The sequence below is a fragment of the Blautia sp. MB18-30 genome (genome assembly GCF_023669475.1).
GTDB lineage: Bacteria > Bacillota > Clostridia > Lachnospirales > Lachnospiraceae > Blautia_A > Blautia_A fusiformis.
This window is the reverse complement of record NZ_JAMOYY010000025.1, coordinates 1-47,138: the sequence shown is the minus strand read 5'-3', so window position 1 is coordinate 47,138 and position 47,138 is coordinate 1. Positions and strand designations below refer to the sequence as shown.

Below are 47,138 nucleotides of genomic sequence, written 5' to 3'. Positions count from 1 at the left end.
TAGCTATTATAATCTCTTTTTCCAAGTACAACAACACAATCTGCATATCTTGTTGCTAATTTTCTAGAAATTCCAACTAATCCATTAGGTGTAATATGACAATTGAAATGTTCCCATGCAATGCCTTTACATAATTTCATTTTTTGCAAAGGCAATATATAAATATATAGTGCAACATCAACCGCAATTAAAATATCGATTTTCTTTTCTTTTACAATTCTTTTTAAAGAAATTACATTTTTACATTTTCTAATTGTTGAATTTGAAATTTTTTCTCCTTCTAGCGACAAGAGTGATATATCTTCTTCTAAAGGATATAAACTTTTTCTACCATTTCTACAACTTATTATTGAAATAATAAATCCTTTTTCCCTTAATTTGTTGGCAATAACTGATGTAACTCTTTCAGTTCCACCACCCTTTTCCATATTCATAATTAAAAAGCTAATATGTTTTTTCATGATTATAACTCACTTTTTTTGTTTTAAAGCTACTAAACGCGCTCTATTTTCCTCACCAATTATATGCGTGCCAATTTGCATAGCTTTCTTTTTGATTTTATCTTTCTTACTTTTCCATGTATTATCATAATGATGAATAGTATAAGTATTAGTAGTTTTGTTAAATGGTCATCACTATCCACACAAATGAGCCATTCACCGATAGCTTCTTTTACTGCAGTATTAAAAGCACTTTGCTTTCCCTGGTTTTCCTGCCAAATATACTTTAGCCGATATGGAAGTTTTTGCTTCATCCATACCGCTGCAAGTCTCCTTGTATCGTCTGTCTATCCATCGTCCACAATGATCCACTCGAAATCCGTGCATACCTGGGCATCTATACTATTTTTTAATACCGACAACAATTCCGCTCTATTAAATGTAGGTGTGAATATTGTAATCATTAGATTTTCTCCCTAATCCGAACCTCTTTTTCCAAATAATATTCTTCCATATTCTTTGCTGTTGCACTCATATCGAACCCTGCATCTATGATATATTTTTGCATATTCGTATGCGCCTCTGAACTTTGTGCCATTTCAATTACAACCTTTGCCCATTTTTCGGCGCCATCACTCAACAACAATTTGCGGTAGATCGGCGTAATATCTGTTTCTGGCGGAAGTCCCTCAGAGCAAACAATGGGAACGCCTGCCGCCTGCGCTTCAATCGCCACAATTCCCAGACCCTCAAACAGAGACGGAAAAACAAAAATATCCATTGCTTGATAGACTCTGTTCATATCTTTACGGTTGCCCAGAAACTGCACACTCTCTGTCAGACCCTTGTCCGCAACCTTGCTACGCACCTTTTCTTCCAATGGTCCGGTACCTACAAGAATCAATTCTGCGTCTGGCTTTTTATTTTTGATTTCCGCAAAAACTTCAATCAAAAAATCGTGGTTCTTCTGTGGATGCAACCGCCCAACATGACCGACCACAAATTTATTCTCTAACCCAAGCTCCTGTTTGACTTCTCTCCGCGTATTCTCATTTGCAATAAACTGCTGAGAGTCAATCGCATTCTTTAACACCCGGAAAGGCTTATCCTTAAACAAATATTTACCAGCTTCGTTCGAGCACGCAAAAAGATCTGTTGCATTCAGAGTAAACAGTCGCTGCATGAATAATTTGGGTAAATATTTTATATCGTGTACTGTCTCATTATTATGTGAATGAGCAATTCTGACGGGGATACCTGCTTTCTTTGCAGCTTTCAGGCAGAAATATCCAATCGTGTAGGCGTGACAATGAACAATTTTATATTCGTGATGCTGAGCAAAGAAAACTGCCAAATCTTTTTGAAATTTAGGAAGGTCCAAATCCTCCCGGAAAGACAGTTTGTAAACATGTCCACCCATTTTTTCAATTTCATCATCGTAAAACTGTTTTTCCTTATAAACGACCAAAAAATCAAACTGTACTTTCGTTCTGTCAATTTTCCGGTATATATTCATCAACAAAGCCTGCGTACCGCCAGCTTCCATTCGCTGCAAGATATGCAAAACTCTTATAGGCTCTCCCATATATTCTTCCTCCACAAAATCTCAAAGAGATTTTATTTTTTGAATCAGTTTATTCGGCAGCACAGATTTCAACCGTGCTTTTGGCTGAAAGCCAACCTTTATATTCTCTATAAAGCCTGGTTCATCGATGCTCTTATAGAAAGTATCTCTAGTCACAGGCCTGTTGCTCGGCTGCACCAGATTATGCTGCTTCACCATGCCCTCTTCCAACGTTGCTTCTTCTACTTCTGCAAGAACTCGCATCATTTCAAAGAGCTTTTGACCTTTTTCGGTATTTACAAATACACTGGACACGCCCTTTGGAGAATTGAAGCTCGGATGGCTCTTTGTAATTCCCCAGAAATCACCCACTGTCAAATCTCCTACACGGCTCGTATTAGCATAAGCACACTTATAACAGCTCTCCCTATAGCAGTCGCCATCCATAAAATGTTTTCCATAGCGATCAAGGGAGAGTGTCTTTGTCTTTGTCTTTGTCTTTGTCTTTGTCTTTAGCAGGTATTGTGTTCCCCAACCTCTCTTGTCTTTGGAACGGAAGTTGAAATAGATTACTCTGCCAGCCGTCTGCTTGTTCTGGTATTCCAGATACTTTTTGAAGAACTTCGGCGAAGGCACACCGTGGCAAATCAAGTCAACTGTATATAGATTTTCTGGATTGCCACCCAAAAAAGCATACAGACCTGCAATCTGGCAGGGAGTTCCTGTAAAAAGTACCGTTTTTCCCTCTGACAAACGCTGTTTGACCTTTGTGTAGCTATCTTTCGGGTCAGACTGAACATACTTAGATGACTGTAGGTTCTCTCTTTCTGCTTCATCTGTCACTTCAATGTGGCTTACTGCCAGCTGCTCATCATAGGCAGCACCATAAACCACACCGCCCATTTGCAATATAGTTTTCGCTGCACTATCCGCCGCACCGCCAGATGCAGAGCGCATAATATCCACATCATTTTTATTGCGCCACGCCCAAACTCTATGTGGCTCATTCCGATGAAATTCCGTATTTTCTACTGGACACTTTTTCAAGCACACCTTGCACTCGATGCAGCTTTTTTCATCAACAGACGGATACCAAAATCCCTCTTTGTTTTCTACCATAGAGATACAGTGTTTTGGGCAGCTTTGCTCACAGCTTTTACATCCCACACATTTCTCTTTTATCCTCGATATGTTCTCCATTTTATTCCTCTAAATTTTTTCTCAGATAATCCTTCGCCACTTCTCTATGTGCTTTCAACTGCTCATCAACTTTCGCGTAATCAATCGCCTTTTCATTGATGTTTTCTGTATCTTCAATTTTCGTTGTCATCCGATTGGCCAGTCCCAGTCGCTTTAGCAAATCGCTCAACTTTTCTTCATTACCATAGCTGTTACCTACACTCTTGCGAATCAATGTTGTAAACGGCCGATGTGTGATCACCGAGAAGATACTGCCGTGGAAGGTATCGGTAATAACTTCTTCTGCATTTCTGAAATAGGCCAGAACCTCAAAGGGTGAGCAGTCCACGAATCGGTCTGCACATTTTTGGATACCACCAATTGCATATACCTTCAAATTCTTTTTCTTTGCATAAGCAGCAATCCAATCTGCCTCATCATTGGAAATACGACCTGCATACGCGTACAGAATCAAATACTTCTCATTAGTCTGAACCTGTGGGATTTTGTCGCAGCAATTCATGTAATCATAGGTCAGAACCGGATCCAGATTGTACACTGGTTCTTTCCCAGTGAGCTGTTCTACAATAGTTCCTGAATTAGCATCTCGTACAGAAATCGCGTCAAACTTCTTCAACAAAGCTCCGACTTCATTGGCCTTTTTATACTTTTCCAGCTTTTCCAATGTGGTATTACCGAAAGACGCTGCATAAGTGATAAGTTTCTTCGCATGGTTATTTTTTCCAAACAATTCTGGCGAATAGCCTACATTGGAATTTTTTTGAATACAGTTAAAAACCTCGTCACTGCCAATCACAAGACAATCCACTGTCGGATTGTAGTTCATTTCATCCGTAATCCCTAAAAGTGGCATATACTTTTGAGCGAAAGACTGTTTATATCGGATGAACGATAATTTGTGTGCAAGAGGAGCCCGATACCGAAAGGTTTCCAGCCCCTTTTCTATCTTTCGGACAACCTTGTTTTTACTATCTGCATTTTCTGTAATTACTGGAGCACCTACATGGTAATCCACAAATTCTACATTACAGTCAACTTCCTCAATTAGCTGCTTCAATGCATATGCCTGCAAAAACGAACCGTAGTTTGCAATGCGCTGCATCGACATGATTCCAACTTTTCTCATCCATCCATCCTCAATACAATTCATCTACAAGTTTTTCAAGTTCTTCATTAAACTTTGCATTATTACTGCTCATACCATGTCCCATGCCAGCAACAATTTGGTCGTAGTTCGTTATGATATCCCCCAATGTTTCAATATCCTCTACCGGAATAATCGTTTCCATTCTCTGCGCCACATTTCTTGCGAACTCAACTTGATGGTCATTCACATGCTCATTGAACCGATGCTGACGCGGCACAACTATGGGAGTTTTACCTATCTGTAGTGGCATGATAAAACTAGCCGGGCCACCGTGAGTGATTACAATACGGGCGTCGGCCACATTTTTCACCATCTGCTGATATGGAATCAACTTACTCCACTGACAGTATTTCGGCTCGTATGTACTAAAGCCAGTCTGGATAATTACATCTTCGTTTATAATGCCGTCTTTCTTTAATTCATCTATTTTCTGAATCAGCCGATTAAATGGCTGCTCATGTGTTCCTACCGTCACAAAAATCATAGTGCTCTCCGCCTTCACTTTTTTAGAAAATGCTTCCAAGATTGATTGCTTTCGGATATACTTTTTTCTGTTCTTCCCACTGAACAATAAATTTATCTACAATCGGATATACCATTTTTCCCGTCATCGTAGATTTATCAATACGGTCAAACACTTCAATGTAAATCAATTTGGATCCCATAAGTTTTCCAAGATAAAAAAAAGGAACTGCAACTGCTGCCCCACATGAAATAATCAAATCCGGTTTTTCTTTACGTAGTACTTTCCATGCGATTCTGGTATTTTTAATCAACGCTTTCAGACTTCTATTAGTCGGATAATAACAGGGATACATCTTTTCATCTTCCAAAAGACTTCTGGCATCTTCCTTGTCAAAAGTAACCCAAAACCTATCTTTGTTTTTCCAAAAAGGTTTTAACATATATAAATGTGTAAGATGTCCTCCTGATGATCCTACAAGACATACTTTCATATTTTTTCTCCTTAATTTTTATTCACTTTAGTTTCCATAAAAATCAAGTTTTTATTTTTCATAACTTCGAATACACTCCCCAACTCAAAAGCCGGCACATTCTTCGCCGTGCCCGCACCTTCTTCAGGTACACACACGACAGGCGGTATTCAACCCGACGGTGTTTATCACTGATATACACCGTGTTTTGCTTTCGCTTTCTTTTTGTCAGCACGGCAAAGCCGATGCACTGACCTTATGACATCTGTTTTCTGACATGCCATAAGGTCAATCCACCTGCTCGCTTTTCATACTGATATTCTGTTCTGTTTCTTTTGTTCTTCCCTTCATGCCCCACGTCCAAACTGTGTCAGGCACTTTTTCCCGAGATTTCTCACAGCATTCAGATATCGGTTCGTCTGATGTCCATTGGCGCAGCAGCATAGTTCTGTTCTGGTGTCAGTCCGAATGATTTCTGCGCCGCATCTGGCACAGTTTGTGCTGATGCCGGTGGCGTGGACTTCGATAACGATGATTCCGTTTTTCCAGGCTTTGTAGTCCAGGTACTGGCGGATCCTGGTGCTTAAGTGGAGCGGGCCCCAGTTTCCTGAGCCTTTCATGACGTTTCTGGAATATTCCTGGTTATAACGTGGAAGTACGATCACAGAAACGTCCTGCTCTACGGCAAAACGTAAGATCTGGCTTGTGACCTGGTGTCCATAGTGTTCAGAAAGATGTTTCAGATGCATCCAGTATTTCTGATCAACTCTGCCTGTCTGTCTGCCTCCGGTTGCTTCCTGGGACTTCTGGATCTTTTCCAGAAGCTTTCTGCAATGGTGGCTGTATTCCTTTCCGCCTTTCCAGAACTTCACTGCAATCTCCTGACCGGTTCCGTCCAGAACAACGCCTACCGCAAAGGCATCACTGTTTGTAAACTGAATACAGAGTATCCTGCATCCTGCCTGCATCCTCTGACGTACGGTTGCTGTATTTTCATTGTTCTGACGTACTGGAACATGCAGCATGTCATATTTGTATTCAAAAACTACGGATGGGGACATGAGTCTGGCGTTTTCCGGAAAGTCTCTGCCTGACAGCCGGCAATGCATCCAGGTCCATGTGTCTCCTGTCCAGACACGCAACGTGATCTTTTTAGCGGAAAAATCCTGATACATTCCTTTGTAATAAGTAACTGCTGCATTTAGTTTCTCTGCTCTGCCAATCTTCTCATCCTGGGCAAAATGGCTGAGATAGCTTTTGGCTGAAGCAATTCCTTCATTGGCTGCTGCTCTTCGAAAATACAGTGGAACCTTTTGCCAGGGGAGGGGATCTGATGGTATGCGTCCGCCTCGTCCCGGAATGCTCATGATCTCCAGCTCGCGTAAAGTCTGCTGGCTTCCCATTTCCCAGAGATCCGTATGATCCAGAAGCAGGTTGTAATAAAATTCAGCGATCCGGTTATAAAATTCCTGTGTGGTCCGCAGCCATTCCGGATGTCTGCACCAGAGATGCAGTCGCCAGGTTGTGATGCTGTAGCCGCTTTTTCCGGTGTTTTCTTTTTTGCCGGTTTCCGGTTCTTTCATTTTGGTTCTCCGTTTTTTGCAAAGAAAAATCATTATAATATAACTTATCTAAATTATTATTTTTGTCACTTATCATTTCCATAAGCGACAGGTGATTTTCTCTCAAATTGCATAGTTTTTGAATCTTAATCAATGATAGCATTGCACACTGTCACTGTCAAGATACGAAAAATGCACCACTTTCGACCAAAAATGCAGGTTTTTTCGGTTGATTTTTTTTATATACGACAAATTTTCCTTTTTTTCGCTTATTAGTGGTCACAAAAATGGTCAGACTTTTGCTATAATAGTGCGAAAAGGAGACTACGATTATGCCTAGAAAAGGGGAAAATATCAGAAAAAGAAAAGATGGCCGATGGGAAGCACGCTATGAAAAATGTCGTGACCAGAATGGACGTATCCAGTACGGATATCTGTATGGTCGTACATACGAGGCTGTAAAAAAGAAAAAGCTGGCTGTTTTATGTCAGAATAATCTTCAAAACTCTCCGGGAAAGTGTTATGTATTTCGAAACCTCAGTGAAGAATGGATGTTATCCATGCGTTATGCTGTAAAGCTCAGCACCTATGCTTGCTACGAAACACTTCTTGATACACATATCCTTCCGGAATTTGGTGATACGCCGCTGAGATACATCTCTTCTGCTTCTGTATATACCTTCTCTGAAAAGCTGAAACAGCAGGGGCTTTCGCCACGTACCATCAAAAATCTTCTGATCCTGTTCCACAGTATTTTACGCTATGGTGAAAAACAGGGGTATTTGAATCTTTCACAGCTTGAATTTCGGTATCCCAAAATAAATACCAGTCCTTTTCAGCTTATTTCTCATGAACATCTCACAAAGCTGATCACAGTTCTCTCTGCTGAGGACTCAGAATTTCCCATCGGCATCCTGCTATGTATTTATACAGGGATCCGCGTTGGCGAGCTCAGCGGTATCCGGTGGGAAGATATTGATTTTGATAAAAAACTGCTTCATATAAGGCGAACGATCTCACGGATAAAAAATCTTGATTATTCTGGTGAATCTGATGACGAACCCAAAACCGTTTTAATGATAGGTCCTCCTAAATCAGTCTCATCCATCAGGGATATTCCAATCCCTGATTTTTTATTGAAAAAAATGAAGCGGATTGCTGCTGAACCTGATTCATACCTGCTGACGGGTACGAATCGTAAATGTATGGAGCCCAGAAATATACAGCGTAAATTCCAGAAGCTCCTTCAGCAATGTGAAATCCCCAGTATCAACATTCATTCTCTCCGGCATGCTTTTGCCACCCGTTGTACGGAAATGGGATTTGACAGCAAGACACTTTCTGAAATTCTGGGACATTCGTCCGTCAAGATCACCATGGATATTTATGTGCACAGCAGCATAAAACAAAAGCAGAAGTGCATGGAAAAGCTGAACTATTAGCAGTCAGAATTATGGTCAAAGCAGGCCGGAAGTCCTCATTTATACGGGTTTCCGGCCTGTTTGTCGCTTATGGAAATGATAAGCGACTTTTTTACCCTCAAAAAAACAACACGGCAGACATCCCTCCGGGGCTGTCTGCCGTGTTTTATATCGCTTTTATGTTTTTATGTAATTAAGCTTTCTGTTCCTTAAGCCTCATATCCATTAGGGTTCTGGCTCTGCCATCTCCAGGAGTCTGCACACATCTCGCGGATTCCGTTCTCTGCCTTCCAGCCAAGCTCTTTCTCAGCTTTGGTTGCATCGGAGTAGCAGGTTGCGATGTCGCCTGGGCGGCGTGGTTTGATCACATATGGGATCTTGACGCCGGTAGCTGCCTCAAAGTTCTTAACGATATCAAGAACACTGTAGCCTTTTCCGGTTCCAAGGTTGTAGATGCTTAATCCAGAATTGTCTTCCAGCTTCTTAAGGGCTTTTACATGGCCCTTGGCAAGGTCTACTACGTGGATGTAGTCACGGACACCTGTTCCATCCGGTGTATCGTAATCGTTTCCGAATACGCCAAGCTCTTTCAGCTTGCCTACTGCTACCTGTGTGATATATGGCATCAGGTTGTTCGGGATACCATTTGGATTCTCACCGATGGTTCCGCTCTTATGAGCACCGATCGGGTTGAAGTAACGAAGAAGAACTACGTTCCACTCCGGGTCTGCCTTCTGGATGTCTGTAAGGATCTGCTCCAGCATGGATTTGGTCCAGCCATATGGGTTGGTACACTGTCCCTTCGGGCACTCCTCGGTGATCGGGATCATTGCCGGATCTCCGTATACGGTTGCTGAGGAAGAGAAAATAATATTTTTAACATTATGTTTTCTCATCACGTCTACAAGAGTAAGGGTTCCTGCGATATTGTTCTCATAATACTCCCACGGCTTGGCAACAGATTCACCAACTGCTTTCAGTCCTGCAAAATGAATACAGGAGTCGATCTCTTCTTTGTCAAAAACTTCATTTAATGCATCGCGGTCCAGGATATCTGCTTTATAGAATTTCACCGGTTTGCCTGTGATCTTGGATACTCTGTCCAGAGCCTTCTCACTGGAATTGCATAAATTGTCAACTACTACAACATCATATCCTGCGCTCTGCAGCTCTACAACGGTATGACTTCCAATGTATCCTGCTCCACCTGTTACTAAAATTGCCATAGTTTTTCTCCTCCTCTATTGGATCTAACTGTTCCTGTTTATTTTAGCACTGTTCCTTTGTTTCCACAATAGCAGAAAACCAGGTTTACTACTTAATCCCAGAGTCCCTGCGGATAAAGTCCCTGATCCTTCAGATTCTGGATCGCGGCTACCACTACCGGTTTGTCCTCTTTATAGGTCACTCCGTACCATTTATCCTGTGTGGTAAGGACCCTGACTGCTGCCTTTTTTTCCTGGAGGAGCTCGTCAACTACAAACGGAAGGAAATATTCGCATTTCAGAGGATTTTCCGGGATGCTCTTTTCAAGGAATACCGGGAAGCGTTTTACCAGCTCTTTCATAAATCCGCCGGTGAATCCCCACATGTTCATGGATACCGGAGTCTCTCCCGGGAGACTTGTCCAGGTTTTTCCATCGTCCTCTGTGTAGGCTGCTCCGCCGTCACGTTTCTCAATGTGTGTTCGCTCATTGATATCTGCAAGATATCCATTTTCATCTGTCTCACAGACACCTCTGGAAACGTAGCCGTTGTCTGTCAGGGTATTCTCAAGACGGTAGCCTACCATCATATACTGGGCAGGTACGGTGTCCTCCTGGGCCTGGATCAGGAAATCATACGCCATCTTAAAGGCATGGGTTCCATAATAATCATCTGCATTGATTACCACAAACGGTCCGTCGATCTCTCCGGCACAGCTTAATACCGCATGTCCGGTTCCCCATGGCTTCACACGGCCTTCCGGAACCTGGAAGCCTTCCGGGATGTTGTTGAGATCCTGATGCACATAAACGATCTCCACCTTGTCACTTAAGCGGTCGCCGATGGCATCGCGGAAATCCTGTTCATTCTCTTTTTTTATGATGAATATCACTTTCTTAAAGCCTGCACGTACGGCATCATAAATGGAAAAATCCATGATGATATGACCTTCCTGATCTACAGGATCGATCTGTTTCAGTCCGCCGTAGCGGCTTCCCATTCCTGCTGCCATTACTACCAGAACCGGCTCTTTCATAATTTTGTTCCTCCTGATTTTTAGAAATACAGGGATTTTTTCCCATACATAGTTTAAGCCGGTCAGATTCTCATCCGACCGGCCTTTGAACCTTTTTTTATTATACTACACTTCACCGTGAAATCCTACTGATTATTTTCAGTTTATTTTCGGTCAGAAGTATTCTCCGGGAAAACGATCTCCATCCTGGTTCCAACTCCCTGTTCACTTTCCACGTTGATCTGTGCATGATGAAGCGTTGCTCCATGCTTCACAATGGAAAGCCCCAGACCTGTTCCGCCGGTCTGTCTGGAATGGCTTTTGTCTACCCGGTAAAAGCGCTCAAAGATCCTTCCCTGTTCACTTTTCGGGATTCCGATCCCGTCATCTGCCACACAGTAGAACGGATGCCCTTTCCGGTTGCCTACCATGATCCGCACATGACCATTCTGTTCTGTATAGCGAACTGCATTGTCTGCAATATTAAAAAGCATCTCATAGAGTACATGGCGGACACCCTTGATCTTCTCTGCACTTCCGGCAAGCTCAAGGAAAATATTTTTCTTTCCGGCAGGATGTCTGAGATTATTTCTTACGTCTTCCGCAAGCTCATAAAGATCCACCTCTTCAAAAGGAACCTCACTGTTGCTTTCATCCAGTCTGGAAAGCTGGATGATATCCGCTACCAGATTGGAAAGTCTTATTGATTCATGGTAGATCCTTCCGGAAAATTCCTGTATATGATCTGCCGGAACCATGCCGTTCATCATAAGCTCCGCATAACCGGAAATGGACATCAGCGGGGTCTTCAGCTCATGGGAAACATTTGCAGAAAATTCCTTCCGGATCTCCTCTGCCTCCTTCAGTTCTTTTACCTGCTGCCGGATCTGCCGGTTCTGTTCATCCACCCGCACAAGAAGGGGACGCAGCTCCTCATAGCACACATTGTTCAGCGGATGCTCCAGATCCAGATCGTTGACCGGACGGATCAGCTCTCTGGTCTGTCTCTGTGCAAAAACAAACTCCAGGATCAGTACCAGGAGCATCAGAAGTCCCAGCACAGCAAGACTTGAGATCCATGTGGAATATATGGAGTCTACGGTTTTTCCTACACGGAGCACGTTTCCGTCATCCAGCTTCACCGCATAATAAAAGGTCTTTTTTGCAAAGGTTTCTGAATAACGGATACTTTCGCTTTTTCCATTTTTTTCTGCCTGTATAAATTCCGGACGATCACTGTGATTTGCCAGTTTTTTCGGAGAAGCCTCAGAATCGTAGAGAACGGTTCCGTCTTTACGGATGAGAGTCACACGACTTGATGATACTGTCCGAAGCTTTTTTGTGAGAAAGGAATCTCCATACTCATCCATGGCAAGGCAGATATACTGCGCTTCCTCACGGACTCCCCGCTGCATGTATGTGTTTAATTTATTGTAGGTGACCACACTTGCTGCAAGAAACGTGACAAGAACAGCAAAAATGATCATAATGCTTGTATGATGCAGAATTTTCTTTTTCATACATGATCTCCGATCCGGTATCCCACGCCACGCACTGTCTCGATCAGATTTCCGGCTTCCCCCAGCTTTTGTCGGAGAGTCCGTACATGAACATCTACAGTCCTTGTTTCTCCGTCAAAATCATAGCCCCACACATGGCACAGGATCTGGTTTCTGGACATGACCAGTCCTTTGTTCTCCATAAGATATTCCAGAAGCTCGAATTCCTTTCTGGTCAGCTCCTTCACCTCACCCTGATAGCTGACTTCGTGACGGGACACATTGACACGAAGACCCTTACAGTGCAGTTCCCTCTCTTCGCTCTGCCTTGCGCAGCGCCGAAGGACCGCTTTGACCCTGGCTACAAATTCCATCATCCCGAAGGGCTTGGTGATGTAATCATCTGCGCCGCCCTCCAGACCTTTTACCTTGTCAAACTCCGCTTCTTTGGCTGTGACCATGATCACCGGGATATCCCGGGTCCTGGTATCACTTTTCAGTCGTTTCAAAATATTATACCCATCTTCACCCGGGAGCATGATATCCAGCAGGATCAGTTCCGGCATATTTTTTTTCATGGCTGTGTCAAGTTCTGCCCCGGTTTCAAAACCTTCTGCCTCAAAGCCTGTTGTCTCCAGGGTATAGACAAGAAGCTCTCTGATATTTCTCTCATCTTCCACACAGTAGATCATTCTATATCCTCTCTGTTCGTTTTTTTGCCGTTGGCACTTCATAATCGTCTGGTCTTTTTTGTTCCATGCCTTCAGTATAACTGCTTTCTTTTTACTGCACAAGCCCTGGCCGTCTGCTGATACAGATAACCAGGGCATAACATTATTTCGATATCTTTTTATTGGCTGCCTGCCGCTGCCATCTGGGCTGCCGCCTGCTCATCCTTTATTTCCGGAAGCTGATACTGACTCCGGATCACCTCCAGCGCACGGTAGAAGGTTTCGTCCGGCCCATGTTTGATCTGCTTCAGGTGCTGATGTGTATCAAAAGCATCTTCATGAACCTGTGTCACACAAACACCGATATTGGAACAGTGATCTGCCACACGCTCCAGGCTGGTAGTCACATCGGACAGGATGAATCCCATTTCAATGGTACATTCTCCGGCGCGAAGTCTCTGGATATGCCGGTACTTCAGTTCCTTGCTGAGTTCATCGATCACTTCCTCCAGTGGCTCGATCTCTCTCGCAAGCTGCACATCCTGATTTTCGTAAACCTTGTAAGCAATATCTACAATGTCTTCCACCGCATGCTCCATGACACGTAACTCTTCCAGCGCCTTATCCGAAAACTTCAGGCCTTTTTCATAAAGCTCCTGTGCGGATTCCATGATGTTCACACCGTGATCGGAAATCCTCTCGAAATCACCGATACAGTGGAGCATGATGGAAACACTGTGACTGTCATGAACGGAAAGATCCTTCTGGTTCAGTTTTACAAGATAGGTTCCAAGTTCATCCTCATAACGGTCTACCTTTTTCTCTGCTTCTTCCACCAGAGCCTTTCCTTCTGCGCTGAAATTCTTCAGAAGGTCCAGGGCGGTAAACAGAGTTCTGTGAGAATCCTCTGCCATTTTTTTCGCTGCATTCCTGCTCTGCTCAACTGCAAATGCAGGTTTCTCCAGAAAACGGCTTTCCAGGATCATGAAATCCGGATCTGCTGCCACCTTCTCCTCCTCTTCCTTCCTGTCGCGGATAGTAAGACAGGCAAGCTTCTCCAGAGCCTTTCCAAACGGAAGAAGGACAAGAGTTGCCGTGATATTGAAGGCACTGTGCAGGATCGCGATCCCGGCCGGAGTCGCTGCCTGTGCCATAAATGAAAAATGTACTGCTGCATTTATCGCATAAAATACTGCCATGAACAGCATGGTTCCGATCAGATTGAAATACAGATGGACCATAGCCGCACGTTTTGCGTTTTTGCTGGCTCCGATGGCTGAAAGGATCGCAGTGATACAGGTACCGATATTCTGTCCCATGATAATAGGAAGTGCTGCACTGAACGGTACCATTCCGGTAAGGCACAGTGCCTGGAGGATACCAACCGATGCGGAGGACGACTGGATGATCGCTGTCAGCACTGCTCCGGCCACAACTCCAAGGATCGGATTGGAGAATTTCACCAGCATTCCGGTAAACTCCGGTACCTCTGCAAGAGGTTCCACAGCTCCGCTCATGGCATTCATTCCATACATCAGGATCGCAAAGCCTACAAAGATCGCTCCCACGTCCTTTTTCTTCTGGCTTTTTGTAAACATGATCAGAACCACGCCGATCAGTGCCAGTATCGGTGAAAATGACGTCGGCTTAAAAAGCCGGATAATAAAGTTATCACTCTGGATACCGGTAAGACTTAAGATCCATGAGGTTACGGTAGTACCGATATTGGCACCCATGATGATCCCCACAACCTGGGACAGCTTCATGATTCCCGAGTTTACAAAACCAACGACCATAACGGTAGTTGCCGAGGATGACTGGATCACTGCAGTCACACCCATTCCAAGAAGAACGGCTCTGATGGGATTGGAGGTAAGTGTCTCCAGGATCCGCTCAAGCTTTCCGCCTGCAACCTTCGCAAGCCCGTCTCCCATTAAGTTCATTCCATAAAGGAAAATAGCAAGGCCGCCAAGCAATGCCAGTACGCTGAAAAAGTCCATAATACTCTCCTTCACTTTCTCTTTTTGATATGTTTGATTTCCTTTTTTCTCATTTCAACGATTTTCATAATAGCGGCCTATTGTAAAATTTTCCCCACTGGAATGTAAAATCTGTGTAAAAAAAATAAAACAGAGGATCCTGTTACGGGAAACCGATTTCCCGTCAGGATCTCTCTGTCCTATATATCGTACAGTGGTTTTTATCCTTATGATGTGTTTTGTGCTGCGGATATTCTCATTCCGCTGAGCTGCATGCTCATGAGCAGAGCTGCCCTGCGATCTGTGATCAGAATCCGCGGATCTCCTCATCCTCAGATCCGGTCTTGTCGATGGATTTTATTACAAGGTAATAGCTGTAATCATCATTGACCTTTACTTCCACCCGGTCTCCTACACGATGACCGCGCAGTGCCTTGCCGATAGGCGATTCAATACTGATACGGTTTTCCATGGAATTTCCGCGGATGGAAGTAACCAGCTTGTACTTCTCCACCTCATTATCTTCTTCAAAAAGAACTTCCACGATATCGTCCATTCCCACTTCGTCAGATCTGGAAGCATCGGATACAATGGATGCAGTCTTCAGCATCCTCTCCAGATAACGGATGCGGCTCTCGTTCTGATTCTTATGCTTCTTGGCTGCATAATACTCAAAGTTCTCACTTAAGTCTCCCTGGGCACGTGCCTCCTTGACCGCCTCAATGGCTTCCTTACGTACTACCAGTTTACGGTGTTCGATCTCCTGCTCTATTTTTTCAACATCCTTGCGGGTAAGCTGTTCTCTCATTTCTCTGGCATCTCCTTTTCTTTATAACATTCAGACTGATCCTGGATCTGTTCTCCACTTCCTGTGAAGCTTCTGTCACAGATACAGGATTTCTGGAAGGTTACCGGAAATACCATAGCAGATACGCTCTGCTTTGTCAAACAGCGCATACCTGTTCTTCGGCTTCCTCCTTCCGGTGTACTCGCTGTTCAATATAATCTGCCATATGTTCTTTGGGGATATCCAGTAACATGGAAAATTCAGAATAGAGATGATCCTCTGCAAGCTTCAGATACCGCTCGTCTGTAGCGGTTGTTTTTTTGCCATGAGATAATCTGGCCTGTTTTCTGACGTAGATCGTCTTGATGATCCGAAGAAGATCTCTGCATTCACAGGTACGGATGCATTTCTTGTAGCTATCCTCCCGGAATTTCTCATTCTCAATACTCAGTGTCTCAATGGATGGGATCTCATCGATAAGCCTCTCCGCTTCTTCCCTCGTAATGATTCCGCGAAGCACCTGCTTTCCACCTTCCACCGGTGTAAATATCTTCCCATCTGTTTCTCCTCCGGGCCTCAGTACATAATAAAGCTTCTCGCCGGAGGAACCATCCACCCTCATTGTGGTAACTCCTGTTACCTGGCAGATGCCGGTACGACCATACACAACATATTCGCCTGTTTCAAACATTTTTCCACTTCCTTTCATTTTTTTACTTTTCTTTTGTTATCCTGGCGCTTATTGTGCTCTAATGAAAGCTCCCTGCCAGGTTATATATCCAGACAAGGAGCTTCTCACTGAGGATTCTATCCTTATTTTACTACTTTTCCCATTTATTTGCAAAAGAATTCAAAAAGTTTTTTTATTTTTGTGAAATATGCCCACAATGGGGGCATATATTTTTTGTTATAATTCTTCTTTTTTCTTTCTTCCCAGACGGATGTCTTCCATATGAGATTTCAGTTCCGGTGTCATACTGTCAAAGAGATAGGTTTTGCTGTTGTCCCTGCGCTCCTGCCATTCTTCTCTCATCTGCTGTTTTGCGGAAGCGATCTCATCTTTGAATCCGCGCGCTGAGATCCTGGCGGCTCCCTGTCCCATAATGATGATCTGCTCCAGTCCGTCTGATGTGGCAACTGTCACGTTATGCTTCCGTCCGATTTTATGGACAGTGCGTTCAATATACTGGTCTGCCGTTTCCGCTTCTTTTGTATAGACAACATGAATGTTATGATACTGGAAGGTTTCCTCCGGATGGCCCTCCACACGGTAGGCATCAAATACCAGGATCAGGATGCAGCCCTTAATTCCCTGATAATCGCTTAATATATCCATTAACCTGGACTGTGCCGCATGAAAGTCTGCCTGTGCCAGATCTCTTAAATCCTCCCAGGCAAATATGATATTGCAGCCGTCCACCAGCAAATAGTCCTCTCTGTGGATGGCCGGACTGCTGTTTCTCCAGGCGCCGTGACCGGATTTTGCCGGAAGGCCGGAATCTGCTGCACCTTTGCCTCCCTTCCCGGAAAAGCTGCTTCCGCTTTCCGGATTTCCGAAGCTTCGGCTGTTACTGCTGTATTTCTTTGAGCTCACCGGACCAAAGGTTTTCTCAAAGATTGCCTTCAGTTCTTTTTCCTCTTCATAGCTTCCATACATGGAGGTATATTTTCCACGGCCGGCATTGGCTGTTCTGTGATCCGGACTGTTTTTGGCTGTTCCCTGACCTGCACGCACTCCTGCAGAGCTGTTGTCGGAATCCTCATAGGCGTCATTGCTGTCCGGAAGCTGAGCTCCTTCCAGATGCATATATTCTTCTACCTCATACCAGGGAACCACGAAGCCTGCTCCATGGGCACAGAATACAGAGCCTGTAGGATTCTCAAGATCTCTCTCGGAATCATAGCCGATCTCCTCTGCGATCTGCTCCTGATCCTGACAGGGTTCATAGCCCTTCAGAGTACAGGTCAGATGACCTCTGCCTCTTGTGTAGGAAACTACCTGGCTCTGATAATCCCTCATTTTTGCCACCGGTGCACTTCCTGTGATCACCGACAGCTCTCCCTGGGTTTCCGGCCCCTGAAAGGTTCCCTGCATCCTCTGGATATCCGTCATGGCACGTCCTACATTTTCTGCCGGGACCTCAAGTCGGAAGCTGTAATAGGGTTCCAGAAGAACTGTCTCCGCCTTCTTCAGGCCCTGGCGCACAGCACGGTAGGTCGCCTGCCGGAAATCTCCACCTTCCGTATGCTTCTGATGTGCCCGCCCGGTGAGAAGTGTGATCTGCATATCGGTGATGGGTGATCCGGTAAGGACTCCCAGATGCTCTTTTTCCTCCAGATGTGTCAGGATCAGCCGCTGCCAGTTCCGATCCAGCTGATCTTCATTTGCCGCAGTAAAAAACTGCAGTCCGCTTCCTCTCTCTCCCGGTTCCAGAAGAAGATGCACCTCTGCATAATGACGAAGCGGTTCAAAATGTCCCACGCCTTCCACCGGTGCGGCAATGGTTTCTTTGTATACAATATTACCGGTCCCAAATTCTACTGCCACATGAAAACGCTCCCAGATCAGATGCTTCAGGATCTCGATCTGTACCTCGCCCATCAGCATGGCGTGGATTTCTCCCAGCTGCTCATCCCACATGATATGAAGCTGCGGTTCTTCCTCCTCCAGCTCCTTCAGGCTTTTCAGCATCCTGTGGGCGTCACAGCCCTCCGGAAGGATGATCTGATAATTCAGTACCGGTTCCAGCACCGGCATGGCAGAATCCGCCTCAATGCCAAGTCCCTCTCCCGGGTATGTTTCGGTAAGACCTGTAACTGCACAGACGGTTCCTGCCTCTGCCTCTTTGAGCATTTCAAATTTTGCACCGGAATAGATACGGATCTGATCTGCCTTTTCCTCCCAGATCTCCTCTGCCGGAATACCATTTCTTCCTGCATTGGTCAGCGTCTCCTTAACCTTCAGGCTGCCGCCGGTGATCTTCATATAAGTGAGACGGTTTCCCTGCTCATCTCTGGCAATCTTAAAGATCCTGGCTCCGAATTCTGCGGGATAGGACGGTACTGCCATGTAGGTCTCCATTCCATGGATAAAAGCATCTACGCCTTCCATCTTCAGGGCAGATCCAAAGAAGCAGGGAAAAAGCTTTCGCTCCAGGATCAGCTCTGCCACGTCCTTTTTTGCGATCGTTCCTGTTTCCAGGAAGCTTTCCAGAAGGTTCTCCTCACACATGGCGATATTTTCCAGAAAATCATCCGTTCCATTTATTTTATCAGAAGCGCCCTGCGTTCCGGATATATTCTCTTTTTCTGCTTCACTGGCGTTGTCTTTCAGCTGCATTCCTTCAGCTGACGGAGATTTCCCGGAGTTATCCACAGGATTCTCCTTTTTCCCTGCTGCTTCTGCACCGGAGCATTCCAGTTCTCCACTAAAATCCACACAGCATCCGCTTAATTTCTTCTTCAGCTCCTCAAGAAGTCTTTCCCTGTCCGTTCCTTCCTGATCCATTTTATTTACAAAAAGAAATGTTGGGATCTTATACTGTGTCAGCAGTCTCCACAATGTCTGTGTATGCCCTTGCACACCATCTGCTCCGTTGATCACCAGGATCGCATAATCCAGCACCTGCAGGGTACGCTCCATCTCAGCAGAAAAATCCACATGCCCCGGTGTATCCAGAAGTGTCACTTCCATATCCCCCATGGAAAAAACTGCCTGCTTTGAAAAAATGGTGATTCCTCGCTCCCTCTCAAGCTCATAGGTATCCAGATACGCATCCTTGTGATCGACTCTTCCGATCTTCCGGATCCTTCCGCATTTAAAAAGCAGGCCTTCCGATAATGTCGTCTTTCCTGCATCCACATGGGCAAGCACGCCCAGGCTTATATGTCTGTGTTTTATATTCTGAGGTTTTTCTCCCATTGAAAATACCCCTTTCTGTTGTAATGATATCCAATATCATAACATAGAAAGGGGTATAAGTCGAATTTTGTTTCGGTCTGTGATTCAGGAATCCAGGTAGGCTTTCAGCTTCTCCAGATCCTTTTTCATATCTGCTCTTCCTGTTTGGTAGATCCGCTCCAGATTGCTCTCATCACGCTCGATCATCGCCGCCTGGATGGGACTGCTCGGACGGATGATATGAACGCGACCCTCTTTTTCCAGAGCAGACAGTTCCTCCAGTGTTTCATTATAATGGATATGCCGTTCCTCCAGATCCTTCATAAAAGCCGGATATTTATGTAATACTGCTTTCAAAAAAAGCTGCATCTTCGGGTTTGCTTTTTTTCGGTACTTCACATCTCTGGTAAGCACCACTACGTTTTTTTCGTATCCCCGGGAAAGCATCCACTTAACCGGAATCGGATCAGACACACCACCATCCAGAAGTCTCTTTCCCTCAAGCTTCACCGGTCGGGAGGCTACCGGGATCGATGCAGATGCGCGCATCCATTCAATATCCTCCACATCTCCGTTGGGACATTCATGATACACCGGTTTTCCTGTATCCAGGTCCGTACACACCACTGTAAATTTCATGGGATTTTCTGCGTAGGTCTGACGGTCAAAAATATCCAGCTTCCAGGGCAGTTCATAATATCCGAATTCCCGGCTGTATACATCTCCTGTGGTGATCCAGTTCCGGATGCTTGCAAGTCTTTTATCCTTGCAGTACTTTTTGTTATAGCGAAGAACTCTTCCGATCTGCCTGGACTTATAATTGCATCCAAAAACAGCTCCAGCCGATACGCCCACCGCACTGTCTGCGTAAATCTCATTTTCCATCAGAACATCGATCACGCCGGCTGTATACAAGCCTCGCATACCGCCGCCCTCCATAACGATACTGAATTTTTTCAATTGTGTTTCTTCCATTTATTTGTCCTCTGTATTCTGTCTGGCAGACTCTGCTGCCCTTATGCTGTCGTCTTTATGTCCCATTTATTGTACTTTTCGAATTATATCGGTCTTTTCTGCCATATATCTATATCCATTATCAGAATATCTTGGTTGTCCACTTGCTCATATCCCAGACTTCATTTACCACATCCTGATAAAATTCCGGTTCATGACAGATGAGAAGGATACTTCCGCGGTATTCCCGGAGAGCTTTTTTCAGCTCGTCTTTTGCATCTACATCCAGATGATTGGTAGGCTCGTCCAGAAGAAGAATATTGGTGTCACGGTTCACCAGCTTGCAAAGACGCACTTTTGCCTGCTCACCACCGCTTAAAACTCGTACCTGGCTCTCAATATGCTTGGTCGTCAGGCCGCATTTTGCCAGTGCGGAACGCACTTCATACTGGGAAAATGACGGAAATTCCTGCCAGAGTTCTTCGATACAGGTAGTTCGATTCTCACCTTTAACTTCCTGCTCAAAATATCCGATCTCAAGGTTCTCGCCCTGCTCCACACTTCCGGAAAGAGGCTTGATCAGTCCGAGAAGACTTCGAAGAAGTGTTGTTTTTCCTATTCCATTGGTTCCCACCAGTGCGATCTTCTGTCCGCGCTCCATAGTAAAATTCAGTGGTTTGGAAAGCGGCTCATCATAACCGATCACAAGGTCATGGGTCTCAAAAAGCATCTTTCCTGGTGTTCGGCCATAACGGAATTTGAACTCCGGCTTCGGCTTCTCTGCTGCCAACTCGATCACATCCATCTTGTCCAGCTTTTTCTGGCGGGACATAGCCATGTTTCTTGTGGAAACACGGGCCTTATTCCTTGCTACGAAATCCTTCAGCTCACTGATCTCCTGCTGCTGTTTGCGGTAAGCAGCCTCCAGCTGTGCCTTCTTGACCGCATAGACCTCCTGGAAATGATCGTAATCTCCTACATAACGGTTCAGTTCCTGATTTTCCATGTGATAGATAATGTTAACTACAGAATTCAGGAAGGGAATATCGTGTGAAATAAGGATAAAGGCATTCTCATAATCCAGAAGATATCTTTTCAGCCATGCAATATGCTCCTCATCCAGATAGTTGGTAGGCTCATCCAAAAGCAGGATATCTGGCTTCTCAAGAAGAAGCTTCGCAAGAAGTACCTTGGTTCGCTGTCCGCCGCTTAGATCCGTAACATCACGGTCAAGCCCCAGATCCAGAAGGCCCAGAGCTCTGGCAACCTCCTCCACTTTGGCATCGATCGCATAAAAATCGTGAAGTGTCAGTTCGTCCTGGATCGTTCCAAGCTCTTCCATCAGACCATCCATCTCGTCAGGATCTGCAGTTCCCAGCTTGTCGCAGATCTTGTTCATCCGTTCTTCTTTTTTGAGGAGAGGATCAAAAGCGGATTTCAGCACCTGGCCGATGGTCATCCCCTTTTCCAGAACTGCATGCTGATCCAGATAGCCTGCGTGGACATTTTTTGCCCACTCTACCTTTCCCTCATCCGGCATCAGTTTTCCGGTCACGATACTCATAAATGTGGACTTTCCTTCGCCATTAGCGCCTACAAGTCCGATGTGTTCTCCCTTAAGAAGCCGGAAAGATACATCTTCGAAAATCGCTCTGTCTCCAAACCCGTGGGTCAGGTGTTCTACATTTAAAATACTCATTTGTTATATTCCTTTATCATTGTGGTTTTTCTGTTTTCCCGGAAGGGATTTTTAATAATGCTATAGTATTATACTTGATATTTTTCTCTGCTGTAAAGTCAAATCTCTGTATACACTACGATCGGCTGACTGGCAGCTTTTTTGTATTACCGGTTAAGCTGCTGAATACTATTGAATAATTTTCCATCTTCCTACCTCATTATCTTCTGTAAAAATCCTGTTCTTATTTATTATGCCATCGGATCTCACCGTTTAATATGATCGGATAACGGATCAGCTTGTCTGAATCAAGGTTTTCCGCATACATATCTACTGCGGTTATCTGGTGATTATCATATGTGGTATAATAATAGATTCCCTTTGTCGTGTTGCAACATGAAGTATAGATCGTGATCTCATATGCGCCCTCTGATACCTCACAGCATCCCCGCTGCTGATCAACAGAGCCTAAAATATGGAAAAACTGGCTGACACTTTCGTTTTCCCCATCTCCGGATATTGCGTTTAATTTTGTAAATGCAACCTTTACAAATCTTGACTGGCTTGAAAGATCTCCCGGAATTCCCATTCCGCCCATTCCTCTGCTGTATGGATCCAGCTCCAGCACTCCTGCAAATGTACTTTCTGGCTGCTTTCTGGATACACCCGCATAATTGTTAAGTGCAAACATCTGGCCGGGGAATGGAGGATTATTTGTAAGTACGCCAACAGGATCGTCATAGATGTGCATTCCGTCTTTCATGGATTCTACAACGATGCATGCCTCCTTGTCTGCGATCATCCAGTGAAGCTGTGCCGTTGGAAGCTGTTCACTGAAGGGGGTTCCCATAAGCTTCATATTGGAAAGCATCCTCCTTGCTTCAGCCACCGAAGCACATTGGGTAAGTATCCATGGAATAAATTCATATTGCGCCACCTGGACAAGATCCTTATCTGCCTCTGTCGCTTCATCTGCATATGCCGCATTCCCCACAAAGTTAAGTCCTGCCATACCCAGTCCCTTTTCATTAGCCGCATCATAATAAAGCGGATAATCTCCTGCTACAAACGCCATTCCTATGAGAGCATAATGTGTTTTTGCTTTTCCTGCATATCGGAAATCGAACTCATAATTTCTTGGGGTTATGGTCACCTCTTCCCCATAGGAAAACTCATAGTCAAGAGTTCTTCCCATATAAAAATCCTTTGTCTGATACGTTGCTGCTGTACACATAGATTTACACCTCTTCCTTACAATAATCCTGCAAACAATCTCATGAAAAGCTGTCCCAGACGAAGATATGCACTGCGTCCTGTCCGGTATTGTTCCGTTACTTCCCGACATTCCTTCATTGTTTCTTCTAGGTCATTTCTTATAGATAACACAGCCGGACTGTCTGCCATAAAGCATCCGTTTTCAAAATGATGATAAAGACTTCTGTAATCCAGATTTATGGTTCCGCAGGTTGCCATACAGTCATCTGCCACGCTCATCTTGGCGTGACAGAAGCCAGGTGTCCACTCGTAGATCCGCACTCCATTTTTAACCAGTCCATGATAAAAGGAACGTGTAACACTGTAAATCATTTTTTTATCCGGAATTCCCGGTGTAATGATCCTGACATCAATCCCCCGCTTTGCAGCAAGACACAACGCATGTGTCATTTCATCCGTAATGATCAGATATGGCGTTATAAACCAGCAGTATTTTTCAGCTTTGTTGACCATGCTGATATAAACTTCCTCTCCTACCTGTTCATCATCCATTGGACTATCTGCATAAGGCTGTGCAAATCCGTTCTGAGCTGCCTTATATTCTGATCTTATAAAATATTTGCTGAAATCCTCATTATTATTCCTGTCATTGGCTGCATTCCACATTTCAAGGAATGTTGCTGTCAGCGACTGAACTGCATCGCCTTCAAGACGGATCCCGGTATCCTTCCATTGTCCGTAAGGATTGGTGTAATTAAAATATTCATTTGCCAGATTATAGCCGCCTGTGAAAGCTACTTTTCCATCGATCACAGTTATTTTTCGATGATCACGGTTGTTCAGAAATACATTCAGACCCGGCATAAACGGATTAAATACCCGGCAGTGGATTCCGATCCGCTCCATCTTTTTTACAAAATCCGTATTAATAAAGCCAATAGAGCCCATATCATCATAAAATACTCGCACTTCCACGCCTGCCTGCACACGCTCCTCCAGCACTTTCTGGATCTTTTTCCAGGCCTCTGCATCTTCTATCGCATGGTATTCCATAAAAATAAACTTTTCAGCCTTTGACAGTGCTGATAACTGTGCTTCTAATCCCTTTACCGCCTCATCATAATAAACAATATCCGTATTCTGGTATACGGGATAACCTGCATTTTTCCAAATATACTCACTGATATTTCCTGCTTTGGGGATTTTATTTTTGATATTTTCCAGTTTTTCCCGATTGTCCGGCAGAAGCGGCAGAAGCTTTCTGTCGATATCCGCATATCGTTCTCGCATTTTATGGGTTCCGCCATTTAATCCGATCAGCAGATACAGCGCTACACCCATGATCGGAAACACAAGTATCAGAATGATCCACGGCATTTTCATGGAAGAGGTCTGATCGGATGCATATAGTGCCAGAACCAGAATTCCTGCAAAGACTCTAGTCAGCAGATTAACGATCTCCGCATATTCATTCAGCCTTGTGATCACGATAATGATAAAAGCTGCTTCCAATAAAATACAAAGCACCGAAAAGCATAATCGAATGACACCGTTTTTCGTTTTTGCTCTGCCCTCCAGTGTATCCTGCCTCATAAAACCGCCCCTTTCTGCATTGAATGAGAATTTTCTGTTGTGCGTAAGCCTAACTGAATATTCCTGTTGCGTAATAAAATCAACAATTATCTTCTATACTGCAAACAGCGGAGCTCTGACCTGATGATTCCTTGTCCACTGTAATAAAAAATGAAATAAGAAGAAAGCCCTGGAAGCTGCAACTTCGAGGGCTTTTGATTTTTTTGTTATAAACACTTTAATTCTTTTTTGCCTGCGAGCATTATAGCATATGCGATTTTTCTTCGCAATATACTCTGTATACTTTTTAAGATGTTTCTGTTTTTACTGAACTCTTTGCTTCTATCATTGCAATAACTTTCTCCGCTGGTTTCCCAACTAGACATGTGATTGTTGGTATTCTTTAACCTGTTTTCACTTACCGCTTGTACCGCAACATACCATTTTTCAATTCAATAAATTTTCCGTTAAAGATTTCCTGCAACACCTGTCTGCATGGTATCCGTTGCAATCTTCTAACCTCAGACGCTTCCATTACTCGGAAAGTAGTTTGGTGATGATCTTGATAAAATGCAATGAGCGATTCAATATACGGCTCAGCATCTTCAAACGTCCAGTTTGCTTCCTCCTTCAAACGCGAGAATACCGATACCAGACTAATACATCGAACATCTTCAAAATTTGTAGCGCCATTCCGAGCATTTCGGTCATCGGAGCAGAACACATAAATCTGCTCCCCAAGCATCACCGACAAGACCTGCAACAGCACAAAAGACTTGATTTCTCCAAGATTATTTTTCTTGCCCACTTCGATATCGAGTCGTTCAAGCTCTTTCAAATAATCCTCTCTCGATATCGCCGTGTAATCAGCATCTTCCAATGCTCGATAATGTTCCGAAAAGTAATCTTTAGAAAAAACATCACAGGCCAATTTTAACATCTGTGTATAAGTCGCACACGCCAGCGGCCCTCGTACATGTGACAGGCTTTCAAGAATTTCTTGATCCGTGTAGCTTTTTATCTTTTGCGCGCCAATCTTTTCGCTCAACCAGATTGGCGCATCAGCATTATACCGATTAAGTTCTGTTACGATTTGCGCATGACAAAAGAACACATATTCCGGCAATTCCATGACCCGGTCAATCAAATGATTATCGCCGCCATCTTGAACAGAGTGCGTTTTGGAAATGAAATCGGTATCTAGCAGTGCATATTTTTTCACTTCGCTTTGACACCCCTCAATCCAAACCGTACTCTTTTTTCAGTTGAGTAATGTAAGCCACATCGTCATTTTCTCTGGATTCTGTCAGATACTCATGCTGTCTGTTATACTCAACTTTCTCAAGGAGTGTGCCAAAAGATTCTGTTCCCCTGCCATCAAGCTGCCAGCGCTTTGCCTTACCTATCAGTGATGCCCTTTTCATTACATTCGCAGAACTTATCTCCAGCAGCTTTTCAGCCTGCTGGTGGGATATGTTTCCACTTTCAAACAAGCGCAGTACAACTGCCTTGTAGGGCATAGCAAACATATCCATAAGTATCAAAACGGAATCTACCGAAACCAAATCTTTATCAATTCCATACAGTAGAATTTGCTCATGGAGAAGTTGATCCGGCATCAAAAGCAGACCTGCGAAGGCATTAGCTTCCAAGTCCTCCTGTGTTCTTCCTGTTTCATCACCTGTTGCCGAATCCAGCATAGAACCATTTTTTATATAGCTCTGGTCTGCATTTTCTACATAACAGTAGATATGATACAATTCATGCGACGCAGCGAAAAACTGCTTACATAGTGGAAGTGCCGTATTTACGCACACAAAAATCGTATCCTGCTTCAAAAAAGTCAATGCCCATAATTCATCATCATGAATTGGAAAACGAAGCAGTTCCAGTGCAATTTCTTTCTTTCTTGCATAGTTCTGTATAACAGCAAAAATATTATCTTTGATAATAGAATTACCGACATACTCTGCCGAAAACTGCCTGACAACAGATTGAATTTCATCAAATTTCCTGTTTTGGCTTACAAAAAGGCTATCTTTCAGAACATTGTTCATCACTTATCCTCCCAGAGCTGCTCCATCTTTTTGCCATTCTCGCATGCCCTAGTGTGGAACAGAATCATGTCGGACAGTTCATCCGCAAGCCGGATTCCCTTTCTTGCTTCTTCTGTTTTAACACGCCCCATAAACGCATGAATCACATTCGTATCCATCGGCTTTTCTGGCATCTTCATCAGAGAATCCATCGACACATGCAGATATTCAGAAATCTTATGAAGTTCAATCGCATTGATTGCTCTTGCACCATTCATAATTTTGCTCATTGTCTGTTTGGAGACTCCAATTCCTTCTGCCAGATCAACCTGCTTTTTGTTTTCTTTTTTCAGTTCAGCCTGAATGTTGTTTGCAATTATCATATTTACATCCAGCATATAATCGCCTCCTGTTCTTGTACTTATATTATACGCTCTTTCACATAGAATATCAATTATTTAGAGACTGATCTTAGTTTTTAATTTATTTTGTCGCTATTTTAGTTACAAGTCATCGCTAACCTTCAGAAGAGTGGTTTACACTAACGCTATAAACCTGTATTTTCCTCATTCAAAAGACCTTCTACAACCTCAACAGAGAGATTTCTATGATAGAACAGCTCATTGCCGAAGCAACAAAATTTGATTTCAAAGTTGCTCTCAAAACGAATCCACCAAAAAACCGGTTAAAAAACACCCCATTGCTTTTCCAACGAGGCTTGTAATTGTTGCAGGTCGACAAAATGCTTGTTTCTACACCCCTTGACCTTTCTTTCTTGTTTATAATGAGAAAGAAAGAAAAAGAAAGGAAAGGCAACCTTTTCAAATCTGGATCGAACTGACAGAAGAGATTATCCAGAGGATGCAATCAGAGAATCTTTACTGAACAGCATTGTTCACCGTGATTACTCTTTCAGCGGAAGCAATCTGGTCAATGTCTATGAGGATAGAATCGAATTTGTCTCTCTTGGAGGTCTTGTATCCGGTCTGGAACTGGAATCCATGCCTTTTAGATTTTCTTCGCAATCGTAGACAGCTCCGAAAAAGAGCCTCATGACGGTGAAGAAAAAATCCAGAGCTGTGTTTCTTTCCACTTAGCCTTCGTTAGTTTCTTTCTGTCCCGAACACACCTTTTACCTGAATTCTGAAATCCAGCTTGTTGTTGGTCAATCCCTGCATGAGCTACACATTCTTATATCTGGGCAGGAAGATTGGACTGATAGACTGAATATCTTGCTCATTAATACAATGAGCCGTCATGAACTTTTTCGTCATATGGGGCTTTATATCTGACAGTACCTGTGACATAGAATCCTTTTTTTCTTCTATCACTCATCTATATTTTCCTATCATTGGTCAGTCAGTGACTTGCTCCCACTGGGCCCAAAAGCATTTTGCTGGAGCTGTCATATTCTTTTCCAGTGAGTTCAGACCGAACAATATCATCATTCAACATTTTAATAAATGCCGCTGCCTCTTTTTGTGAAGAAATCACAATATGATCTTCTTCAAACTTGAACATAGTTTTGTAGCGAGAATGCTTTTTCAGATTCTCTAACAAATCGTTCTTTTTCATCTGCAAAACAGGCGAATTTTTTGCCTTTAATAACTTCTTTGCATTTGTCAACTTACTTTTATTTTCAAACGCAACAAACTTTTCAAGGCTATCTACAATATCCAGATCGCGAATAATCTCAATCGTCTTCTGTGCCCCCGCTCGTATGTATTGCTCAAATCCAAAAAATCTCTGCATAAGATCCATTTTTGCCGTAACAACACTTGAAGAAAAGATAATTACATCTGCTCGTGAATCTATCTGCACAATATCGCTATCAATTTCATCGTATGTATCACCAACAAATAGGGCTATAACATTTTTACTTCGATCAATTCTTGATACAGAGTATATATGTTGATAAACCCAAAAGTACTTGTCATTCAAATTGATTCTAAAAAGAAATCCAGACAGTTTATTTCTATCGCTTTCCGAGTAGTACTCCGTACGCTTTTCAGCATCATCAAGAAAAGTAAAGGGTCTATAGTTCTCTATCAGACTAATCTCATAAAATTCTTTCTTATTGTCTGCAATATTTTCTGATGTATCAAATTCGACATCATCTGCAAGATAGGTACAATTGATAAAACCTGCCACCTTATCTTTTGTGCTAGAAAGCAACTTATCTGTTGCTCTGATTTTTTTGGTTTGATATCCACTTTCATCGCGTAGGCAGGCATATATTTCAATACCGCAAACTGAACCAGAAAACATTATCGACTTAATCGATGCCTGAATTTCTTCCTTGGTCATTTGTTCATCTCCTTCATGTAGAGGACTGTATCATTAATCACTTTATATTCTACTGTACTAGGATTTTTTAAAAACCTGCCTTTAACTACAGCCAAACAAATTTCATTATTAGTAAAACTGGGAAGAGGAGTTTTGTATTGTCCATGAATGCTCCAAGGAACAAAACGCCATGTGAACCAAATATCTTTTCACCCCAGTTGTCGATTTTCCAGTAATGTAATTTGTGATCCACTTCTGGTTCTTCAAACTGGTTCCAATATTCAACATCACGTAGATATTTATCGATATCAGCCTTGGTCTTTTCCAACGCTTGCCCCTTCGCCTCTCTACTTTCTGTAATACAGATATTGAACTGCGATAACAGCCCTGCCAAGCTCATCAAAGACTTCAAATAACTATTGATTTTTACCGCACGGACGATATAAGTCAGATATCCCTGTTCATTGATGAACTTTGTAATTCCTTCACGATCTATTGTTGGAAGCATCGACATCTGCGATACAGCCGGTGTTAGCACTGGCTGCTCGGTTTCGTACCTTACAGCCATAATATAGCGATTTTCTTTTGTGAAGTGGTCGCATAGAAAACGACATTTCTTTGTCCTTATGCCCCGATCAGGCTCTGGTCAAAAGCAAACAATGCCTCGTTGATTTCATACACATTGTAGTTTCCCCGTTCGACAAAATATTCTACAATGATATCGAATTTGCTCGAATGGGAAAGGGTAAACCCTGCCTTACCGAGCATCTCCTGCATCTGGGCAAGCGGCAGTTCCAAAGCAAGAGCAAATGCCAGCACTGTTGGTTTGGATGGCCTATAGAATTTATCAGAGCGAATTTTGGAAAAGAGCTTCCGGTCAATGTTTGCCTTCTTGTAACACTGGACATCCGTCATGCCGCTTTCGTCAATCTTCCGCAGCAGCATTTCTGAAAAACTCTCATCAATCTGCCCCAGTGCCTCCTCCAGAGATTGACTGCTGCAAGATTTACAGATTGCTTCGGACGGCAGCGGGGCAGATGCAACTTCAAAGCAGGATTCCTCTGACAACGCTTCAAGCCGCCGTCTCTGTTCTACTCGACTGTCGGTATGTTCCTCCACATATCGGTCATCTATGTACGCCGCGATATCAACAAACAGTTTTCCGCTAATCTGATATGCCTTCTTATCAAAGATAACGATGTAGACCATCATCTCATTTTCCAGCAAGAATGCACTGATGGTATCGACTGCAACCTTCAGAGCCTGGTCTTTTGGATAGCCGTAGATGCCGGAGGAAATCAGCGGAAAAGCCACCGCCTGACAGCCATTTTCTTTTGCCAAGTTCAAAGATGTCCGATAACAGGATTCCAGAAGCTGTTGTTCCTGATGCTTGCCATCTCGCCAGCGCGGGCCGACTGCATGAATCACATATTTGCAGGGCAGGCGATATCCCTTTGTGATTTTTGCGCTGCCAGTCTCGCAGCCATGCAGCGTACTGCATTCTGCAAGCAGTTCCGGTCCGGCGGCACGATGAATGCAGCCGTCCACACCACCGCCGCCCAAAAGAGAAGTGTTGGCAGCATTGACGATTGCGTCAACGCGCATTTTTGTAATATCGTTTCTGATAATCTGTAACGGCATGAAGCATACCTCCCATTCGTCCGATCAGAATCCTTGTCTGTTCAAATATCTATTAAAGTGTCTCATACATTGCTTTCAATTTTTTCGGCGCTACACCGTTCCTGCAAATACACTGCCATAAAGGGCAAATATATTTGCTTCCAGTCCGTATTATTCTACGCTATAATACTATTGTTGTCCAACCGAAACCCGGCAACGGGAGGAGGTGAACGTTATAGACACTTTAATTACCTTCATCATCACTGTTGCGGCAGGTGTTACTTGCCATCTCATCTGCAAATGGTTAGACAGACATGATAGGGACAACAAATAGCCTAGTGGTTTCTTATCCACTATAATAAAATAAGAAGAAAGCCCAAGAAGCTGCAACTTCAAGGGCTTTCACTCTTTTTGTTATAAACACTTTAATACCTTTTGCCTACTGGCATTATATCATACGCAATTTTTCTTTGCAATATACTCAATATATTTTTTAAGGTGTTTTGTGCGCTACGTGTGTTCTACACTTCAAAATCGCCCACTTTTTTAGAAAATCCAAGAACTTTCAGGCATAAAAAAACCCCGGAAAATCAAAAATTTCCGAGGTTTTGATAAATTTCCGTATTCGATTGGAATTATCGCTTGCTGAACTGCGGAGCGCGACGAGCTGCTTTGAGACCGTACTTCTTACGCTCTTTCATACGTGGATCACGTGTAAGGAATCCAGCAGCTTTAAGAGCTGGTCTGTAGTCTTTGTCTGCCTCAAGGAGTGCTCTGGAAAGACCATGACGGATTGCTCCAGCCTGTCCTGTGTATCCACCGCCGTGAACATTAACGATCACGTCGAATTTACCCTCTGTCTCTGTTAAAGCCAGTGGCTGACGAACGATAACCTTCAGAGTCTCAAGTCCGAAGTACTCATCGATGTCTCTTTTATTGATAGTGACTTTACCTGTTCCAGGTACCAGGTAAACTCTTGCGATTGATTTCTTTCTTCTTCCTGTTCCGTAGAATTTTGCGCTAGCCAATGTTTTCTACCTCCTATTAAAATGTTAAAACTTCAGGCTTCTGAGCCTCATGTTTGTGCTCTGGTCCTGCGTATACGAAAAGTTTCTTGTTCATAGCTCTTCCAAGAGGTCCTTTCGGAAGCATTCCCTTAACTGCGAGCTCGATAACCTTCTCAGGTTTCTTTGCTAACATTTCTTTTAATGTGGTTTCTTTCATTCCACCAACATAGTCGGAGTGGTTATAATAAATCTTCTGCTCAAGCTTCTTGCCTGTAACTTTGATCTTATCAGCGTTTACAACGATTACATAATCTCCTGTGTCAACGTGCGGTGTAAACTGAGGTTTGTTCTTTCCTCTTAAAACACTTGCAACACCGGATGCCAGACGTCCCAGAGTGCAACCCTCTGCGTCAACTACATACCATTTTCTTTCGATTTTATCCGGATTAGCCATATAAGTCTGCATGGTCCTACCTCCTGTTATTTATCAACGATAATGTTTCTCAAACCGCGGTACTTCCGCGAAAAAAAGTAAATGGAAACGCGGGTGCAAAATAAATCGCGGAAATGTCCGAAACCGCTGATAAAATGCCGTCGCCGGGGCTATTGGCTCAAGCATCTTCGCACTACGTCACATTGAGTTATTATATTATAAGGCACCTTGCCTGTCAACTGTTTTTTCTTGTAATTTTCAACAAAATTCCTGTTTTCAGAAAAACTCGATTCCCATCAGCGTCAGACCCTGAGCCGGAGCTGTTGGTCCTGCTACTGCACGGTCACAGGCTTTTAAAATCTTGTCCATGCGTTCCGGCGGATACTGCCCGTTTCCGATCTCGATCAGGGTTCCGGAAATGATACGCACCATATTGTAAAGGAAGCCTGTTCCTGAAATGCGGATGGTCACCATGTCACCATCTCTCCACACGTCCATGGAGGTCACGGTACGGATGGTGGTCTTCACCTGTGCGCCGGAGCCGCAGAAGCTGGCAAAATCATGGCGTCCGATCAGATAAGATGTTGCTTCCTTCATCTTATCCACATCCAGTTTATAATGGTAAAAATAAGAGTACAAACGCTCCGTTGGCACCGGAAACCGCCGGTTCAGGATACGATATTCATATGTTTTTTCACTGTCACAGTAACGGGGATGAAAATCCGGCTCCACCTCCTCAGAAAGCTGGATACGGATATCCTCCGGAAGTCTCTGGTTCAGTGCATAGGAAAATTTTTCCCCGGGGATCCTGGATTCGGTATCAAACACCGCCACATTTCCAAGAGCGTGCACTCCTGCATCTGTACGGCTGGCACCGATGGTCTCGATCTTTTCCCCAAGCAGCTCACTTAAGGTATCGTTTAAAACGCCCTGAATGGTGATTCCATTTGGCTGTGTCTGCCAGCCTGAGTACTTGGTTCCATCATAAGCTACAACAAGTCCTACTCGTTTCATAAAGTATATTCCCTCCTGATACAGACATCCCTGCAGTACTTTCTATCCCAAAACAGACATACCGTCCTGCAAAATGCCTGCCTGATCCGGTTACAGTTCCGCTGTGCAAAATGCAACGCTTCGGACCGTTCCATGTCTGAGTACCGGCAGGATTTGGCTACAGTCCCGCCACACGGAATGCAACACCCACCGCAAGATATGCCACAAGGATTCCATAGGCCGCATAATCTCTTTTTTCATAATGCAGCGGCTTCATCTGGGTTCTGTGCTCTCCACCATGGTAACACCTTGCTTCCATGGCCATTGCCAGATCATTGGCGCGGCGGAACGCTGAAATAAACAGCGGCACAAGAAGGGGTACCATATTTTTCGCCTTCTGGATCAGGTTTCCGTTTTCGAAATCCGCACCTCTGGCGATCTGTGCCTTCATGATCTTATCCGTCTCCTCCAGAAGGATCGGGATAAATCGAAGGGCAATGGACATCATCATGGCGATCTCATGTACCGGCACCCGGATCTTGTTCAGCGGACGGAGCAGTCTCTCCAGACCATCTGTCAGCTGATTCGGCGTGGTAGTCAATGTCATGATGGAAGATCCGATCACAAGGTAAACAAGACGGATCGCCATTCTTCCTGCAAGAACAAGGCCTTCCCTTGTGACCTTGATGATTCCGAAACGCCACAGCACTTCGCCAGGCGTCAGGATGATATTGAACACAACCGTGATCAGAAGGATCATAACGATAGCCTTCAGACCCTTGAACATGAATTTCACCGGAACCTTGGATATTGCGATCATGGCTACCAGAAATGCTGTTGCCACCGCATATCCGAGAAATGTATGGAACAGGAACACAGAGATCAGAAATCCCAGAGTTCCCAGAAATTTGGTCCGTGGGTCCAGTCTGTGAAGAACGGATTTGGCCGGATAATACTGGCCAATGGTAATATCTCTGATCATTTTTCCGCCCCTCCTTTGTTCAGTAATGGAGAGTTCGCCTGCGCAAGTGCGGCAAGGATACTGTCTCTGGCTTCCTCCACCGTTGTGGCATCTGCATCCACATGCAGCCCATGTTCCTTCAGCGCATGCATGATATAAGTGATCTGCGGTGCGGCAAGTCCCATGGTTTCCAGTTCCTTATAATGGGAAAAAACCTTCTTCGGCTCATCATCAAATACAGCTTCTCCGTGATTCATAACAATGAGGCGCTCCACGTATTTCGCAATATCCTCCATGCTGTGGGAAACCAGAACAATGGTTATCCCTCGCACCTTATGAAGCTCTGCGATCTGATCCAGGATATCATCCCTGCCCTTCGGGTCAAGCCCTGCTGTGGGCTCGTCCAGGATCAGAATCTTCGGGTTCATGGCAAGAACCCCTGCAATAGCTACCCTTTTTTTCTGGCCTCCGGAAAGCTCAAAGGGTGATTTCTTGAAATTGGACTCTTTTACTCCAACCTGAGTCAGCGCCTGCTTCGCTTCTTTCTCTGCTTCTTCCCTGGAAAGTCCCTGATTCATAGGTCCGAAACATACATCCGAGATCACATCATTTTCAAACAGCTGATGCTCCGGGTACTGAAACACCAGACCAACCTCGCTGCGGAGCTGTTTCCGGTCATATTTCTCAGCCCACACATCTTCTCCGTTATACAGAACCTGGCCGGATGTTGGCTGTACCAGCGCATTCAGATGCTGGATCAGCGTGGATTTTCCGCTTCCTGTGTGTCCGATGATCCCGATAAACTGGCCGTCCGGGATCACAAGGCTGACATCCTTCAGCGCATGGCTCTCATAGGCTGTCCCGGGGCTGTAGGTATAGGTTACATTTTTTAATTCGATTGACATAATGCGCTCACCAGCTCCTCTGTAGTCAGTATTCCATCCGGAACATCCACGCCGGATTTCTTCAGTTCATATGCAAGAAGTGTTACCTGTGGTACATCCAGTCCATACGCCTTAAGGGTATCCACCTGGGAAAAGATCTCTTTGGGATTTCCCTGCATCACAACATTTCCGCTGTCCATGACATAAACACGGTCAGCATGGATCACTTCCTCCATGTAATGGGTGATCAGAATGACTGTTACCTTTTCCTTACGGTTCAGCTCCCGCACTGCCTCCAGGACTTCCTTTCTTCCGTTAGGATCCAGCATGGCGGTAGGCTCATCCAGAATGATGCACCGCGGGCGCATGGCCATCACGCCTGCAATAGCCACTCTCTGCTTCTGCCCTCCGGAAAGTTTGTTTGGGGACTGATAACGATAGGCTGTCATACCGACTTTTTCCAGGCTGTCATTCACCCGTTTCCAGATATCATCTGTAGGAACTCCCATATTTTCCGGACCAAAGCCTACATCCTCTTCCACAACGGTTCCTATGATCTGGTTATCCGGATTCTGAAATACCATTCCTGCCTTCTGGCGTACCTTCCAGAGTTTGGTCTCTCTGGCGGTATCGATCCCGTCCACCAGCATCGTTCCCTCTGTTGGGATCAGAAGCGCATTCATATGCTTCGCCAGTGTGGATTTTCCAGATCCGTTATGTCCCAGAACTGCCACAAATTCTCCTGCTTTAATGTCCAGGTTCACATCATTGACTGCACGCTGCATGTCTACCACATTGCCGTCATCATCGTATCTCTGATAGTCAAATCCCAGCTTAAGCGCCTTGATAATTCCCATCTTTTCTGCTCTCCTTAATCCTCTGTAGCTGCCGGTTCACCAAGGCCGGTCAACTCATCGATCAGTGCCCATATCTCGTCTCTTCCCTGCTTCGTCTCCGCAGAAAACGGAAGGATCTTTCCCTCTTTCGGAAGGCCCAGTCCGATGCGGATCTCCTTCAGGCTTTTTGCCACCTGGCTGCGTTTCAGCTTGTCAAGCTTGGTCGCGATGATCACCGGCTCATATCCGTTGTGACAGATCCAGTCATACATCTGCTTGTCATTGGCGGAAGGCTTGTGGCGGATATCCACCAGGAGAAAAACCGCACGGAGCTCTTTGGAATTATGAAGATAGCCCTCGATCATTTTTCCCCATTTTTCCTTCTCTGCCGCAGAGACCTTGGCGTAGCCGTAGCCCGGCAGGTCTACGAGATACATTGCTTCATTAATATTATAAAAATTGATCGTCTGTGTTTTTCCCGGCTGTGCGCTGGTTCTTGCCAGGGCCTTGCGGTTCATCAGACCATTGATCAGGGAGGATTTCCCTACATTTGATTTTCCCGCAAAAGCTACCTCCGGCCTTCCTGTGTCCGGGATCTTGCTTGTGATGCCGCAGACGATATCCAGCGATACGTTTTTGATTACCATTCGTTATTCCTCCCTTTTCTTTTAAAAGCCCTGTCCTGAAGGTCAGGGCAGGGTTTTTCTGTTTTTTGTTTATGCAAGAGCTTCACCGAGAACTTCTTTCATGCTATCCACAAACCGGATATTCAGTCCCTGGATGATCTCTCTGTCCATCTCCTCGATATCCGGACGATTTTTCTCCGGAACAAGGACTTCTTTGATCCTGGCATATTTAGCTGCAAGCAGCTTCTCTTTCAGTCCGCCGATCGGAAGCACACGGCCTCTTAAGGTGATCTCACCGGTCATGGCAAGATCCGCACGTACCGGTTTTTCGATAATTGCAGACAGCATGGCAGTTGCCATTGTAATACCTGCGGACGGGCCATCCTTCGGAACGGCACCCTCCGGGATATGTACATGCATATCATGCTTCTGGAAAAATTCCGGATCGATCTCATATTGGTCAGAAACCGAACGGATATAGCTGATACCTGCCTGTGCAGATTCCTTCATCACATCTCCAAGCTGTCCGGTGAGAAGCAGCTCACCTTTTCCGGGCATGATATTGACCTCGATCTGCAGGGTATCACCGCCTACCTGTGTCCATGCAAGACCGCGGGCGATCCCGATCTCATCCTTCTCATTGGCCATCAGATAGTTATATCGTTCTTTGCCAAGGAATCTGGAAATATTTCTGGATGTGACAACTACCTTATCCTTACCCTCTTCCATGATAGCACGTGCAGTTTTTCTGCAGATACGTCCGATGCTTCTCTCCAGAGAACGGACTCCTGCTTCCTTGGTATAGTTGTTGATCAGCTTGCCAAGAGCTGCCGGCTGGATTACCAGCTTGCCTTCCGGAATACCGTTGATCTCCATCTGCTTCGGGATCAGATGTTCCCTTGCGATATGTTCCTTCTCATTTTCCGTATATCCCGGAATTTCCATCAGCTCCATACGGTCAAGAAGAGGTCTCGGGATTCCCTGAACATCATTTGCAGTGGCAATAAACAGTACCTCGGAAAGATCCTGGGGAATCTCCACATAGTGATCATTGAACTTACTGTTCTGCTCCGGATCCAGAACCTCCAGAAGTGCTGCGGAGGTATCTCCTTTATAATCGCTGCTGGTCTTGTCGATCTCATCAAGAAGCATCAGCGGGTTGCTGACTCCGGCTTCCTTCAGTGCGACTGTGATCCTTCCTGGCATGGCACCGACGTAAGTCTTTCTGTGGCCACGGATCTCTGCCTCATCACGGACACCTCCAAGACAGATGCGGACGTATTTCTTGTTCATGGCCTCTGCCACAGAACGTGCAATGGAAGTTTTTCCGGTTCCCGGAGGTCCCACCAGACAGAGGATCGGACTCTTTCCCTTGTGGGTCAGCTTACGTACAGCAAGGAATTCCATGATACGCTCTTTGACCTCTTTCAGTCCGTAATGCCCCTCTTCCAAAACCTTCCATGCGTTCTCAAGATCCTCGGAATCCTCGGATTTCTTATTCCACGGAAGTGCAAGAACAGTTTCCAGATAGCCTCTCTGCACCGTTGCCTCTGCAGCACTGGCTGCCATTCCTTTAAAACGGCTGATCTCCTTAGAAATCTTCTCTTTTACTTCATCAGATGCATCCAGCTCCTTCAGCTGTTTTTTAAATTCATCGATATCATCAGCAGTATTCTCCTCGCCCAGCTCCTCACGGATGGTTTTCAGCTGTTCCCGGAGGATATACTCTCTCTGATTCTTGTCGATATGGGATTTCACCTTGCGCTGAAGATCTTTAGTGATATGGATCACCTCGATCTCGCTGCCAAGAAGCGCTCCGAGGATCTCATAACGGTCATTCAAAGACACTGCTTCCAGAAGCTTCTGCTTGTTCTGATACGCCATCGGAAGATTTACTGCGATCTGGTCGATAGTTTCCTGCACATCTTCGATGTTCATGATCTGGGTTACCAGATCCTTGCTTACTTTTCCGCTTTCTCTGCAGTATCTCTGAAAAAGCTCCCGGATGCTGCGAAGCATGGCGTCCTTTACCGGTTCCGGGTAATCCTCTTCCTGTGCCGTAACGATCTCGCATTCCGCCTTCAGATATGGTTCCTCCTGCTCCAGGCCCAGAACCTCTGCCCTGTCCAGTCCCTCTACCAGAACCCGGTAAAGATCCTGCGGAAGCTTCACCACCTGCTTGATATAAGCGACGGTTCCTACCTGATACAGATCCGTAAGTTCCGGTATTTCCACCTCAGGATCCTTCTGTGTCAGCAGAAAGATCTTCTGGTCATGGAGCATGGCTGCTTCCACGGCACGGATAGATTTCTCCCTGCTCACATCAAAGTGTACGATCATATCCGGAAGGACTGTAGTCCCACGGAGAGCGATCATTGGCAATATATTGACCTGATTTGTCATTTATGTCATTCCCTTCATCAAGCTGTTTCCGGCTTGCCTTTCTTTCTCGAACGGGATGTTTTGCGTCCTGCTTTTTTTGCAGGAGCCTTGGCCTCCCCGTGGATGATCTCCGGCTCTCCGGTTCCCTCCACTGCCTCTTTTGTGACGATACACTTACGGATGGTGTCGTCCGATGGTGTCTTGTACATCAGATCCATCAGGGTATGCTCCATGATGGCACGAAGTCCTCTGGCACCTGTTTTTCTCTCAAGAGATTTCCGGGCAACTGTCTCAAGTGCTTCATCCTGGAACTCAAGCTGCACGCCATCCAGCTCAAAAAGCTTGTCGTACTGTTTTGTGAGAGAATTCTTAGGCTCCTTCAGAATACGGATCAGTGCTTCTTCATCCAGAGAATCCAAGGTTACCACGACCGGAACTCGTCCGATAAACTCCGGGATCAGACCGAATTTAATAAAGTCCTCCGGCATAACCTCCTTCAGAACTTCGCCCACATTGCGGTCTTCCTTCTCGGAAACCTCTGCTCCGAAACCAATGGATTTGGTATCCTGTCTTGCCTCGATGATCTTCTCCAGTCCGTCAAAAGCACCACCGCAAATGAACAGGATGTTTGTAGTATCGATCTGGATAAATTCCTGATGAGGATGCTTTCTTCCTCCCTGAGGAGGTACGCTTGCAACGGTTCCTTCCAGAATTTTCAGAAGTGCCTGCTGTACGCCCTCACCGGACACATCTCTGGTGATGGAGGTATTCTCGGATTTTCTTGTGATCTTATCGATCTCATCGATATAGATGATTCCGTACTGGGCACGCTCAATATCATAATCGGCTGCCTGAATGATCTTCAGAAGAATGTTCTCAACATCCTCGCCAACATAACCTGCCTCTGTGAGAGTAGTGGCATCTGCGATGGCAAAAGGAACATTCAGCAGTCTTGCCAGTGTCTGTGCAAGAAGTGTCTTACCGGAACCGGTCGGACCAAGCATCAGGATATTACTCTTCTGCAGCTCCACGTCCAGGTTTCTTGAAGCAAGAATCCTCTTGTAATGATTGTAAACAGCTACGGAAAGTGCCTTCTTGGCATCATCCTGTCCGATCACATACTCATCCAGGATACTGTGGATCTCTTCCGGTTTCAGAAGGTTGATCCCTGTTTCATAATCTGCCTCATGATCATACATACTGAATTCTTCTTCCATGATCTCGGAGCAGATCCCGATACATTCATCACAAATATATGCTCCATCCGGACCTGCGATCAGCTTGCGTACCTGATCTTCAGTCTTATGGCAAAAGGAGCATCTTACCTTTCCTTCTTTTACTTTATCTGCCATATCTTTTTGTTTCCTTTCTAAGCGTAAATGTCCGTCTCTCGCAGACATTTAAAATTCCTTTTTAAAGCAAGATAAGACTCCTGTGTCTTTACAGGAGTCTTTTCTTACGCATTATTTGTGGATCACAACACCGTCGATCAGGCCGTATGCCTTAGCTTCTTCCGCTGTCATATAGTTGTCACGGTCAGTATCTTTTTCCACAATTTCAAGAGGCTGTCCGGTATTCGCAGAAAGAATCTCGTTCAGCTTCTTTTTGGTTTTTGCGATCTGGTCAGCTACGATCTGGATCTCTGTAGCCTGCCCCTGTGCACCGCCTGATGGCTGATGGATCATGATCGTCGAATTCGGCAGTGCATATCTTTTGCCTTTGGCACCGGAGGACAGGAGGAAAGCTCCCATGCTGGCTGCCATTCCAAGGCAGATCGTAGATACATCGCACTTGATATACTGCATTGTATCATAAATTGCCATTCCGGCAGTTACAGAACCACCCGGGCTGTTAATATAAAGCTGGATATCCTTGGAAGGATCTTCTGCTTCCAGGAAGAGAAGCTGCGCAACGATCAGGTTCGCACTGACATCGTTTACCTCTTCTCCAAGGAAAATGATTCGGTCCTTAAGAAGTCTTGAATAGATATCATAACTTCTTTCTCCTCTGCTGGTCTGCTCAATGACGTAAGGTACTAAACTCATTTTGCCCTCCATTTCCGAGGTTTATTACGCCTCTACAGCTGCATCGGCAACTAATGTAACAGCTTTCTGAACAGCCATATCTTTCTTCATCTGCTCCATCTCGTTCTCACCGATGAGATCTTTTAATTTGTCTGCTTCCATCTTGTACATCTCTGCCATCTTGGAGATCTCTTCGTTAACTTCTTCCTCTGTTGGCTGGATGTTCTCTACCTCAGCGATCTTCTCAAGAACAAGTCTTGTCTGGATTCTCTTAAGAGCCTGTGGCTTCATGTCTTCCATCATCTTGTCAACGCTCTGGCCTGTGAACTGGAAGTACTGCTCCATGGAAAGACCCTGGGACTGCATTCTTCTTGCAAAATCGTCAAGCATCTGACGTGTCTGTGTCTCGATCATTGCCTCCGGAATATCCATCTGTGCATTCTCGATCACTTTATCTACTGCTGCATCTTCTTTTGCACGACGTGCATCTTCTGCTTTCTTCTCTGTCAGGTTCTTCTTAACGTCTTCCTTGTACTCAGCAAGTGTATCAAACTCAGATACATCCTTAGCGAAGTCATCGTCAAGCTCCGGAAGCTCTTTTGCTTCGATCTTCTTAACATCGCACTGGAATACAGCTTCTTTGCCAGCCAGCTCTTTTGCCTGATACTCCTCCGGGAATGTAACCTTAACTTCTACGTGATCACCTGTGTTAGCACCAACAAGCTGCTCCTCGAATCCCGGGATGAAGGTGTTGGAACCAAGTGTCAGCGGATAGTCTGTTCCTTTACCGCCCTCGAATGCCTCACCGTCTACGAAGCCCTCGAAATCGATAGTTGCTGTATCGCCGTTCTGTGCTGCACGATCCTCAACTGTGATGGTTCTGGAGTTTTTCTCCTGCTCTTTCTTAAGCTCAGCCTCAACTTCCTCGTCTGTTACCTCTGTCTCAGACTTCGGAACCTCAAGTCCTTTATAGTCACCAAGAGTTACCTCTGGTTTAGTAGCTACTTCTGCTGTAAAGATAAATGGTTTGCCAGGCTCAACCTGTGTTACATCGATCTTAGGCTGGGAAACGATCTCAAGATCACACTCAGCAAGTGCTTTGCTGTAATGCTCAGGGATCAGAGCGTTTGCAGCGTCCTCAAGGAATACTCCCTTTCCGTACATCTGCTCGATCATTTTTCTTGGAGCTTTTCCTTTACGGAATCCCGGAATAGAAATTCTGCCTTTTGCTTTCTGATATGCATTCTGCATTGCTTTGTCAAGATCCTCGGCGGAAACCTCGATTGTAAGTTTCGCCATGTTTTTCTCCATTTTCTCCACCTGTAAACTCATGTTTCTTGTTCCTCCTTAATCATATCGAGTAAATACCTTATATAAAATAGTTAACACTCGCATTATATATTTACAGTCATTTCTGTAGTATAGCATAACCACTGTAAAAACGCCAGTATTTTTTTCAGTTTTCCATATGCCCCCACAGGGCATTTCTCAGCTGCCCACGTCCTCAATGTTAAAGTAATTTTCTGTCTTTCTTATGTTGTTAAGACAAAATGTAAAAATCCTTTTATAAGTTTTAGGCGTATAATGAACACCATCGTCTGTACCGTCTCCCGTATTGGATACAGTACCATATCCGGTCCGCATCAGATAACTGTAAACATCAATATAGTGGTACTGACTTCCAAGCTCACCGGCAAGACCGCTGTTAAAAGTCCGGACATCCTCACATTTACGATTCTTGGTACTTCCCTTTTCCCCTCCATTGATCGGATTCACAGACATATAATACAGACTGCAGTTTTTCATGGAAAGCTTTGTTCCCAGCTTTTTCATATAAGACACGTACTGTGAGAGTCTATCATTCAGATCCTGTTTTCCGTTAATATCTCTGAGATCATTGATACCATGATTAAACACCACTGCGATCTTTGCGTATTTTTCATTTTTACGATATTTTTCTATTTCTTTCAAAAGAGCCTGTGCGCCCGTTGACTTCAGCCAGCCCAGTTCCGTATTAGAACAGCATACAAAGCTGACATGGCTGTCCACATACTCCTTTCCAAACTGTTCGTACAATACCTTCTGAAGACCATATGTCCTGGAATCTCCCACAAAGATGATCCTTTCGTAATTCTCAGGATAATGAAAGCTGTTCCTGACCAGATTCGGTTCCTGATACCGCCAGAATCTCACCGCATAGAGATGCATGGTCCCACTGACTGTGATCACCTGTCCGGCTTCATACCTTGGTGCGGTCTTCTGACCTGCCCTGGTAGACCATCCAAGGAATGTATAATTCTCTTCATTGGCCATCACCGGTAGTTTCAGTTTTCCGCTTGGAGCCTGGATGATCTTGTAGATATCTCCGTCATTCCTGTGCAGGATCAGTTTGGGATTGTTCTTCTTTTTTATCACTGCATAAAACGTTACATTTCTTTTTACAAAATATTTTTTTCCCGGCTTATATCCTGCCTCCGCTCCTCCTTTTTTCAGAGACCATCCTTCTGCCTGATATCCTGCTGGGACCTGCGGCACTTTGGGAATCGTAATCATGGAACCATATTTCTGTTTCTTTTCCAATTTTTTATATATAGCAGAGGAGGCTCCTCCGCCTGACCTGAAAGATACGGAATACACTTTTTTGCAAGCATTCCCGAATGTATCATCCGACCAGTCAAAGCCGGCAGCTGACACCAAATTTCCTGTGGCTGTCATCAGTATAACAAAAAGCGCCACTACCCACAGGACCTGTTTCATCTCTTTTTTCATGCTCTTACATACACCACCGATTCAGCGATCTCTTCTGCCTTTGCGCTTCCCTCCAGCTGTCCGATCAGGGAAAGGCTGAAATCGATGGCTGTTCCAAGGCCTCTGCTGGTAGTTACATTTCCATCTACCACTACAGGCTCCAGAGATGTTCTGGCACTTTTAAGCTGTTCCATAACAGATGGGTACGATGTAGCATTTCTGCCTTTCAGGAATCCAAGTCTCTCGAATATACCTGGTGCCGCACAAATAGCTGCTACCTTGCCACCATTCTGATAGAAATCTGTCAGAAGCTCAGTCAGCGGTTTATATTCCTCCAGATATTTTGTTCCCGGCATTCCTCCCGGAATTACAAGCATATCCGCATCGGAAAAATCACATTCTCCAAAGGTACGGTCTGTAAGAAGATCGATTCCATGAGAGGTTCTGATCTCTTTTGTCTCTTTGATAGATACTGTCTGGATGTCGATCCCGGCTCTTCTCATCAAATCTACCACGGTCAGTCCTTCAATATCTTCAAAACCATCTGCGAAAAAAATATATACTTTACTCATGATCCTGTTCATCCTTTCTTTTATAAAATCCATAAATATTTTCTGTATTCCCCATTCCCTTCCATAATGCTTTTTCCATCTGAAAATGTCAAGAAATTTCAACAGATATGCCATTGCAAATCCTGTTTTTTTCCTGTAGACTGAACATAATATCTTTTCATTTCACAAATCCGGAGGTTTTTTATATGGAGATCGAACGTAAATTTCTGATCCGGAAGGATGACCTTCCGCAGGATCTGGCTTCTTATCCCTGCCACAGGATCGAGCAGGGGTATCTTTGCACTTCCCCTGTCGTCCGCATCCGCCGGCAGGATGATGACTATTTTCTTACTTACAAATCCAAGGGTCTCATGAGCCGTGAAGAATATAATCTTCCGCTCACCGCTGAAGCCTATGAGCATCTGAAGCCTAAAGCAGACGGTATCCTCATTACCAAGGACCGCTATGTGATCCCGGAAAAAGACGGACTTTTTATTGAACTGGATGTGTTCCACGGAGAATACGAGGGAGTTCTTCTGGCTGAGGTGGAATTTTCTACAGAGGAAGCCGCCAATGCCTACACTGCGCCGGACTGGTTCGGAGAAGATGTAACTTATTCCACCAGATATCATAACAGTACCATGAGCCAGGGTTGGCAGATTAATAGCTGACCGAATCTGAAATCGCACTTGTATTTCTTATTTCAAGTGCTATAATTAGTAATGCAGGCAGATATAGTTCATCGGTAGAACATCAGCTTCCCAAGCTGAGGAGGCGGGTTCGATTCCCGTTATCTGCTTTCATTGCCAAAGAGGGCACGCAGTCAGGCGTGTCCTTTTTTATAAATTTCAAGGAGGATTTTTGTTTATGAAGATTGGATTTATCGGATGTGGAAATATGGCCTCTGCCATGATTGGCGGTATTCTCCGTCAGGGGATCTTTTCAAAGGACGAGATCATTGTTTCCAACCTTACAGAAGAAGGCAGAGCGCGCAGTGAAAAAACTCTTGGTGTTGTCACCACTCTGGATAACAATGAAATAGTCAGATCTGCAAAAACTGTCGTTCTTGCAGTAAAGCCGCAGTTTTATGAGGAAGTTCTCACAGAGGTCCACGACAGTCTCACGACAGAGCACACCATCATCGGAATCGCTCCCGGCAAGACTCTTGCATGGCTGGAAGAAAAAGCCGGTCTTCCTCTGAAAGTTGTCCGTTTTATGCCTAATACTCCTGCACAGGTTGGGGCCGGAATGACTGCTGTATGTACCAATGACCGGGTTTCGGAAGACGAACTGGCAGAAATCCTTAAGATCACAGACAGCTTTGGCTGTACCGAAGTGATACCGGAGCGTCTGATGGACGCCGCAGGCGCTGTAGGCGGCTGTTCACCTGCTTATGTGTTTATGTTTATCGAAGCCATGGCAGATGCCGCTGTCAGCCAGGGAATGCCTCGTAAACAGGCTTATAAATTTGCTTCCCAGACTGTTCTCGGCAGCGCAAAAATGGTTCTGGAAACCGGCAGACACCCGGGAGACCTGAAAGACATGGTCTGCTCACCGGCAGGAACTACCATTGAAGGTGTCCGCACCCTGGAAAAGAGCGGCTTCCGCAGTGCCGTATTCGAAGCGCTTACCGCAGCTGCTGAGAAGGGTAAGAAGTTATAATTTTCGAAAACAAAAACTCCGTGAGGTCTGCATTCACCCGGACCTCACGGAGTTTTTCCATCTCATCTCTTTTATCGTCTGCCGACAGCCCTACAGCAACTCGATCAGTGCGTCAATATCTTCCATTTTTGTTCCCCAGCTTGTGGCAAAACGGATCACTGTATGATCTTCATCATATTTTTCCCAGAAATCAAACTGAACTTCTTTGCCCAGTTCTTCTTTCTTTTTATTTTCCAAAACTACAAACTGCTGGTTCGTGGGAGAATCCAGGAAAAGCTGATATCCTTTTTCCTGAAGGGCTCTTTTCAGCTTCATAGCTGTTTCAATAGCATTTTTGCTAATCCTTGTATACAGATCATCGGTAAACAGTGTGTCAAACTGGATTCCCAGAAGACGGCCTTTTGCCAGAAGGGCTCCCTGCTGCTTCACCATAGTCATAAAGTGCTTCGGAGCTTTTTTCGTAAAGACCACTGCCTCACCGCAGAGTGCACCGACCTTGGTTCCGCCGATGTAGAACACATCTGTACATCTGGCGATATCCTCAAGTGTCACATCTGCTTCCGGACTTACCAGACCGTAGCCAAGTCTTGCTCCGTCCAGAAACAGCGGAAGCTCGTATTTATGGCATACCTCGGAAATTTCCTCCAGCTCTTTCTTCGTATAAAGTGTTCCGTACTCTGTCGGATGGGAAATATAAACCATTCCCGGAAATACCATATGGTCGTGACTTTCATCCCCATAAAAAGTTTCCACATAATCTGTGATACTTTCTGCTTTGATCTTTCCGTTTTCTGCCGGAAGTGTCAGTACCTTATGTCCTGTATACTCGATTGCTCCGGCCTCATGACAGCTTACGTGTCCGGTCTGCGCCGCAAGAACACCTTCATAACGGTTCAGGACAGAACCTATGATTGTGGCATTGGTCTGAGTTCCTCCCACCAGGAAAAACACATCTGCATCCGGGCAGCCACAGGCTTTACGGATCTTCTCCTTTGCAGAATCACAGTATTTGTCTGTGCCATAGCCGGAAAGCTTCTCCATATTGGTTTCCAGAAGCTTCTGGAGGATCGCCGGATGCGCTCCCTCGCAGTAATCGTTTACAAAAAATAACATTTTATTTTCTCCTCATCTGTATTTTCATTTTATTTGACCGTCTTCCCCGGAATGATCTTACATGTGGAAAACGATTTGAATTTACAGGAAATCGCCCCCTTCAATAGGAAGCCCGTTTCTGAAAGAAATTCACAAATCCCCGGTCGAGATCCCGCAAAGACTGCTGTAATGCAATGGAATCTGCTGCTTTCAGAAAGGCAAACTCCTCTTGCTTTTTCAGTTCAGTCAGC

Annotated in this window: 44 protein-coding genes, 1 tRNA gene and 1 pseudogene; 4 read left to right on the top strand and 42 right to left on the bottom strand. The window is 44.7% G+C overall.

Annotated elements, in window-relative coordinates; all coding sequences use genetic code 11:
- The 9 genes and pseudogenes from NCY57_RS11870 to NCY57_RS11835 all read right to left on the bottom strand — a co-directional run.
- Window positions 1-461: glycosyltransferase (locus tag NCY57_RS11870; RefSeq protein ID WP_284709593.1), on the bottom strand; the 461-nt coding region annotated here is incomplete at its 3' end.
- 59 nt (window positions 462-520) lie between these two features.
- Window positions 521-775: pseudogene (locus NCY57_RS17180) on the bottom strand (glycosyltransferase); the annotation flags it as partial.
- Between the two features lie 12 nt (window positions 776-787).
- Window positions 788-904 (bottom strand): glycosyltransferase, encoded by a 117-nt coding sequence (locus NCY57_RS11865; protein WP_173739330.1) that lies wholly within the window; start codon window positions 902-904, stop codon window positions 788-790.
- Entirely contained in the window at window positions 904-2,025 is a 1,122-nt protein-coding gene (locus NCY57_RS11860) for a glycosyltransferase family 1 protein (RefSeq protein WP_114002254.1), read from the bottom strand. The genes NCY57_RS11865 and NCY57_RS11860 overlap by 1 nt, the downstream gene beginning before the upstream one ends.
- Window positions 2,026-2,046: 21 nt before the next feature.
- Complete coding sequence (locus NCY57_RS11855) at window positions 2,047-3,204, bottom strand: Coenzyme F420 hydrogenase/dehydrogenase, beta subunit C-terminal domain (protein WP_250789698.1); 1,158 nt, start codon at window positions 3,202-3,204, stop codon at window positions 2,047-2,049.
- 1 nt (window position 3,205) lies between these two features.
- Window positions 3,206-4,330 (bottom strand): polysaccharide pyruvyl transferase family protein, encoded by a 1,125-nt coding sequence (locus NCY57_RS11850; RefSeq protein WP_173739332.1) that lies wholly within the window; start codon window positions 4,328-4,330, stop codon window positions 3,206-3,208.
- A gap of 10 nt (window positions 4,331-4,340) precedes the next feature.
- On the bottom strand, window positions 4,341-4,835 hold the full coding sequence (locus NCY57_RS11845; RefSeq protein ID WP_114002251.1) for a glycosyltransferase: 495 nt from the start codon (window positions 4,833-4,835) through the stop codon (window positions 4,341-4,343).
- 22 nt (window positions 4,836-4,857) lie between these two features.
- Window positions 4,858-5,307 carry a PssD/Cps14F family polysaccharide biosynthesis glycosyltransferase gene (gene pssD, locus NCY57_RS11840; protein ID WP_114002250.1) on the bottom strand — a complete coding sequence of 150 codons (450 nt, stop codon included), beginning with the start codon at window positions 5,305-5,307 and terminating at the stop codon, window positions 4,858-4,860.
- A gap of 326 nt (window positions 5,308-5,633) precedes the next feature.
- Entirely contained in the window at window positions 5,634-6,869 is a 1,236-nt protein-coding gene (locus NCY57_RS11835; protein WP_173739333.1) for a zinc ribbon domain-containing protein, read from the bottom strand.
- Between the two features lie 311 nt (window positions 6,870-7,180).
- Between NCY57_RS11835 and NCY57_RS11830 the strand changes: the two genes are divergently transcribed.
- Window positions 7,181-8,290, top strand: coding sequence for a tyrosine-type recombinase/integrase (locus NCY57_RS11830; RefSeq protein ID WP_114002248.1), 1,110 nt, complete (start codon window positions 7,181-7,183; stop codon window positions 8,288-8,290).
- Window positions 8,291-8,478: 188 nt separating this feature from the next.
- On the opposite strand, the gene galE is transcribed toward NCY57_RS11830, so the two are convergent.
- The 32 genes from galE to NCY57_RS11665 all read right to left on the bottom strand — a co-directional run bounded on the left by galE (window position 8,479) and on the right by NCY57_RS11665 (window position 44,157).
- The gene (gene galE / locus NCY57_RS11825; RefSeq protein WP_118512885.1) at window positions 8,479-9,495 is read right to left on the bottom strand and encodes a UDP-glucose 4-epimerase GalE; all 1,017 of its coding nucleotides are present in this window, start codon (window positions 9,493-9,495) and stop codon (window positions 8,479-8,481) included.
- 92 nt (window positions 9,496-9,587) lie between these two features.
- Window positions 9,588-10,511 (bottom strand): sugar phosphate nucleotidyltransferase, encoded by a 924-nt coding sequence (locus tag NCY57_RS11820; protein ID WP_021652265.1) that lies wholly within the window; start codon window positions 10,509-10,511, stop codon window positions 9,588-9,590.
- 143 nt (window positions 10,512-10,654) lie between these two features.
- Window positions 10,655-12,010 carry a sensor histidine kinase gene (locus NCY57_RS11815; protein WP_215638723.1) on the bottom strand — a complete coding sequence of 452 codons (1,356 nt, stop codon included), beginning with the start codon at window positions 12,008-12,010 and terminating at the stop codon, window positions 10,655-10,657.
- Window positions 12,007-12,681, bottom strand: a complete 675-nt coding sequence (locus NCY57_RS11810; RefSeq protein ID WP_044961949.1) for a winged helix-turn-helix domain-containing protein — start codon at window positions 12,679-12,681, stop codon at window positions 12,007-12,009. The genes NCY57_RS11815 and NCY57_RS11810 overlap by 4 nt, the downstream gene beginning before the upstream one ends.
- Window positions 12,682-12,839: 158 nt before the next feature.
- Window positions 12,840-14,660, bottom strand: a complete 1,821-nt coding sequence (locus NCY57_RS11805; protein ID WP_173776035.1) for a Na/Pi cotransporter family protein — start codon at window positions 14,658-14,660, stop codon at window positions 12,840-12,842.
- Between the two features lie 286 nt (window positions 14,661-14,946).
- Window positions 14,947-15,447 (bottom strand): transcription elongation factor GreA, encoded by a 501-nt coding sequence (greA, locus tag NCY57_RS11800; protein ID WP_015527340.1) that lies wholly within the window; start codon window positions 15,445-15,447, stop codon window positions 14,947-14,949.
- Entirely contained in the window at window positions 15,444-15,596 is a 153-nt protein-coding gene (locus NCY57_RS11795) for a hypothetical protein (protein ID WP_015527341.1), read from the bottom strand. The genes greA and NCY57_RS11795 overlap by 4 nt, the downstream gene beginning before the upstream one ends.
- On the bottom strand, window positions 15,584-16,117 hold the full coding sequence (locus tag NCY57_RS11790; RefSeq protein WP_250789697.1) for a CarD family transcriptional regulator: 534 nt from the start codon (window positions 16,115-16,117) through the stop codon (window positions 15,584-15,586). The genes NCY57_RS11795 and NCY57_RS11790 overlap by 13 nt, the downstream gene beginning before the upstream one ends.
- Before the next feature lie 216 nt (window positions 16,118-16,333).
- On the bottom strand, window positions 16,334-19,348 hold the full coding sequence (locus NCY57_RS11785) for a translation factor GTPase family protein (RefSeq protein ID WP_250789696.1): 3,015 nt from the start codon (window positions 19,346-19,348) through the stop codon (window positions 16,334-16,336).
- An 84-nt stretch (window positions 19,349-19,432) separates the two neighbouring features.
- Window positions 19,433-20,302 (bottom strand): patatin-like phospholipase family protein, encoded by an 870-nt coding sequence (locus tag NCY57_RS11780; protein WP_250789695.1) that lies wholly within the window; start codon window positions 20,300-20,302, stop codon window positions 19,433-19,435.
- Window positions 20,303-20,423: 121 nt separating this feature from the next.
- On the bottom strand, window positions 20,424-21,980 hold the full coding sequence (locus NCY57_RS11775; protein ID WP_250789694.1) for an ABC-F family ATP-binding cassette domain-containing protein: 1,557 nt from the start codon (window positions 21,978-21,980) through the stop codon (window positions 20,424-20,426).
- Between the two features lie 223 nt (window positions 21,981-22,203).
- The gene (bsh, locus tag NCY57_RS11770) at window positions 22,204-23,193 is read right to left on the bottom strand and encodes a choloylglycine hydrolase (RefSeq protein WP_173761154.1); all 990 of its coding nucleotides are present in this window, start codon (window positions 23,191-23,193) and stop codon (window positions 22,204-22,206) included.
- A gap of 17 nt (window positions 23,194-23,210) precedes the next feature.
- Complete coding sequence (gene cls / locus NCY57_RS11765) at window positions 23,211-24,767, bottom strand: cardiolipin synthase (protein ID WP_250789693.1); 1,557 nt, start codon at window positions 24,765-24,767, stop codon at window positions 23,211-23,213.
- A 397-nt stretch (window positions 24,768-25,164) separates the two neighbouring features.
- Window positions 25,165-25,968: a hypothetical protein gene (locus NCY57_RS11760; RefSeq protein ID WP_021652251.1), complete on the bottom strand. Its 804-nt coding sequence runs from the start codon at window positions 25,966-25,968 to the stop codon at window positions 25,165-25,167.
- A gap of 16 nt (window positions 25,969-25,984) precedes the next feature.
- On the bottom strand, window positions 25,985-26,803 hold the full coding sequence (locus NCY57_RS11755; protein WP_021652250.1) for an ImmA/IrrE family metallo-endopeptidase: 819 nt from the start codon (window positions 26,801-26,803) through the stop codon (window positions 25,985-25,987).
- The gene (locus NCY57_RS11750) at window positions 26,803-27,180 is read right to left on the bottom strand and encodes a helix-turn-helix domain-containing protein (protein ID WP_015527351.1); all 378 of its coding nucleotides are present in this window, start codon (window positions 27,178-27,180) and stop codon (window positions 26,803-26,805) included. The genes NCY57_RS11755 and NCY57_RS11750 overlap by 1 nt, the downstream gene beginning before the upstream one ends.
- Before the next feature lie 961 nt (window positions 27,181-28,141).
- Window positions 28,142-29,089 carry a DUF4868 domain-containing protein gene (locus NCY57_RS11740; RefSeq protein WP_059086104.1) on the bottom strand — a complete coding sequence of 316 codons (948 nt, stop codon included), beginning with the start codon at window positions 29,087-29,089 and terminating at the stop codon, window positions 28,142-28,144.
- 85 nt (window positions 29,090-29,174) lie between these two features.
- The gene (locus NCY57_RS11735) at window positions 29,175-29,636 is read right to left on the bottom strand and encodes a hypothetical protein (RefSeq protein ID WP_021650598.1); all 462 of its coding nucleotides are present in this window, start codon (window positions 29,634-29,636) and stop codon (window positions 29,175-29,177) included.
- 56 nt (window positions 29,637-29,692) lie between these two features.
- A complete protein-coding gene (locus NCY57_RS11730; protein ID WP_161208908.1) occupies window positions 29,693-30,709 on the bottom strand; it encodes an O-acetyl-ADP-ribose deacetylase in 1,017 nt (338 codons plus the stop codon).
- A gap of 614 nt (window positions 30,710-31,323) precedes the next feature.
- Complete coding sequence (gene rpsI, locus NCY57_RS11725) at window positions 31,324-31,716, bottom strand: 30S ribosomal protein S9 (protein WP_110104046.1); 393 nt, start codon at window positions 31,714-31,716, stop codon at window positions 31,324-31,326.
- A 16-nt stretch (window positions 31,717-31,732) separates the two neighbouring features.
- Window positions 31,733-32,161 carry a 50S ribosomal protein L13 gene (gene rplM / locus NCY57_RS11720; RefSeq protein ID WP_021650595.1) on the bottom strand — a complete coding sequence of 143 codons (429 nt, stop codon included), beginning with the start codon at window positions 32,159-32,161 and terminating at the stop codon, window positions 31,733-31,735.
- Between the two features lie 243 nt (window positions 32,162-32,404).
- Window positions 32,405-33,142 (bottom strand): tRNA pseudouridine(38-40) synthase TruA, encoded by a 738-nt coding sequence (truA, locus tag NCY57_RS11715; RefSeq protein ID WP_173722439.1) that lies wholly within the window; start codon window positions 33,140-33,142, stop codon window positions 32,405-32,407.
- 157 nt (window positions 33,143-33,299) lie between these two features.
- Window positions 33,300-34,103: an energy-coupling factor transporter transmembrane component T family protein gene (locus NCY57_RS11710; RefSeq protein WP_015527359.1), complete on the bottom strand. Its 804-nt coding sequence runs from the start codon at window positions 34,101-34,103 to the stop codon at window positions 33,300-33,302.
- Window positions 34,100-34,987 (bottom strand): energy-coupling factor transporter ATPase, encoded by an 888-nt coding sequence (locus NCY57_RS11705; RefSeq protein ID WP_015527360.1) that lies wholly within the window; start codon window positions 34,985-34,987, stop codon window positions 34,100-34,102. Before NCY57_RS11705 ends, NCY57_RS11710 begins: the two co-directional genes overlap by 4 nt.
- Window positions 34,972-35,823, bottom strand: coding sequence for an energy-coupling factor transporter ATPase (locus NCY57_RS11700; protein ID WP_015527361.1), 852 nt, complete (start codon window positions 35,821-35,823; stop codon window positions 34,972-34,974). Before NCY57_RS11700 ends, NCY57_RS11705 begins: the two co-directional genes overlap by 16 nt.
- Window positions 35,824-35,837: 14 nt before the next feature.
- Complete coding sequence (gene yihA / locus NCY57_RS11695) at window positions 35,838-36,449, bottom strand: ribosome biogenesis GTP-binding protein YihA/YsxC (protein ID WP_015527362.1); 612 nt, start codon at window positions 36,447-36,449, stop codon at window positions 35,838-35,840.
- A gap of 69 nt (window positions 36,450-36,518) precedes the next feature.
- Window positions 36,519-38,831 carry an endopeptidase La gene (gene lon / locus NCY57_RS11690; RefSeq protein ID WP_022426170.1) on the bottom strand — a complete coding sequence of 771 codons (2,313 nt, stop codon included), beginning with the start codon at window positions 38,829-38,831 and terminating at the stop codon, window positions 36,519-36,521.
- A gap of 17 nt (window positions 38,832-38,848) precedes the next feature.
- Window positions 38,849-40,162, bottom strand: a complete 1,314-nt coding sequence (gene clpX, locus NCY57_RS11685; RefSeq protein ID WP_022426169.1) for an ATP-dependent Clp protease ATP-binding subunit ClpX — start codon at window positions 40,160-40,162, stop codon at window positions 38,849-38,851.
- A 111-nt stretch (window positions 40,163-40,273) separates the two neighbouring features.
- A complete protein-coding gene (gene clpP, locus NCY57_RS11680) occupies window positions 40,274-40,855 on the bottom strand; it encodes an ATP-dependent Clp endopeptidase proteolytic subunit ClpP (protein ID WP_015527365.1) in 582 nt (193 codons plus the stop codon).
- Window positions 40,856-40,879: 24 nt separating this feature from the next.
- Window positions 40,880-42,166, bottom strand: coding sequence for a trigger factor (tig, locus tag NCY57_RS11675; RefSeq protein ID WP_015527366.1), 1,287 nt, complete (start codon window positions 42,164-42,166; stop codon window positions 40,880-40,882).
- Window positions 42,167-42,322: 156 nt separating this feature from the next.
- Window positions 42,323-43,603, bottom strand: coding sequence for an InlB B-repeat-containing protein (locus NCY57_RS11670; protein WP_173741421.1), 1,281 nt, complete (start codon window positions 43,601-43,603; stop codon window positions 42,323-42,325).
- Complete coding sequence (locus tag NCY57_RS11665; RefSeq protein ID WP_092068762.1) at window positions 43,600-44,157, bottom strand: DJ-1 family glyoxalase III; 558 nt, start codon at window positions 44,155-44,157, stop codon at window positions 43,600-43,602. The genes NCY57_RS11670 and NCY57_RS11665 overlap by 4 nt, the downstream gene beginning before the upstream one ends.
- Before the next feature lie 182 nt (window positions 44,158-44,339).
- Here NCY57_RS11665 and NCY57_RS11660 point away from each other — a divergent pair, with 182 nt between their 5' ends.
- The 3 genes from NCY57_RS11660 (at window position 44,340) to proC (ending at window position 45,795) form a co-directional block, all read left to right on the top strand.
- Entirely contained in the window at window positions 44,340-44,804 is a 465-nt protein-coding gene (locus tag NCY57_RS11660; RefSeq protein WP_250789692.1) for a CYTH domain-containing protein, read from the top strand.
- A gap of 57 nt (window positions 44,805-44,861) precedes the next feature.
- Window positions 44,862-44,932, top strand: a tRNA-Gly gene (locus NCY57_RS11655).
- Between the two features lie 68 nt (window positions 44,933-45,000).
- Window positions 45,001-45,795 (top strand): pyrroline-5-carboxylate reductase, encoded by a 795-nt coding sequence (gene proC, locus NCY57_RS11650; RefSeq protein WP_114002234.1) that lies wholly within the window; start codon window positions 45,001-45,003, stop codon window positions 45,793-45,795.
- A gap of 90 nt (window positions 45,796-45,885) precedes the next feature.
- On the opposite strand, the gene NCY57_RS11645 is transcribed toward proC, so the two are convergent.
- Window positions 45,886-46,908, bottom strand: coding sequence for a threonine aldolase family protein (locus tag NCY57_RS11645; protein WP_022426165.1), 1,023 nt, complete (start codon window positions 46,906-46,908; stop codon window positions 45,886-45,888).
- Window positions 46,909-47,138 lie beyond the last annotated feature (230 nt).

Excerpts from the sequence above, each read along its gene's own strand:
- NCY57_RS11865 (WP_173739330.1), bottom strand. The coding sequence starts at position 904 with ATGATTACAATATTCACACCTACATTTAATAGAGCGGAATTGTTGTCG.
- NCY57_RS11670 (WP_173741421.1), bottom strand. The coding sequence starts at position 43,603 with ATGAAAAAAGAGATGAAACAGGTCCTGTGGGTAGTGGCGCTTTTTGTT.
- NCY57_RS11805 (WP_173776035.1), bottom strand. The coding sequence starts at position 14,660 with ATGGACTTTTTCAGCGTACTGGCATTGCTTGGCGGCCTTGCTATTTTC.
- NCY57_RS11860 (WP_114002254.1), bottom strand. The coding sequence starts at position 2,025 with ATGGGAGAGCCTATAAGAGTTTTGCATATCTTGCAGCGAATGGAAGCT.
- NCY57_RS11705 (WP_015527360.1), bottom strand. The coding sequence starts at position 34,987 with ATGTCAATCGAATTAAAAAATGTAACCTATACCTACAGCCCCGGGACA.
- NCY57_RS11815 (WP_215638723.1), bottom strand. The coding sequence starts at position 12,010 with ATGAAAAAGAAAATTCTGCATCATACAAGCATTATGATCATTTTTGCT.
- NCY57_RS11820 (WP_021652265.1), bottom strand. The coding sequence starts at position 10,511 with ATGAAAGAGCCGGTTCTGGTAGTAATGGCAGCAGGAATGGGAAGCCGC.
- truA (WP_173722439.1), bottom strand. The coding sequence starts at position 33,142 with ATGAAACGAGTAGGACTTGTTGTAGCTTATGATGGAACCAAGTACTCA.
- NCY57_RS11710 (WP_015527359.1), bottom strand. The coding sequence starts at position 34,103 with ATGATCAGAGATATTACCATTGGCCAGTATTATCCGGCCAAATCCGTT.
- NCY57_RS11850 (WP_173739332.1), bottom strand. The coding sequence starts at position 4,330 with ATGAGAAAAGTTGGAATCATGTCGATGCAGCGCATTGCAAACTACGGT.
- NCY57_RS11660 (WP_250789692.1), top strand. The coding sequence starts at position 44,340 with ATGGAGATCGAACGTAAATTTCTGATCCGGAAGGATGACCTTCCGCAG.
- clpP (WP_015527365.1), bottom strand. The coding sequence starts at position 40,855 with ATGAGTTTAGTACCTTACGTCATTGAGCAGACCAGCAGAGGAGAAAGA.
- NCY57_RS11835 (WP_173739333.1), bottom strand. The coding sequence starts at position 6,869 with ATGAAAGAACCGGAAACCGGCAAAAAAGAAAACACCGGAAAAAGCGGC.
- NCY57_RS11730 (WP_161208908.1), bottom strand. The coding sequence starts at position 30,709 with ATGCCGTTACAGATTATCAGAAACGATATTACAAAAATGCGCGTTGAC.
- cls (WP_250789693.1), bottom strand. The coding sequence starts at position 24,767 with ATGAGGCAGGATACACTGGAGGGCAGAGCAAAAACGAAAAACGGTGTC.
- NCY57_RS11735 (WP_021650598.1), bottom strand. The coding sequence starts at position 29,636 with ATGGCTGTAAGGTACGAAACCGAGCAGCCAGTGCTAACACCGGCTGTA.
- galE (WP_118512885.1), bottom strand. The coding sequence starts at position 9,495 with ATGGCAATTTTAGTAACAGGTGGAGCAGGATACATTGGAAGTCATACC.
- rplM (WP_021650595.1), bottom strand. The coding sequence starts at position 32,161 with ATGCAGACTTATATGGCTAATCCGGATAAAATCGAAAGAAAATGGTAT.
- bsh (WP_173761154.1), bottom strand. The coding sequence starts at position 23,193 with ATGTGTACAGCAGCAACGTATCAGACAAAGGATTTTTATATGGGAAGA.
- NCY57_RS11645 (WP_022426165.1), bottom strand. The coding sequence starts at position 46,908 with ATGTTATTTTTTGTAAACGATTACTGCGAGGGAGCGCATCCGGCGATC.
- NCY57_RS11795 (WP_015527341.1), bottom strand. The coding sequence starts at position 15,596 with ATGCGCTGTTTGACAAAGCAGAGCGTATCTGCTATGGTATTTCCGGTA.
- NCY57_RS11855 (WP_250789698.1), bottom strand. The coding sequence starts at position 3,204 with ATGGAGAACATATCGAGGATAAAAGAGAAATGTGTGGGATGTAAAAGC.
- tig (WP_015527366.1), bottom strand. The coding sequence starts at position 42,166 with ATGAGTTTACAGGTGGAGAAAATGGAGAAAAACATGGCGAAACTTACA.
- NCY57_RS11775 (WP_250789694.1), bottom strand. The coding sequence starts at position 21,980 with ATGAGTATTTTAAATGTAGAACACCTGACCCACGGGTTTGGAGACAGA.
- NCY57_RS11780 (WP_250789695.1), bottom strand. The coding sequence starts at position 20,302 with ATGGAAGAAACACAATTGAAAAAATTCAGTATCGTTATGGAGGGCGGC.
- greA (WP_015527340.1), bottom strand. The coding sequence starts at position 15,447 with ATGAGAGAACAGCTTACCCGCAAGGATGTTGAAAAAATAGAGCAGGAG.
- NCY57_RS11785 (WP_250789696.1), bottom strand. The coding sequence starts at position 19,348 with ATGGGAGAAAAACCTCAGAATATAAAACACAGACATATAAGCCTGGGC.
- lon (WP_022426170.1), bottom strand. The coding sequence starts at position 38,831 with ATGACAAATCAGGTCAATATATTGCCAATGATCGCTCTCCGTGGGACT.
- NCY57_RS11700 (WP_015527361.1), bottom strand. The coding sequence starts at position 35,823 with ATGGGAATTATCAAGGCGCTTAAGCTGGGATTTGACTATCAGAGATAC.
- NCY57_RS11750 (WP_015527351.1), bottom strand. The coding sequence starts at position 27,180 with ATGCTGGATGTAAATATGATAATTGCAAACAACATTCAGGCTGAACTG.
- NCY57_RS11810 (WP_044961949.1), bottom strand. The coding sequence starts at position 12,681 with ATGATCTACTGTGTGGAAGATGAGAGAAATATCAGAGAGCTTCTTGTC.
- yihA (WP_015527362.1), bottom strand. The coding sequence starts at position 36,449 with ATGGTAATCAAAAACGTATCGCTGGATATCGTCTGCGGCATCACAAGC.
- NCY57_RS11755 (WP_021652250.1), bottom strand. The coding sequence starts at position 26,803 with ATGAACAATGTTCTGAAAGATAGCCTTTTTGTAAGCCAAAACAGGAAA.
- clpX (WP_022426169.1), bottom strand. The coding sequence starts at position 40,162 with ATGGCAGATAAAGTAAAAGAAGGAAAGGTAAGATGCTCCTTTTGCCAT.
- NCY57_RS11740 (WP_059086104.1), bottom strand. The coding sequence starts at position 29,089 with ATGACCAAGGAAGAAATTCAGGCATCGATTAAGTCGATAATGTTTTCT.
- pssD (WP_114002250.1), bottom strand. The coding sequence starts at position 5,307 with ATGAAAGTATGTCTTGTAGGATCATCAGGAGGACATCTTACACATTTA.
- NCY57_RS11845 (WP_114002251.1), bottom strand. The coding sequence starts at position 4,835 with ATGATTTTTGTGACGGTAGGAACACATGAGCAGCCATTTAATCGGCTG.
- NCY57_RS11790 (WP_250789697.1), bottom strand. The coding sequence starts at position 16,117 with ATGTTTGAAACAGGCGAATATGTTGTGTATGGTCGTACCGGCATCTGC.
- proC (WP_114002234.1), top strand. The coding sequence starts at position 45,001 with ATGAAGATTGGATTTATCGGATGTGGAAATATGGCCTCTGCCATGATT.
- NCY57_RS11830 (WP_114002248.1), top strand. The coding sequence starts at position 7,181 with ATGCCTAGAAAAGGGGAAAATATCAGAAAAAGAAAAGATGGCCGATGG.